The organism is Halomonas sp. McD50-4 (assembly GCF_022348135.1).
GTDB lineage: Bacteria > Pseudomonadota > Gammaproteobacteria > Pseudomonadales > Halomonadaceae > Vreelandella > Vreelandella piezotolerans.
In genome coordinates, this window is record NZ_JAKRFG010000005.1 from 228,506 (window position 1) to 285,918 (window position 57,413).

Consider the following 57,413-nt stretch of genomic DNA (forward strand, 5'->3'; position numbering starts at 1 on the left):
GTGAGAGTTCATCGTCAGGGTGGTAAAACACTAGGCATTTAATGATCTGCTCTCTAGGCCAGTTGCGCAGGCAAGCGCCTAAGTCATCGCCATGCTGGAAACGCAGCGGGCGTGAGCCTGGCAGCTCTACCGGCCGACCAATCCACCAGCCTTTTCCACTGGCATGATTGAGCGCGTCCTGACCCAGCACGTCATCAACCAGGATCGCGGGAGTGGAGATACCGCCCAGCTTGGCGCCCTCTTCAGCCGCGCTGACCAAGAGTTTTTTGAGTGCTGGCAGCCGCGCGCAGTTGGCATGCTCTGCGCGGGCCATATCGGTGAGCTGGCGACGATGATCAAATGCCAACCCCAACACTTCGGGCCATTGAACGGGCACCCGGGTAGTGACGCGGTGCAGATGATTCAGGCGTTGATCGATATCCGGACGGGGTACCTCAGCCCGGCGCGCCAAGTAATCAAATAACTCGTCTTCGGTGGGCATGGCGGGAGCACAGCCGTGGCGGGAGACCACCAGCGCGCCGCAGGCATTGGCATAGCTGGCACTGGTTTGCCAGGATTCATTGCGTAGCCAGCCACGTAGCAGCCCACTCATAAAGGCATCGCCAGCGCCCAGTACATTGAGTACTTCGACCTGAACGCCCTTGACCAGAATGCCATCTTCAATGCGGTCAGGAATCGCCCCTTCAAACACGACACAGCCCATGGGGCCCAGCTTGCATACCAGGGTCGCCTGGCTAACCTCACGCACCGCGCGCAGGGCCTTTAAGGTGTCGGTGCTGCCACCGGCAATATGAAACTCCTCTTCGGTGCCCACGATCAGGTCGAAATCTGGCAGCCAGCGCTGCAGGTCGGTGGTCACTTCATCATCGGCGATAAAGCGGGTTTCGCCATCGCCGGGGTTGGTCAGCCCCCACAGCACGGGGCGGTAGTCGATGTCCAGCACTCGCTTCACGTCATGCTGGGCAGCAGCGTCCAGTGCTTTGCGGCACGCCCGGCGAGTGGTATCGGTAGAAAGGTGGGTGCCGGTAATCGCCAGCGCCTTGGCCCGAGCGATAAATTCAGGGTCGATGGCGTCAGCATCAATGGCCATATCGGCACAGTCGCGGCGGTAAAATAGCAGCGGGAAGCTTTCGCGATCTTTTAACGCCAGCAGTACCAAACCGGTGTGGCGCTCGGGGTCGGTTTGTAGCGCGGAGGTATCCACCCCCACTCGTGCTAATTCCTCGCGAACAAAGTTGCCCATTTGTTCATCCCCCACCCGCGAGAGCATGGCAGACTTCAATCCCAAACGAGCGGTACCGTAAGCCATATTGCCCGAGCTACCACCTAGGTACTTGGCAAAGCTCGCCACGTCTTCTAAACGACTGCCAATCTGCTCGGCGTACAGGTCGACCGCCACACGTCCCAGGCAAATCAGATCAAGCGGCTGGTGTTGACTATTGTTATTCAGCATAAATGTCTCCCCACGTCACAAATTCGTGGTATCGGGCAATAGAGGGCGCTGGGCATCAAAGCGTCTTGGGTAGCTATCGATGAAAGGAGAAGGCAGCACGGAATCGATCAAGGGCGAGGCCGTCATCGCCAGAGGCCCAGCCTTCTAACCCCACCGTGCCGCGATAGCCTATGTCGTTCAGCACTTGAGCAATGGCCGGGTAGTTAATCTCGCCAGTCCCCGGTTCGCAGCGCCCAGGCACATCGGCTACCTGCACTTCACCAATGTACGGCCCGCAGCGGCGAATCAATTCAATCAGATTACCTTCGCCAATTTGGGCGTGATAAACGTCTAGCATGATGCGCAAGCTAGGCCGGTCGATACTCTCCACCAGCGCAAGCACATCTTCCAGGCGAGCAAACGGCACTCCGGGGTGATCAACCTCGGTATTAAGGTTTTCAAGTACGAAGGTGACACCGTGCTGCTCGCCGAGATCTGCCAACCGATTGAGCGTTTCGCGGGCTTTTAGCCACATAGCGCCCGTCATCTGCTGGCAAGGCTGAACGGGCAACCCATTACCATCTAGCCCGGTGCCGTGAAGGTTAAGGCGCGGAATGCCTAGGCGCTTTGCTACCTCGACCGACTCAGCGGCGGTGCGTATCAATTCATCTGCCCCGTGGGCATCTGCTAGGGTGCCGGTGACATAGCCAGTCATGGACGAAAACGTCGCCCCGCTATTGGCCAGCGCATCAATGTCGTGCTTCGTCCAGTCCCAGATTTCGACTTGAAAGCCCAGTTCAGAAATACGCTTAACGCGTTCCAGTACCGGCAAATCGCAGAAGATCATTTCAGCACAAACAGCCAGCGTGAACGGTGATGATGGGGTCAACTTATTCATCACGCTTCCTTAATAACCGCTTGCCGCTCGCGGTGAAGATTGCTCTGCACTGCTTGCATCGACAGGCTGAGTGTCTTGACCGGCTAAGCTGGCTTTCTTGGCTTTATCCTCCCGCTGGAATTCCGCAAGCTCTGCATCCAGGCTTTCAAGCTCGGCGCCCCCCGCCATCATGTTGAGTACCTCTTCGCGGGTGATATCTTCTTTGCGGAAGGAGCCCAAACTGCCGCCGCGTGACAGTAGGGTGAAGGCATCCGCCACGGGATAAGCGTGGTGGACGTTGTGGGTAATGAAGATGACCGCCAAGCCGTCGGCGCGCGCTTTGGCGATGTAGCGCAGTACCACGGAGGCCTGCTTGACCCCAAGGGCCGACGTAGGCTCATCCAAAATCAGCACTTTGGCGCCAAAGTAGACGGCTCGGGCAATGGCCACACACTGGCGTTCGCCACCGGAAAGTGTGCCCACCGGCTGGCTGGGGTCGCGGACGTCAATACCGATTTTGGCCATTTCTTCCTTGGCGATCCGATCGGCATATTTCCAATCGATACGCTTCAAGGGCCCCCAGCCCACCGTTGGCTCGCGACCCATGAAGAAATTACGGGTAATCGACATCAACGGCACCATCGCCAAATCCTGAAAGACGGTGGCGATACCGGCGTCGAGTGCATACGCCGGAGACTTGAAACGGGCGGGCTTGCCATCCAGCAGCATCTCGCCGTGGGTGGGCTGATGAACGCCGGAGAGGGTTTTGATCAGCGTCGATTTTCCAGCGCCGTTGTCCCCCAAAAGGCACATTACCTCACCGGAATAGACCTGCATCGAGATATCGCTCAAAGCGATCACGCTGCCGAAGTGTTTGCTGACACTGCGCATTTCGATCGTGGGCGTACGAGTGGTCATCTTATTTGGCCTCCATCGCCTTTTTGCGCATGTAATTGTTGAATAGCACCGCCACCAGCAACATCACGCCCAGGAAGACCTGGAACCAGTCCGTATTGACACCGGTGTAAAAAATGCCCATTTGCACCATGCCGAAGATCAGTGCGCCCAGTGCCGCGCCAATGGCCGACCCATAGCCACCGGTCAGCAAAGCGCCGCCAATGACCACCGCGATGATCGCCTCTAGCTCTTTTAACAAGCCGCGAATGGTATCTGCCGAGCCGGTATCCATGACCTGAATGCAGGCAAAAATGGTGGCGGAGAACGCGGTGAACATGAATAGTGAGATTTTGACGCGATGGACGGGCACCCCCGAATTGCGCGCCGCATTGGCATCGCCGCCACTGGCGAATATCCAGTTACCGTAAGGCGTACACAGCAGCACCCAAGTGGCTACAGCGGTTAAGCCGAACCACCAGACGATGGAGACCGGAATGCCTGAGACGACAGGGTTGCCCGCAAAGTTGGTGGCGATCCAGCCATTGGCCGCCATCCAGCTAAAGAGTCCCGTCGCGACTTCGCCGGAGAAGAGCGCCGCGAACCAATCGCCGGGGATATGATCCTGAACGCCGCCCACCTGAGTACGCCCTGTCAGCAAGCGACTGATACCGATCGCCAAGCCACGCAGAATGAAGAGAAATCCCAGCGTGACGATGAACGAAGGCAGCCCCGTGCGGTTCACCAAATTACCGTTGATCCATCCCACGAGAGCGGCACATGAAAACGCCAGCAAGATGGCCGCCCACAGTGGCCAGCCATATTCGACGGCGGGTATGGCGATCAGGATGCCGGCCAAGCCGATCATCGACCCAATCGAGAGATCGAACTCTCCTCCAATCATCAGCAGCGCCGCCGCCGTGGCGATAATGCCTAGCTGGGCCGACACTTCGAGAAAATTGATGATGCCTGCGGGGGTAAACATTCCCGTGCCGCTAGAGGCCACGATGAAGAAAGCAAGCACCAATACCGCACCGGCTAACGCCCCCAGCTCTGGGCGATTGAGGGCCTTCTTCCAAAAAGAGACGCGCTGGATACGTTCATCTTGATCCGCAGCGGCTGGTGCAACCGATTGTTTCGTTTCAGTGGAACTCATGGCGATCGACTCCCAAGGCCCGGCACCGCCGAGCCCTTTCCGATTAGCTCGTTATCAACGGATACCCTGGCTACTCAACTCAATCACCTGAGCGGCGTTTTCCTGAGTGACGAATCCTGGGCCGGTGGCAACGTCTCCCGCAGGCAGCAGACCATTCTTGACGAACTGATCCAGGAACATGACGGGCAAGTAGCCTTGCAGGTACTGCTGCTGGTCGATCGCAAAATCGAGCTCTCCCGCATTCAGAGCTTCCAAAATGCCGGGGGAAAGGTCGAAGGTGCCAAGCGTGAACATCTCGGTGGCCCCCTGCTCTCGCAGGGCACGAATCATGGGGTCTGCCGTCAGAGCACCCAGCGTTAAAATACCCCGCACGTCACTGTTCTGGTTGAGATAGGCCACGATGGCATTGCGAATCGCCGTGGGATCATAAGTGGTGGCTAGCTGTTCAGCGTTGCCATCGAAGCCGTCTACAAAGCCGTCACAACGTTGATCCAACCCTTGATTGCCTTGCTCATGGTTGACGCAGACACCTTTCTCAACGCCCATTTCCTGCATTCGCTCAGCAGCCTGTCGGCCCGCTTCGTACTCGCTCTGCCCCACGTGCAAGCGGGCACCATAATCCCTGGCCACATCGCCACCCGAGTTGATGGTAATGACCGGAATGCCGTTATCGACGGCATTCTGAACCACGCTACCCAGCGCATTTTCGTCGGTGAAGGAGAGGATCAAACCGTCGGGGTTGGAAGCTACCGCCGCCTGAACGAGCTGCTGCATTTGGGCCATATCGAACGTGGAGGGTGCGCGATACTCCAAACTCGCCCCAACGGTTTCAGCCGCCGCTTCAGCACCGTTTTTCACCACTGACCAAAAGGGATCAGAGGGGACGCCATGCGTCACCATCACGAAACGACTGCTTTCCTGTTCCTGTGCCTGAGCAGCACCGGTGACTAATGCCGTCGCCGCAGCAGACGCGAGTAGCCATTGAGATAGACGTGCCATGAGTCATTCCTCTTAACGTTATCGTTGTTGGTGGGGAGGTGGCATTCGATGCCTTGACGCAATGGAATATAGGTTCCAAATACAAACCCTTGCAAATTATTTATTCTATACTTTGGTATAAATGGAACATTTATTCCAATCAACTAGACTGCATGACAGCCAGCCACTTTGCTCGGCGCGACGGCCCGTCGCGCCTGAGTGAATGAGGGGTACATGAGTTAACGCTAAGGAATTCGTATGCCGCAGCCACCACAAAGCTACCGTGAGCTGGAAACGTTGATCACCGCCGAGTACGCCACTTTAAGCAAGCGTTTGCAGCAAACCGCGCGTTATATGCTCGATCACCCTCAAGAAGTTGCTTTAGCGACCGTCGCTAAAATCGCCGAGCAGGCGGATGTCACTCCCTCCACCTTGATTCGCTTGGCCAATAGCCTGGGCTTCAAGGGCTTTTCTGAAATGCAGCAGCTGTTTCGCAGCCGCCTGGTCGATGAGCTGCCCAACTACACCGAGCGCATTCGCGCGGTGCGCAGCGCTACCGGAGAGACACCGGATAGCACCCAGCTATTGTGGGAGTTCGCCGATGCCAATCGTGCCGTTTTAGAGCAGCTTCCCAGCCGCATCAATCCAGAGAGCCTGGAGAAGGCGCTGGATATTTTTGAGCAGGCCCATGCTATTCATGTGATGGGCGCCCGGCGAAGTTTCATGGTCGCCAGCTATATGACCTATGCCCTTGCACATGTGGAGAAGCCCGCTTTACTGGTCAGTGGATTAGGGGGTATGTACGGCGAGCAGCTACGCGCCATGGGCCCCCACGACGCCCTATTGACGATTAGCTTCTCCCCCTACGCCGAAGAGAGCCAGCAAGCCTGCGAAGACGCCCATCAACGCGGCCTTCCCATCGTGGTGATCACCGATTCGAACCTGAGCCCGCTGGCCCGCTTCGCGGATGTCGTCTTCGTGGTCAGCGAAGCCGAAGTAAAAAGTTTTCGTAGTTTGACCGCATCGCTCTGCTTGACCCAGACATTGGCGATTGCCCTGGGCGTTCGGCAAGACAAAAAGCGCAAGGCTTAAATAACCCAAAGCAAACCCACAGCAAAAACAAAACAGGAGAGCTTATGAAACTCGCACTGATCGGCGCTGGACGCATCGGCAAGGTGCACGCCCAGGCCATTCACTCGCACCCGAGCGTGACGCTAGCCGCCGTGGCTGATTTTCATCGGCCTGCCGCAGAAGCCCTGGCCGAGCAGTACGCCAGTCAAGCGGCCTCCGTTGATGAGATCTTGGCGGATGACGCCATTGACGCCGTGCTGATTGCTTCGAGCACGCCCACCCATGCGGAGTATCTGGAGCGTGCCGCCCGCGCGGGCAAGGCGATTCTGTGCGAAAAACCCATCGCCCTGGATTTAGCCCGCACGCGAGATGCTCTGCAGGTACTCAGTGAGCACCCGGTGACGTGTGCACTAGGCTTTAACCGCCGCCACGACCCTCAGTTTTCGGCACTGAAAAAAGCGATTACCGAAGGACGTATCGGCGCACTTGAAACGCTGACCATCATCAGCCGCGACCCCTCTCCCCCGCCTGCCGAGTACGTGGCCGAATCCGGCGGCCTGTTTCGGGACATGATGATTCACGATCTGGACATGGCACGTTGGCTCCTCGATGAACCCATCGAAAGCGTCTTTGCCGTCGGCAGTAGCATCATCGACCCAGCCATCGGCGAAGCGGGGGATGTGGATACCGCCATGGTGACCCTTACCACGGCCAGCGGAAAGCTCTGCCAAATCAGCAACTCACGACGCGCCAACTACGGCTACGATCAGCGTATCGAAGCCTTCGGCAGCCAAGGCATGCTGCAAGCCCAAAACGAGAGCGACACGCGGTTACGCTTTACCGGCGAGGCGGGGCAAGTGGAGGAGAAACCCAAGTGGTTTTTCTTGGAGCGCTACGCCGAGGCTTATCGGTTAGAGATTGGCGACTTTGTCGATGCTTGGCGCGAAAAGCGTGCCCCTCTAGCAGGCGCCCAGGATGGCTTGGAAGCCTTGCGATTAGCCGATGCAGCGGAGCGCTCGCTGCGCGAAGGCCGCAAAATCCTGCTTCAGGCTGATGCCCACCTTGATAAATAAAGGAGCAACGTATGGCTTCTCTACTGGTACGCCCCACCGCCCCAGATGCCCAAGGCACCGTGATCGACGTTACCCCAACATCGGCTGGCTGGACGCACGTCGGTTTCCGGGTGCACACACTCGCCAAAGGTCAGCGCCTGGAGGCCAGCAGCGATCACCAGGAAGTGTGCCTGGTACTGCTCACCGGGCGTGCCACGGTGACCTGTGGCGAGCAACTCTTTGAAGATATTGGCCAGCGCATGGATATCTTTGAGCAAATCCCGCCCTACGCGGTTTACCTGCCCAATGGGGTTAGCTACGCGGTAGAAGCGACAACCGACTTAGAGCTAGCGGTGTGCGCCGCCCCAGGGCATGGCAACCACGCCCCACGGCTCATTACGCCTGGCAACATCAAGCAGAGCACCCGCGGCCAGGGCACCAACACCCGCCATGTACACGACATACTGCCGGAAACCGAACCCGCCGATAGCCTGCTGGTGGTCGAAGTATTCACACCCGCAGGCAACTGGTCGAGTTACCCGCCGCACAAACACGATGTGGATAACTTACCCCACGAGTCGCTGCTGGAAGAGACCTACTACCATCGCATTCACCCTGAACAGGGGTTCGCCTTCCAGCGCGTTTACACCGATGACCGCAGCCTTGATGAAACCATGGCGGTGGAAAACGGCTGCTGCGTGCTGGTGCCCAAAGGCTACCACCCGGTGGGCGCTTCCCACGGCTACTCGCTCTACTATCTGAATGTCATGGCGGGCCCCAAGCGCGTCTGGAAGTTTCATAACGATCCCGATCACGAGTGGTTGATGAACGCATGATGCGCTAGTGCTTTGCCCGCTAACATTTATCTAATGCTATCCTGTGTTGCCCCGCTCCTGCGGGGCTTTTTTGTGACAGCTGTTTTCAATCACCCTATTTTCATCACCCTTTTGAGGCCTCCATGCTCCCGGATTACTCCCTTATCGCCTGGCTGTTGATCGTTTTTTCGGTGTATCTCACCGGCGTCTCCAAGGGGGGCTTTGCGGGTGGCTTCGGTACGCTCTCGGTACCGCTGATGGCGCTGGCGATTAGCCCCACCCAGGCGGCCGGGCTGCTGCTGCCGCTGCTACTGGTGATGGATGTCTTTGCGGTCAAGGCGTGGTGGGGCAAACACGACCGGGCGGAAGTGTGGCGCTTCGTGCCGGGGCTGTTCATCGGCGTGGCGGTGGGTACGCTGCTGTTTGGCAGCCTGAGCGAGCAGGGCGTGCGCATGGCCCTGGGCATTCTGTCGGTGGTTTTCGCCGCTTACATGCTGCTCAAGCCGGTGGCGAAAAAGCCCATTTCCCACCACTGGGCGCTGCCCGCTGCCAGCGTCTGCGGCTTTACCAGCTTCATCGCCCACGCGGGGGCGCCGCCGATGAACATGTACCTGATGCCGCGTAAGCTCACCAAAGAGACCTTCATTGCCACCTGCACGGTGACCTACGCGGTGGTCAACACCATCAAGCTCGGCCCGTACATGTGGCTGGGCGAGGTCAACATGACCAGCGCCTGGGCCTCGCTGCTGCTGGTGCCCGTGGCGTGGATCGGCGTACGTAACGGTCTTTGGCTACAGAGCCGCGTCAATGAAACGCTGTTTTACCGTCTGGTGATCATCGCCATGTTCTTAGTGGGGATCAACTTGGTGTGGCAGGCGCTCTAGTTTAGAGAGCAAGAAGGTGGCGCGACTACAGCGCCACCATCACCAACCCCGCCAGCATCACCAAGGTGCCGATCGTTTTGGCGGTGGACGCGGGCTCTTTTAGCCATAGCACGCCCATCAACACCCCCACCGGAATCGAGAGCTGGCGCAGCGCGACCACGTAGCTCACTTCATCGGTCATCGCCATGGCCACCAGCACGAGGCCGTAGGTGCAGGTCATCATCAGCCCGGTCACCACTAACACGGGCAGGCCTTGCTGGCGAAGTAGCGGCAAGCGGCGACGCTCAGCGGGCAGCAGCGCCAGCAGCGGCACTGCCCAAGTCAGCGTCATCACCGCTTGCAGCACCATAAAGACGGCTCCGGCGGTGAGCCCGCTGTGACCCGCGCTCTGCATCAGGCCCAAGGCCTGCTTATCGATGAGCGAATAGCCCACCGTGCCCGCCGCCGCCAGCAGCGCGAATCCCATGGCGGGCGTGACATAGGTTGACACCCGACGCGCCTCCGGGTGGCTGAGCGGCAGACAGAGCGCGCCCAAGACCACCAGCGCCATTCCCAGGCCGTCCCAGGCATCCAGCACGCGGCTACCTAGTAACGCAATGGAGACCAGCGGCACCAGCACGACGGGCAACGCCCTGGCGATGGGGTAGAGCACGCTCACCTCCCCCCGTGCGTAGGCCCAGGCCAAGCCGCCCATATAGAGCATCTGGCATAGCCCCGAGAGTGCCAGCAACCCCCAGAATGCGCCTGGAAGCGCCAGCAGCGAGGGACCCAGTACCACTAGCGGCAGCATCACGACGCCGCCAGTGCCATAGGCCAGCACGAACGCCCCCAGCGAGGGCGTGTTGCGTTTGCCCAGCACGTTCCACCCGGCATGCATACACACCGAGACCAGTACCAGGGCGAGGGCCGCTGGACTCATGTGGTCGCCTTGACAACGAGAGTACCTATGAAACGACCATCATGTTTTAGCAAGACTGGAGTATTCACTATTAACGGAGCTAGATAAGCGGTCATTACTAAAAGAGAATGCCCGCCAGTCTAAGCGTCGCCACCCTTCTACGCTAGCCACCTCGGCCAAGACCGGGTCGGGGTTGACCGCCACGGCGCAATCCACGTACTGCAGCAGCGGCAAGTCGTTGCGCGAGTCGGAATAGAACGTGGTGTGGCTCGGCGTGATGGTGTGCTCCGCCAGCCACTGCTGAAAGCGGATCACCTTGCCGCCTCGGTACGAAAGCACGCCTTGGCTGCTCCCGGTGTAAACACGACCCTCTTCGGACATAGTGATCTCCGGCTCCACCGCCAGCACATGCTCGATGCCGAGCACTGTCGCGATGGGTGCCACCAAATGGCGAGAAGAGGCAGAGATCAAAATCAAAGTATCGCCCGCTTGTCGATGGCTCTCTAGGCAGCGCCACGCTTGATCGAAAATACGCGGCTGCAAATGAGTAGCGACGAAGCGCTCGACTTCCTTTTCCACCTCAGCCACTCGCCGCCCCTTCAGGGGTGCCAGCGTCATGGCCAGGTACTCGTCTAGCTTGAGCTTGCCCGCATGGTAGGCCTGCTGCATCTGTTCGGCGCGTGTCATGAAGCGCTCCGCGTCGGTGACCCATCCTTGCTCGATCATCCATAAATTCCAGCGGTCGCTGCAGTCTCCGTCCAGGAGCGTATCATCAAGGTCAAACAGGGCCAGGCGCATGGGAACTCCTATCGTCGCGGTTTGGCGCGCGTAGGGTATGCCACGCATGATGACAGTAAGATGACGAACCTGCGCCTAGCGACTCAGCCAGGTATGGGCAAAGCGATCGGCTGGCAGCGGCTTGCCGGAAAAGTAACCTTGCGCCTGATTACAGCCCATCTCGGCCAGAAGCGCCGCTTGGGCGGCACTCTCGACACCTTCGGCAAGGGTTTTCATGTCCAGCGTGTTGGCCATGGCAATGATCGTCTGCACGATGGCCCGATCGTGGTGGTTATCGAGCATTTCGCGCACGAACGAGATATCGATTTTTAGCGCGTCGGCGGCAAAGCGGCGCAGATAAGAGAGCGAGGAGTACCCGGTGCCGAAGTCGTCGATGAACAGCGCATAGCCTGCCTGACGCATGGCCTGGGTAATGATGACCGCCTGATCCGGGTCGCGCATGAAATCGCTCTCGGTCAGCTCAATGGCAATCGCGCTGGGCGAGACGCTGGAGGTGAGTGCGGCAATATGAGTCGTTAGTCGCGGGTCGGCAAACTGCTGCGCGGAGATATTGATCGACAGCCGCCCCGGAAGCGGTGTGCCCGCTGCTTGCCAAGCGCTCAACTGACGCGCGGCCTCTTCCAGCACCCAGTCACCGAGTAAACGAATCAGCCCGCGCTCCTCGGCTAGGGGGATGAACTCCCCAGGGCTGACCCACCCCCACTCTGGGTCGTGCCAGCGGCACAGCGCCTCTGCACCGGTCAGCGCTTTCGTGTCTAAATCCACCTGGGGCTGGAAGTAGAGCTCTAGCCGCTGCTCTAAAATCGCCATGTGCAGCCGCTCGGTCATCCATTGGCGGCGTTCCAGCGTATGGCGCATGGCTTGCGTGTAGGGGGAGATATTGGTTTCACGCTTTTTGGCGTGATGTAGTGCAATACTGGCCGCATTGAACAGCTCGCTGGTGTTGGCCACATCGCCTGGGTAGCGCGCAAAACCAATGCTTACGTCCAAATTGAAGACGCGGTGCTCTAGACGAATCGGCCGTCTCACCAAGCTGCAAAGCTGCTTGACAAGCTCATCCAGCGCTGCGCGTTCGACGCGTGGTAATAGCAGCGCGAACTCATCCCCCGATAGCCTCGCGCAGTGCAAGTTGGCGATATCCAAGTGGCGCAAACGCGCCGCCACCGTTGCCAGCAGTTGATCACCGACTTGATGTCCGTGCAGGTCGTTGACCTCTTTGAAGCGGCGCAAATCCAACAGCAACAGCGCCAGCGGCGACGCCTGCTGCTCGGCCCGCTCGCCTATATCACGCAAGAGATCCATGAACTGCACCCGGTTGGGCAAGCCGGTCGTGCTGTCGGTGTAGGCCAGCTGGTGCATGTGGCGGTGGTCACGGCGTCGCTCGAGCTCGGCGGCAGCCCCCGTGGAGAGAATCTGCAGCACGGAGGTAGCAAAGGCATTGGTGGTTAACGGCGTTTGGTAAAACACCATCATCACCCCAATGGCTTCCCCTTTGGCGTTATCCAAGCGGCGTCCGATCCAGGCTTGCGCGTTCAGCGTGGCGCCCGGCAGGCTAAACCGCTGCCCCTGCTGTACGACGCTCTCTTGTTCGAGCACCACGCGTTCGACGGGCGTGCCGCGCAGCAAGAAGGTGTGGTTTTTACGGGTCTGGCCAGCGACGACCAGACTCACGGTATGCCCCGTAGTGGCAGGCAACAGATTACTGGGATGAGAATGGCCCTGTGGTGCAGGCGGCACCGGTTGGTCCAACAGAGCGATGAATCCCGCATCGGCTTCCAACAGCGTGGTCAGCGTGGCAATGAGTTGCTGAAAGTAATCGTCGCCCACCCTAGAAGTGACGGTCGAGGCCACTTGAACCACCGCCTGCTGTACCCGCTGCGCCTCTTGCTGGTCGGTCACATCCGTAATGAAGCCTTCCAAGCAGAGTACCTCGCCTTGATTGGAAAAGACGGCCTGCCCTTGCTCCCACATCCAGCGCTCGCTACCGTCGCGGTGCCGAATGCGAAACGTCACGCGATAAGGACGGCGCTGGCGAATCGCAGCCGCTACCTCTTGCGCCAGCCGCGCTTGATCATCTGCGTGCACCAGGCTGGCAAAGGTCGTCACTCGGCTGTTTTCCAACTCTTCCGGCCGATAGCCGGTCAGCGCTTCGGCACCTTGGCTGACGAGCAGCATGGTCCAGTCATGATCGTTCAGGCAGCGGTAGGCCATGCCGGGCAGGTGATCGAGCAAGGTGTTCAGCCGTCGCTCGCTCTCTTTGGCGGCGGCCTCGCTTTTGCGTAGCGCGTTTTCTGCTTGACGCCTGCCTAGCTCAGCACCCGCTTGTGCGGCGGCAATTCGCAACACTTCGTTTTCTAGTCCATCGAACGCCATGGGGCGATTGCTCAGCACCGCTAGCAGACCGATGGCCGCCCCATCCGGCCCAAATAGCGGCAGGCCCATGTAGCTATCGGCACCGAGCTGGCGCAAAAGATCGTCTTCAGGAAAGCGGGATTGTACGTCGCAGGCGTAAAGGCATGGTTCATGGCCAACCACGGTCTCGCAAGGCGTGCCTGCCAAGGGGTAGGTGATATTGGCTTGTAAACCATTGCTTGACCAAACGGCCAGGGTTTCCGCTATATTGGCATCAGTGACGACCGCGATCAACGCATGATCGACGGCCAGTAAACGAGCAAGCTGTTCCACCAGGGAGGCAAAGAAGTTGGGCTGACTGCTACGCCCCACCCCTTCTGCTAGCTGGCGAAAAATCTCTGCTGCTTCTTTTCGTGTGTGCATCGTTGCACTCGCTTATGTCGTTATAGAGCAGCTAAGCTTTGCCACTGTTTTAACAAAGCACGGCGACGTTTGCACCATAAACAGCTACCTTTTGGAAGACGCCGATCGCGCCAAGCGGTATCGGCCAACCTGACAATATGATAAAAAAAACGATCGTTATTCAACTGACTGCCTACTTCGCTGCACGGCATTGAGGAGACACTATGACGGGGCCTACTGCCGTCAGCGAAACGCTTTATACCTCGCTGGCCAACCAGCTTCCCAGCTTTCTCAGCAGCGCTTTGCTGCAGTGCAAGCGGCTACCGTCTTTGCCGGCGGTGGCGCTCAACGTGCTGGAGATCACCCGCACCTCGGATGCCACCTTGAGCGATTATGCACGCGCCATCGAGCACGACCCGGCCCTGACGGCACGGGTGATGAGCGTGGCCAATAGCGTGCACTATCTGCGCGCCGCCCAGCCGCCTCATACGTGTTTCGAAGCCACCCAGCGTATGGGGCTGGATGTCACGCTGGCCACGGTGCTGAGTTTTTGCCTGTTCGAAAATGACCACTCGGCACGCGGCCGCCAGCACTTCTGGCGGCGAGCCATTACCTCAGCCGTTGCCGCGAGTTATCTCGCGCAACAGCTCTGCCCTCACCAAGCGGGCAGCGTGTTTACGGCAGCACTACTGCAGGACATTGGCATCCTGGCGCTACAAACCGCCTACCCCAACGACGCTGAGCGGCTATACGGGACCGAGCAGGCCTCTCATGGCCATACCCAGCAGGTCGAAAAACGCTACTTTGGCTGCGACCACGCGCTGATCGGCGCTTGGTTACTCGCGAAATGGGGCGCTCATGACGATTTGATTCGCGCCATCCAGCGCAGCCACGAAGGGCTCGAGACCGACAATCCCTCGGTTCTCTGCCTGCGCGTCTCGGGTGCACTTGCCGATGCTTGGTTATCGGCCGATCCCGCCCAAGCATTAGCGGGCGTGATGCGTCAGCTTCGAACGTTGGCCACCGCTGACGAGTGGGCCCTTGCCGGACTTTTGGCACACCTCGAATACACTCTGCCGCCCTTGATGGAGACTCTGGGGCTAAGCCAACCCGTCTCGATCGATAGCGTTAGGCTGTTACAAGAGGCTCAGCAGCTGCTGTACGAGCATACGCTGTCGCTTAGCGCCCGTCTGGACGCTCAGCAAAAGGCGCGGGATGCGCTGCTCGACGATTACGCCCAGCTAGAGCAGCGCAGCCGGATCGATCCGCTGACCCAACTGGCCAATCGCGCGTGGCTAGAGGAACAGCTGCGAGAGCGCTTCCACCTTTGCCTATCGACCAAGCGAACCATGTCGGTGGTGTTCATCGACCTCGATCACTTCAAAGTGCTCAACGACCGTTTCGGTCATCAGGCAGGCGACGAGGTACTGGCCCGCTTTGGTAAGATGCTCGCCTCGCTGGTGCGTGTGGGCGATCTAGCGGGCCGCTATGGTGGCGAAGAGTTCCTGGTGATTCTGCCGGATGAAAATGCCGAAGGCGCAAAACGCTTTGCCGAACGCATTACTCGGCGCTTGCAGGAGCGGCCCATGGCGCGGATCGAACAAGAGCCGCTCTATGTCTCGGTATCGATTGGCGTGGCGTGTTTGACCGATGGCGGTTTTGGTAATGAACGCGAGCTGATCGATGCCGCCGACCAGAGCATGTACTTCATCAAGCGCTCTGGCCGGGGCGGGGTGTCGGTCTATGGTCAATGACTCGGCCAATTAGCCGGTCATGGCGTAAGGCAGGTAAAGTGCAATGCTGGGGAAGAGATGCATCAGCGCAATGGCCAGCATCATCAGTAAAAAGAACGGCAGCGTCGCTTTGGTGATGGTCAGAATATCCTTACCGGTCAAGCCTTGAATCACGAATAGGTTAAACCCGACCGGCGGCGTGATTTGCGACATTTCGACCACGATCACCAAATAGATGCCGAACCAGATCAGATCGAAGCCCGCCGCGCTCACCACCGGCATGATAATGGCCGTCACCAGCAGAATCAGCGAAATACCGTCCAAGAAGCAGCCCATGATGAGCAGCAGCAGCGTGAGTGCCACCAGCAGCATGGTGGGCGATAGTCCCATCTCGCCAATGGCCTGAGCAAGCTTCATGGGCACTTGAGTAAAGCCCATGGCCGAGGTCAAGAACGATGCACCGGCAATGATGAAGGCGATCATGCAGGCCGTGCGCACTGCCGCAAAGAGCGAGTCGGTAAAAATCGACCGGTCGAAGTGACCATTGAACCGGGCAATGATCATCGATAGCACCACGCCCACCGCAGCCGCCTCCGTTGGCGAAGCCAGCCCGCCGTAAATCGAGACGATGATGCCGCCAATCAGCAGCAAAATAGGCACCAGCGCCCAGGTATTGCGCAGCTTTTCAGCGATGCTCATATCCGATTCGTCGGCACCCGTCAGGCCAGCACGGTTGCCTTTGAGCAGCGCCCACAGCACCAAATACGTCATGAACATGGCCAAGATCATCAGGCCGGGGCCAATGCCCGCCATGAAGAGCCGCGAGATCGACTGCTCGGTGACCACGCCATACACGATCAGCACGATCGAGGGGGGAATCAACAAGCCCAGTGTGGACGCGCTGGCCAGCGTGCCAATCGCCATGTTGCTGTCGTAGCCGCGGCGTTCGAGCTCCGGCAGGGTCATTTTACCCACCGTGGCACAGGTGGCGGCTGACGAGCCACATACCGCTGCGAACATGCCACTGCCAATGATGTTGGTATGCAGCAGGCGGCCCGGCAGACGGTTGAGCCACGGCGACAGCCCACGAAACATGTTGTCCGCTAGCCCCGAACGGAACAGAATTTCGCCCATCCAGATGAACATGGGCAGCGCCGTTAAGTCCCAGCCGTAGCTGGCGCCCCAAAAATCAGAGGCCAAAATGGGGCCTGGATCGAAAGGGCTAAAAAATTGTAGGGCAATCCATGCGGTGCCGATGAGCGCAAAGGCAATCCACACCCCGCTGCCCAACAGCACCACGAGGGTCACAATAGTCGCTAAACTGAGTAGTAGCACGAGGGTATCTCCCGAGTCGCCGCTTAGTGCGCGTCGTTATCGTCGATGGACATGGCTTCACGGAAGCTTGACGGGTCTCGCAGGGCAATACGCCCAGCCATCCATAGCGCCTCCAGCAGCGCCAGGGCCAGCAGACCAACGCCAACGGCCAGCACCACTTGCGGGATCCACAGAGGAATCGACAAGAAGCCCGACGACACATCGTTGTATTCCAGGCTCTCCCTCGCCAAGCCGATCAAGCCATAGGTCAGCAGCACGCTGATGACCAGCGCAATCAGCAGACCAAACACCTCGAACCACACGCGCACCGCCGACGGCAGGCGCGAAATGAGCAGCGTGACCCGTATATGGGCGTGATGCACGAAGGTGTAAGCCAGACCCAGAAACGTCGCGCCGACCAATAAATAGGCGGCCATTTCCGAGACGCCGGTGATACTGATGCCGAGTCGACTAAGGCCCACCAGCACCAACAGAGCATCCACCAAACGGAAAGTGACTTGCAGCGCAATGAGCGCACAAATGGCCACCATGCACGCTGCTGCGCCCCAGGCACCCAGGCGGTAGAGTTTGTCGAATTTAAACGTCATGTTCGCAGTCTCACAGAGCGCGTAGGGAAAGGGGCAGCCCGCGGGCTGCCCCAGGCGTTACCGTGGCAACGAAGGGTTAGTTGCCACGCTGGGCGCGGTAGGCTTCCAGTGCCGCTTTGGCTTCGTCATCGGCGCGGGACTGCCAATCGGCGAACAGCTCGTCACCGGCCGCCTGCAGTGCAGCAGCTACCTCAGCGTTGGGTTCGGACACGCTGATGCCGTTCTCTTGCAGCGCCGAGAGGCTCTCGTCATTGTTCTCACGGCTCATTTGCCAGCCGCGCTCTTCGGCACGGGCCGCCGCTTCCATCAGCGCTTCTTGAGTCGCTTCGTCAAGACGATCGAAGCTACGCTGGCTGATGAAAACGATGTTCTTCGGCAGCCACAGGTTGGCATCTGTGTAGTCGGTGACGTAGTCCCAAGCGGCCATGGAGTTGCCGGTAGAGCTCGACGTAATCATCGCGTCGACGCGGCCGGTGCTAAAGGCCGTGGGGATATCCGACTCTTCGGTTTCGGTGGGGCTACCGCCTAGGTTATCGACGAAGCGCTGGGTGTTGATGTTCGGCGCACGCACGCGCAGCCCCTCGAACTGTGCCGGATCCGTGAGCGGTTCGGCCGTGTAGATGCCCTGTGCAGGCCAGGCAACGGCATACAGCGGAATCAGCCCTTCATAGGCGAACAGCTCGGTAATCATCGGCTTGGTCGCTTCCCACAGCGCGTAGGCGTCATCGTAGCTACCGGCCACGCCAGGCAGCGTATCGACTTCGAAAATCGGGTCGTCGTTGGAGAGAATCGACAGGAACACCTCACCGGCGTCGATGGTGCCGCGACGTACAGACGGTTTGATTTCACCGTGCGATACCAGCGAACCACCGCTGTGGACGGTAATGGTGAGTTCGCCGTCAGTGGCTTCTGCCACATCTTCTGCGAACTGCTTGGTGTTTTGGGTGTGGAAGCTGGCATCCCCGTAGGGCGTGGCCATGGTCCACTCGGCGGCCTGAGCCGTGGCGGCGGCAAGGCTGCACGCCGTGGCAAGAAGCAGGGGGGTCGCAATGCGAGTACGCATAGGTAAAGTCCTCTTATTCATAGGGATGGAGGTGCTGCACAGGGGTGGAGGAGGCGGCGTTAGGGGTCACCCAACGCCCGGTAAAACACGTGTTAGTAATCTCGTTATGCTTTTCAGTGGCATACTCACGCGCGCACTCTTGGGCCAATCGGCCCACGCCGCGACAAAAGCGCGGATGATTGGCGCTGCGCCAAATCACATCATAGTGCATGGCGGGTAACGGCGCGGGGAGCGCCAGACGATACAGCTCGCCCCGTCGCCACTCGTCCAGCACGGTAGCGACCGGCAGCGCGCCGATGCCTAATCCCTCGGTCGTCAAGCGAACAATGGTCATCAGCGTGCTCACGCTATGAATACGTGGCTGCGCCACCCCCTGGGCGGCGAGGTAGCTCACCAGCTCCTCATAAGGGCGCGCCAGCTTGCCAAAAGAAATGAACGGCAGCGTGGTGCACCAGGCGTGGGGGCGTTCGCTAAGCCGCTGGGCGTGGCGTGGCGAGACGAACATGCCCATCTCGTAAGGGCTGAGCGTCTCTTGGTCGATCTGCTCCGGGGGCAGATAGCCGTTCATGGCCAACAGGATATCCAGCTCATTGCCGATCAAACGCTCATTGAGCGCGGGCGAGTAGTCGACGGTCAGTTCGATGATGAGCTTGGGATAGCGCTCGGTGAGGCGCTGCATGAAGCGCGGAAACCAGCTATGGGCGATGGTTTCGATGGTGCCCAGACGTAGCGGCGCCGAAAAATCCTCTTCGCTGTCGAACAGTTTCAGGGCTTCATCGCGCTGAGCCAGCATGCGTTCGGCATGGAGAAAGAACTCTCGGCCACGCATGGTGGGTTGAATCGGCCGCGCCGAGCGTTCGAGCAGCAGCTCGCCCACCGTGCTCTCTAAGCGAGAAATACGCTCCGACACCGAGGGTTGAGTGATGTGTAACCTGGCGGCCGCTTTACGAAAAGAGCCAAGTTTCACCGCCCACACAAAGGCATCGAGTTCCTTAAAATCCAGCATCGTCTCACCAGCCTGTCAAAAACGCACTCGGGCAAAGCACCCCAGTAGGCGCATTCACCACGCCGCCCACCGTTGGTAATCCAGGTGAAGCGTCGCTATGCAGATGTATATGCAACCTGCCGTGCTGGGCACAGGCAAGCTGTCGCGGGGCTGGCAACCGCATGTGGCACTCCTCAGACATCACCCTTTCCTAGCCATTGTTATAGGTAGCGCAAACGCGCGACATCCGGCGGATCAGGGCGTCTCTTTTGTAATCTTTTTTGAGTCGCTTTCAATAGTTGATAATCGTATCACGCTCTAGCGTCAACTATTTTTCCACTAAATAACAGCATGATAGGAACAGCCGATACTCAATATCGCTAAAAACGATTGGCACTTGGAACGCGCTCTCCATATATTATTTTTGCGCTAACAACACCATAAATAGGCTCACTAACACGTCATCACTATGAGCAAATAGACTGTCTCATTTGGCTAATGAATAGCGATATCAATTACTAACAACACACAACCCGGCAGGAGACGTTATGGCGATTCCGCTGCTTAACTGCGATATGGGCGAAAGTTTCGGTAACTGGTCGATTGGCTTGGACGCTGAGGTCATGCCCCACGTTGACTGTGCCAACATTGCCTGCGGCTACCACGCATCTGACCCCCATGTGATGCGCAAGACAGTGAAGCTTGCTGTTCAGCACGGCGTAAAAATCGGTGCCCATCCCGGTTACCCTGATTTAATGGGCTTTGGCCGCCGCTCCATGGCCTGCTCGCCTGCCGAAGTGGAAGACATGATGCTCTACCAAATCGGCGCCCTGGCAGGCATTTGCCAAGCAGAAGGCACCGCACTGAGCTACGTCAAACCCCACGGGGCAATGTACAACGACATGGCCGCCAATCTGGAGCTACTGGAAGGTGCCATGCGCGCCGTGAAGGCGTTCGATGCCCGTTTGCCGCTGATGGTGATGGCCACCGCCGACCCAGCGCCGCACCGTCAGCTTGCGGAAAAAATGGGCATCACCCTATGGTTTGAAAGCTTCGCGGACCGCGCGTATGAGGCCACCGGGCACTTAGCCTCACGCCGCCTGCCGGGGGCCGTGCATCACGACCAAGCCACCATCGTCGCCCAAGCCGTCGCCTTGGCCAAAGGTGAGACTCTCACCGCCCGCGATGGCAGCGCCCTGCAGTTACCCTGCGATACGCTGTGTGTACATGGCGATAATCCCGAATCCGTGGCCGCCGTGCGCGCCATTCGCGAGGCCTTTACGGCGTTGGAGTCCGCGTGAAACTGCACTTAGAAACGGCGGCGATGGACGCCCTAACGGTGCGCTTGTTCGACGCCATCGATGAAACCAATATGGCGTGGATCATGGCCGCCGACGAGGCGCTGCGGCGCGCTTTCGATCACGCGCTCATCGACCTGATCCCGTCATACACCACCCTGCTGGTGCATTACGACTGCCAAAAGCTCACCTTTGCCCAGGCCACGACCCTCGCACGCAGTGCCCTACGCAATTTAGCCCCTGCCGACTCCCAGCAGGGCCAGCTCCACGAAATTCCCGTATGGTACGACGAGAGCGTTGGCCCCGAATTGCCCACCGTGGCAAAGCGCGCTGGTCTCAGCGTCGAGGCGTTGATCGAGCGACACTGCAGCCACGACTACTGCGTGTTTGCACTGGGCTTTGCCCCTGGCTACGGCTTTATGGGCTTGGTGGATGAGGCGATTGCCGCGCCGCGTTTGAAAACGCCCCGCCGCCGTGTCGCGGCGGGCAGCGTCGGCATTGCCGACCGACAAACGGCCATCTACCCGCTGCTTTCACCGGGCGGCTGGAACATTCTGGGTAGAACCGCCGTGCCGCTGTTCGAACACGCCAAACGCGGCGAGCCGCTGCTGCGCCCGGGCGATAAAGTGCGCTTCAAGGCGATATCCCAATCCGAATTCGAAGCGGCCGGGGGCGACACCACCCCGCTGGAGGAGCGCTCATGAGCCGTCCTACCCTGACCGTAAAGCAAGCCGGACCGCTGGCACTGATTCAAGATGCGGGCCGCTTCGGCGTCGGCCACTTAGGCGTGACGCAAGGCGGTGCCGCCGACTGGATCGCCTTCCGCTGGGCCAACTGGCTTTTGGGCAACTCGCTGGAGAGCGCCGCGCTGGAAATCGTCATGGGCGGCAACCTGACGCTGGTAGCCAATAGCGACGTGCGCCTCGCCCTGGCAGGTGCCGACCTTGCCGCCACACTGGACGACCAACCGCTGGCGCCCAACGCCAGCTTTATGATGCAAGCGGGCCAAACGCTGGTCTTTCGCCAGCCGAAAAAGGGCCTACGCGCGTACCTCGCCTTCCCGGGCGGGCTGGATGCACCAACCGTGCTGGGCAGCCAAGCCTGCACGGCAAGGGAGCAAATCGGCGGCCTGCACGAAGATGGCAAACCGCTCAAAACCGGCGATCAGCTCACCTGGAAAGGCAGCAGCGCCACGCCGCGTCAGTTACCCCAAGGCACCCAGATCCCTCTGCCTGATGCAGAAGACACCGTGCTGGACATGGTGCTGGGCTCCCAGGCCGCCCACTTTGCCGGGCGCAGCCTGTTCGATGCCTTCAACCAGCCATGGACCGTGGATCAACGTGCCGACCGCATGGGCATTCGGCTCACCGGCAAAGCGCTGAACAGCCGCCTGGGCGGCATCGTCTCGGAAGGAATACCGCTGGGGGCCGTGCAGATCCCCCCCGATGGCCAGCCGATCATCCTGATGAACGACCGCCAAACCATTGGCGGCTACCCGCGCCTGGGTGCTTTGACCCCCATGGCCTGCGCCCGCCTCGCCCAATGCTTGCCGGGCACTAAGGTGCGCTTGCAGCCGATCAGTGCGACCCATGCGCAGGCGGCGTATCGCAAGCAGCTGTTGCGGTGGAAGTAGGCTGAAAAGCCCCAGTAGACAGGGGCTTTTAGCGCTAGGAGGCCTAAGGAGTCGACTGCTTGGTCGTTGAATTACTGGCAGAGCGGCGCTTGTGACCCAGCTCATCCTCGATGGCGGCAAAAAAGGCATCGGTAGAGGCTGGATGAGGCTGGGTCGCAAGGCTAACGCCCACAAACAGCACACTCGCGACCACAATGCCCCATACACCGGCAGGCAGGCCCAGCAGTGAATTGCCGGTGGCATACATCAGCAGCACAAAGGCGCTGGTGCCCACCACGCTGGCCAATGCTCCGGCGCCTGTTCCTCGTTTCCAATAGAAAGCACCGATCAGTGCAGGCACCATGGCCACCAAGCCCGAGGAGGCGGCCACCGATAGCACTGCAATGAGATCGAGCTGTAGCTCAGCGAAGGCGAGCGCCATGAGTGCAATGACCGGTATGACGAGCTTTCCGACTTGGAGTTGGCGCTTTTCACTCACGTTCGGCTTGAGGTTGGCGTAAACATCGCGTGAGACCATGGAGGCCAGCGTCAGCATGATCGAGTCGATGGTGGAAACGGCCGCCGCCATGATGCCGATCATCACGATCACGCCCAAGACGGGCGGCACGAACTCTGAGCCCAGTAGCGTAGGCGTGGCTAAATCGGCGCGTTCTAGACTTGGGAAAGCGGCCAAGGCGGAGAATCCCCACAGCACAGAGACCAAGGTATAGATAAAACCGAACACCAAAAAGCCGATAAGCATGTGGCGCATCGAACGCAGCGACGACGGCATGAACAGACGTTGGCTCACCTGCGGATTGGAGAGGCTAAAGAAGAACCAGGGAATGGTAAGCCCCAAAAAGGTGACGAAGCTGAATAGGCCCGGGCCGGGCACCGTCAGTGACTGCGGATGCTCGGTCGCCAGTGTTTCGAAGAGCGCACCAAAACCACCCAAGCTATGAATCACCAACAGCGCCACCAGCGTGGATGCCACGATCATCATGATGGCCTGCAGCGAGTCGGTCCACATGACCGAACGAATCCCCGCGATATAAGAGAAGAAAATGGCGACTACCGTGGCCAGCGCAACCCCGGTGGTAAACGTGATGGTGCCTCCCGACATCCCCTGAAGCAGGTAGCCGACGCCCGCGAGCTGAACCGCTGAGTAAGGAATCAGAAAGATACAGCTAGCAACGGAAACGGCCATGGCCACCTGTTTGCTGTTGTAGCGGTGGCCGAGCATCTCGCTGGGCGTCACGTAGCCGAACTTCTTGCCGACCGCCCAGAATTTAGGGCCGAAAATCGCCACCAGTGAGACACCGGCAAAGTAGATGATTTCAAAACCGAGCGCGCCCACGCCACCCGCATAGGTAAGGCCTGCCAACCCCACCATCATAAAGGCGCTGTAGGTCGTGGCACTGTAGCTCAGCGCCGAGACGAACCCGTTCATTTGCCGGTTGCCCAAAAAGTAACCGGACATGCTTTCCGTGTGTCCTTTCGTCGGGGGACGACGCGACAGCACCGCAATGCCGAGAGCAATCAACAGATAAAGCGCAATGCCTCCCCAAATGAGCGTCTCAGTCATCACTATGTTCCTTGAAACCTTGAGTGATCAACACATTCAAGGCGATGATGACCAACCCCGCCACGGTCCAGAACAAAAAGCTGCCGTACCACCGCGACACGTCGCTCAACAGCGTGTAAGGCACTACATAGCTCGATAAGACAACGGCCCATACGAGCCATATCCATTTACTGCGTGTCATCGTCGATCTCGTGTTGTTACATCAAAGGGAAGCAAACGCTACTGTAGCAAAGCTGACGAACCAGCGGTGCACAGTCACGCATACAAAAAAAGGCACCCGCTAGGGGTGCCTTGGATAGTACGACGAACCGTTGTTGGCTTACGACGCGACGTCGAAACGGTCGGCGTTCATCACTTTGGTCCAGGCGGCGACGAAGTCTTTAACGAACTTCTCACCGTTATCGTCCTGGGCGTACACTTCTGCGTAAGAGCGCAGCAGCGAGTTGGAACCAAACACCAGATCCACTCGCGAGGCAGTCCATTTCACGGCACCGGTCTTGCGATCACGGATCTCGTAGGCATTGCTACCCACTGGCTTCCACGTGTTGCCCATATCGGTCAGGTTGACGAAGAAGTCGTTGGTCAACTGGCCTTCGCGGTCGGTGAAAACGCCGTGTTTGGTGCCACCATAGTTGGTGCCCAATACGCGCATACCGCCCAGCAGCACGGTCATTTCCGGGCCGGTCAAGCCCATCAGCTGCGCACGATCCAGCAGCATCTCTTCCGGCTTCACTACGTACTCTTTCTTCTGCCAGTTACGGAAGCCATCGGCCAGCGGCTCTAGTGGCGCGAAGGAGTCCGCGTCGGTCATCTCGGCGGTCGCGTCGCCACGGCCTTTCAAGAAGGGCACGCGCACGTCATAACCCGCTGCTTTCGCAGCTTTCTCGATACCGACGCTACCGGCCAGTACGATCACGTCCGCCACGCTAGCGCCGGTATCGGCAGAGATCTGCTCGTAGACGCTCAGTACCTTGGCCAAGCGCTCCGGCTCGTTGCCCTGCCAATCCTTTTGCGGCGCTAAACGGATACGGGCACCGTTGGCACCACCGCGCATGTCGGAGCCACGATAGGTACGGGCGCTGTCCCAAGCGGTAGAGACCATGTCGCTGATGCTCAGACCGCTTTCCGCGATTTTCTGCTTGACGACTTCTTCGCAGTAGTCGGTGCTGCCTGCCGGAATCGGGTCTTGCCAAATCAGGTCTTCCGCCGGAACTTCTGGGCCGATGTAGCGCGCTTTAGGGCCAAGGTCACGGTGGGTCAGCTTGAACCACGCTTTCGCGAAGGTTTTCTTGAAGTACTCCGGGTCGGCCATGAATTTTTCGCAGATGGCGCGATAGGTCGGATCCATCTTCATCGCCATGTCCGCATCGGTCATGATCGGGTTGTGGCGAATCGAGGGGTCGCTGGCGTCGACCGGCTTGTCTTCTTCTTTGATGTCGATCGGTTCCCACTGGTGGGCACCGGCGGGGCTCTTTCTCAGTTCCCACTCGTAGCCGAACAGCAGGTCGAAGTAGCCCATGTCGAACTTCGTAGGGTTGGTGGTCCACGCACCTTCGATGCCCGAGGTCACGGCGTTGCTCGCCTTGCCCTGCATGTTGGGGTTGCCCCAGCCAAAGCCCTGGTTTTCAACGTCAGAGGCTTCTGGCTCAGCGGCCAGCGCGGACGCATCGCCATTACCGTGACACTTACCGACGGTGTGGCCACCAGCGGTCAGGGCCGCCGTTTCTTCGTCGTTCATCGCCATACGGGCGAAGGTTTCACGCACCTGCTGAGCGGTTTTCAGCGGGTCCGGCTGACCGTTGACGCCTTCCGGGTTCACATAGATGAGACCCATCTGAACGGCAGCCAGCGGGTTTTCCATGGTCTCGGGCTTATTCACGTCGCCGTAGCGCTCGTCAGAGGGCGCGAGCCACTCTTTTTCATTGCCCCAGTAAATGTCTTTCTCGGGCTCCCAAATATCGGCACGACCGAAGGAGAAGCCATAAGAGGGCAGGCCCATGGACTCATACGCCACGGTACCGGCCAGAATCATCAGGTCCGCCCAGCTGATCTTGTTGCCGTATTTTTTCTTGATCGGCCACAGCAGACGGCGCGCTTTGTCTAGGCTGACGTTATCCGGCCAAGAGTTGAGCGGTGCAAAACGCTGGGCACCGGTGCCGCCGCCACCACGGCCGTCGGCGATACGGTAGGTGCCTGCGGAGTGCCAAGCCATGCGGATCATCAAACCGCCGTAGTGCCCCCAGTCAGCGGGCCACCACTCTTGGCTGTCGGTCATCAGCGCGTGGACGTCTTTCTTCAACGCGTCGAAGTCGAGCTTGCGGACTTCTTCTCGGTAATTGAAATCGGGATCCATCGGGTCTGATTTGCGATCTTGCTGATGCAAAATATCCAGGTTCAACCCTTCCGGCCACCAATCTTTGTTAGAGGTACCGGTTGAGGTGTTACCGCCGTGCATGACAGGACATTTACCGCTCATAGTTCTCTCCCTTATTGCTCTTGGCCTTGGAGATACCAAGGGAACAAATGCAGTGCACCTCCGCACTAGGCTGGACGTTAAACGCGACCATCACTAGCACCGGCGTGCGTTATTCACATGCCACAGTTTTAAAGCACCTTTGCAATAGCCACAATTTGCATTTTACGACCAATGTAATAGCTCTCGGCTATTGGAAATATCCTCCCTCTTGTCGATAGAGCTTTATGCTGACGCGCCTTTCGAGCATAGCGCGACTTTAATGAACGCGTATGTCGAATATCCGCAGGGCGTGTTGCCTTGTTGCACCCATGCCGTATGGTATAAACGCTATACTTTCCTACCACAAAATCAAATATCGATATAATGAATTCAGCCGACCCGGGCATTACCGTGACTAGACACGCCAGCCACAGCACTTCTCTTGATGTGCTTGCGCAGAGTAATCCCTCATGCTGACGGCTAGACGTTCCGCACATGGCTTTACCCTGCTGGAACTTTTGGTGGCCCTGGCGCTATTCGCTACGCTGGCCACCATTGCGATACCCAATTTTGCTAGGATCATTCAAGAAAACCGCGTCGTGACGACCACCAACGACTATAAAATTGCGCTGAGCTTTGCCCGTAGTGAAGCCGTGCGACGCAATCAGTCCGTCGACTTACTCCCCGTGGCCGAAGGTTGGGATAACGGCTGGGAAGTGCAGGCCGATGAGGTGGTGCTACGTCGCTGGGCGCAGGAGGTAGACGACATTACGATTGCGAATGCGCCCGAGCGTTTTACGTTCAACAGTCAAGGGCGCCTGGTGTCGGCAGCCTTTGCTTCCCAGCGCGTCTCCGTCACGCTGAATGAGATAGGTCGCTGCGTGCGTATCGAGCCGAGCGGCATTTCCCGAGTACTCACTAATCGTCAAGCCTGCGACTAATTCATTAGCGAGCCACGCCATGCCAACACGACAACGGGGTATCTCACTGCTGGAGTCATTGATTGCGCTACTGGTGCTGTCGATTGGCCTATTGGGTGTGCTTGGCTTGCAAACCCAGTCGCTGGTGCATAACCGTGCTGCCTATTTCGAGACTCAGGCCACCAACATGGCCCAGGACATGCTGGATCGCATTCGCGCCAACCGTGAGCAAGCAGCCGACTATGCGCTCACGTTAGGCGGAGAGGTCGACGGCAGCGGATTGCCCGCGACTGATCAAGCCGAGTGGGTCGCGGATGTGAGTACCATGCTCCCTGGCGGCGTAGGCGGCATCGAGATCGACAATCGGCGTATTAGCGTCATCGTGCGATGGGAGGACGCCACGTCGCCCAACGATATTCGGCAAGTACAATTGGCGTCGGAGCTATAGCGTGGGCAGAGGCAAACCTCGAACGACTCAAGCAGGCTTTACGCTGGCGGAGCTGTTAGTCGCCATGGTCATTGGGCTACTGGTCATGGCTGGGGCAACCCAACTCTTCATCTCCTCTCAGCAAAGCTATCGCTTTCAAACCGCACTGGCCGACATGCAGGACACTGGCCGTTTCGCGCTGGATACGATGGCCCGCGAGCTACGTCAAGTGGACTATAGCGGTGGCTGTGCGCTACCACAGACGACCGTCCATATGCGCAATATGGCCGATGCCAGCAGCCTCCCCTTACCGTTGCAAGCATGGGACACACCCAACAACCATGATTTTACGGCCAGCTTGGTCACCCCCCTCGACGAGCAGCATGTACTCGCGTTTCGTGGCGGTCTCCTTGCCCGGACGGGGTTTGTCGATACGTCGTTGGAAATTGCCGCGATCGATAGCAGCCAACGACTCACCTTGAATCGAGAGACCGATACCGCCTTTCATCAACGATTGGTGCTGCTTCAGGGCCTGCTGAATTGCGATATTTTCTATAACACCACGAGTGACGCCCGCACCCTGCAGAAAAGCGCGGCGGCAGGCTGGCAGGGCAACGTCGACCCAAGCGAAAGCGAATGGGGAGAGGCGAGCGATATTACCTATGCTGCGGGCCAAACCGTATCGCTGAGCGCTTTGAACAGCGCCCTTTACTACATTGGCCGAGATGCCAATAACGCGAATGTGCCCTCGTTGATGCGCTTGGATGTGAGCCAAACGACGCCTCGTAATGAGGTCGTGGCCAGCCATGTGGTGGCGATGCGAACGTCCTTTCTGCTCGACGACGCCTACATACCACCCGACGAGATCGATGAGGCAGAGTGGCCCAATGTCAGGGCGGCGCGCATCACGCTCATCATACAAAGTGACCGTCCCAATCTACGGAATGCCGACACCACGCTGGCGATCGGCAATTTTCGAGGAGACAACCCTTTCACCGGCGGCAACGGACGGATTTATCAAGCCTTCACGACGACCATCGCTTTGAGGAATCGTTAGCATGCAGAGCCACGCATTGACGCATCAGCGAGGAATGGCGCTCGTGTTGAGCCTGATTTTCCTTGCCATCGTCACCATGTTGAGCCTCTCTTCCATGCAAGGAGCGATTACCCAAGACCGTATGGCCTCGAGCCAGCGCGACTACGGTGTTGCCTTTCAAGCAGCAGAGGCCGCACTGAGCGAAGCCGAAACGCTGCTACAAAACGGCGCCCCGCCTGGCAATGGATGGCGTAACCACGACATGGCGATGGAAGAACTCACCCGTAACCCACGCTACCGCATCCAGACGCTGGCACCGCTAGGATCACTGACCAACAACGACGGGACGGAGGCGGTCGAAATGCTTTATCGGATCGAAACTCAAGGCTTTGGCCGTGGTGAAGATACCCGTGTCACGCTCGAGGCCCTCTACGTTCGCCAGCAGCCAGTAGAGGTCATCGTGCCATGATACAAAGATCCGCCCTGACACTTTTTGTATGCGCTGTGTTCGTAATGTTGATCGCCACGAGTGCGCCCGTACTGGGTTTTTCTCCTCCGCCGCCACCTGATTACGACCCGGATCAGGAGGTCGATCTAGGAGACGATGATCCTGATCCAACGCCGGAGGAGCCTGATCCTGAGCCCCCGATAGGAGGCGGAGGCGATGAGCTCGTCGATGAAGATTACGACATCCCAAACGACCAAACGGGACTCTCCCCTGCTCCGTTGAACGTGGTCAGCCGTGTCCCACCTAACGTGTTATTGATTCTGGATAACTCAGAGAGTGGACAAGAAGGCCTAGATGGCCGTGTCGCCGTAGGCAACAACGCAGGCGATAGGGAGAACCTAGCCGCCTGCCAACCCAACACGTTCAATGCCTCTCAATGTCCAGCAGGTGCTCGTTCACCTCTCAGTAAATCCAGCATTATGAAGCGCGTGGGACGTGATCTCATTGAGCGCTACCGAGGCGAATTAAATCTTGGGTTGATGGCATACCAGCAGAACCCCGCCTCGCTCACCCGAGACGCGGCTTTTAGCGGCAATACAGTCGTCTGGCGATTAACAGAACGTGCGTTGGCCGCACGGTACTCCAGCAACGCTAACCCAAGCTGGTACGACCCAAGCTTCGACGGAGCCTGGAACGCTAGCACCAAACGTTATAGAGCACGGCTCCCGAACACCGACATCTACACGTTTTTCAATGTTGGTGTACCTGGCTACATGTTTGAGGAAAACTTCACGTCTGGCTTACCACGCAATGACGTCACTGAGTACTGGCGTCGGATATCCAACCCAACCACCACATCCGATCAGCTTTCAGAACGCTTTCGTGGACTGACCACAGGTTTTTCAAGCTCTCCAGCTATTGGTGATGGTGTCTCTTATAGCAATCCGGTTCGCTCAAATTTTACGCTGCCGCTGGTGGACAGTCTTCGCCAACGGGGCATACCAAACTGGGGGGCGCATACAGCCTCCATACAACTCAACCAATGGGAGTGGCGGACGACGTCATCACCGGGACTAGGCTATCTGCATGTTCCCATTGGAGGGCTCAATAACGATGGCACGGTAAACAGTGCCCATTGGAGTGCCATCGAGACAAAACTGGGTGCCCAGCGCCATGAGTGGAACGGTAGCGGTAACCCCATGACGGATCCTTCTTGGCCACTGCTGGCGACAGGTTTGACCCCTATCGAAGGCACGATGTATACCGCCCGCGACTACTTTTTGAACACGAGCAGCAGCGCGTTCGGCCCCAATCAGGGACGCCGTGCGGGTATAGCGATTCCCAACATCAATAACCCCGATGCGCAGCAGTGCTTAGTGAATGCCAATATTTGGCTAACCGATGGTTTGCCGTCGGTAGACCGCTTCGGCAACTCACTAGGCAACAATGTTAGCGGCGCTTTAGCCAGCGCCGAAGCGGCCATTAAACGGCTATACGACGATACCAATGCACAGCTGCCTAACCCGGTAAGAACCTATGTGGTGGGCTTTAACCTACCGCCGGATATCGCCAATTTACCCAACGTCTCCGACGACCCACTCGGCGATCTTGCCCGCGCAGGGGGTACCGATCGCGCGTACTTTGCCAACGATGAAGCCTCGTTGAACCAGGTCATGCAGCAGGTGCTGGGCAATATCATCGCCGCCTCTCAGTCCAATACCTCCGCGGCGGTCAATGGCGACGAATTTGGTCTTGAAGATGGCAACTTGCTCTATACCGCAGGCTTTCGCAGTGACGATTGGTCAGGGCGTTTAGCCGCCTCGGTGATCCAAGCCGATGGCACTCGTAGCGAACGCTGGAATGCTGAAACCGAGCTCGCCGAGCAAGCAGGCAATCGGCGGTTATTGACCTATCGACGGCTGGAGAGCGGTACCCGGAGCGGCGTTATACTAAGTGCCGACAACAGCGGCTTAACCAGTGCCGAAGTGCGCTGGCTACAGGGCGAAAACGTGCAGGGGCTGCGGCCACGCCAATCGCTGCTGGGCGATATCATCAACGCCAACCCGGTGTTCTTAAAGGGGACTGATGAGCGTATGCCGCTCCTGCTGGCGGCCGCCAACGACGGCATGCTGCACGGCTTTAACGCGGAGACCGGCCGGGAACTGTTTGGCTTTTTACCCGCTGAGTTGACCCAAGGCGAGGCGCCCGCCATTCGCTCATTGATGCAGCCTGACTATAACCATCGCTACTTCATGGATGGCACACCTGCTGTGCGGGAAGTGAACATCTCTGGTGGCCCGACTGCCGTGGCCGTTGGCACCATGGGCGCGGGTGGGCGGACGGTGTTTGCACTCGATGTGAGCAACCCCAGCAACATGAGCGCTGCTGACGTGCTTTGGGAGTTTCGCCATCCCGAGTTGGGCACGGGGGTTTCTCAACCCACGATCACGCAACTGACCGACGGCACCTGGGCCGCCATTTTTGGTAACGGCTATAACAGCATGGGCTACCAAGCGTCACTTTTCGTAGTGAACCTTGCTACCGGTGAGTTGATCAAGCAAATAAAGACAGGCGTAGGCAACACGGATACTCCCAACGGATTGGCCACCCCCACCGTCACTGCTTGGCCGAGCTATAACGGCGCACGCTTTGCCTACGCGGGCGACTTGGCAGGCAATATGTGGCGCTTCTCGTTAACCGGCAGTGGCACCGTTAACCAGCTATATCAAGGCAGCGCTAGCCAGCCCATCACATCAGCCCCCGCCGTCACGCTGAGCAGCGGCTCGCCGGATACGCTAGTGGTCTCCTTCGGCACCGGCAGCTATTTCCGCAACGGCGACATTGGTGACGCTTCGATACAGCAGCTCATTGGCCTGCGAGACCAAGTGAGTCGCAGCGCGACCATTACTCAAAGCGATCTACTGCTTCAACGCATTACGGGTGAAAACTCACAGAGTGGCTTTAACCGCCGCGCCAGCACCAACTTCGCCCCTGACAGTAACGACGTGGGATGGCGCTTGGAGCTACCTGCTGGAGAGCGCGTGATCACCGCCCCGTCGATCTCAACCAGCCTCCCACGGCGGGTGCGCTTCTCGACGCTGCTTCCCGATGAATCCGACCCCTGCGGCGGTGGGCGCAGCGGGTTCTTCATGTCGCTACTGGCCGATACCGGCGGCAGTGGCGGTTCGACCGCTTTCGACTTCAACGGTGACGGACGGCCAGACAGCGACGCCACCATCAACGGTGACGCCATCACCGGCTTGCAAGCGGGCACCGGCGAGCGCTTGGTGAGCGTGAATGACGGGGAGATCGAACGTCTCTTCGTGGGCAATCCAGAGGATACGAACGCTTCACCGAATGGCGATGGCTCCATCACGATTGGTTTTAGCGATGATCACTTGGGGCGTCGCTCCTGGCGGCAAGTGACCGGCGAAGAGAGCGATACATAGACGAAAAAAAAACCGGGGGAGCCATTGGCTCCCCCGACGAACGACGAGCAACTGCTCAATCGTCGAGTCCTACACGTCCGTACTTACAGGCTCAATCCACCAGTGGTAGCAGCGCATTCAGGCTTTCGCGAGCATCACCGTAGAACATCCGGGTGTTCTCCTTGAAGAACAGCGGGTTCTCGATACCCGAATAGCCGGTGCCTTGACCACGTTTGCTGACGAAGACCTGCTTCGCTTCCCACACTTTGAGCACCGGCATGCCCGCGATGGGGCTGTTGGGGTCCTCTTCGGCGGCAGGGTTCACGATGTCGTTGGAGCCGATGACGATGACCACGTCGGTCGTGGCGAAATCGTCGTTGATCTCGTCCATTTCCAGCACGATATCGTAGGGCACCTTGGCTTCCGCCAACAGCACGTTCATATGCCCCGGCAAGCGCCCAGCCACCGGGTGGATACCGAAACGTACGGTCTTACCCGCCGCGCGCAGCTTGCGAACGAGATCGCTGACCGCGGTTTGCGCCTGCGCCACCGCCATGCCGTAGCCCGGTACGATGATGATGCTATCGGCGTCGTTCAGTGCGGTAGCGACGCCATTGGCGTCGATGGAGACCTGCTCGCCTTCGATTTCCGCGGCAGGCCCTTGAGCCCCCCCAAAACCACCTAGAATCACGCTGACGAAATTGCGGTTCATCGCCTTACACATGATGTAAGAGAGAATCGCCCCGGAGGAGCCCACCAGCGCACCGGTCACGATCAACAGGTCGTTGGAAAGCGTGAAACCAATCGCCGCCGCCGCCCAGCCGGAGTAGCTGTTCAACATGGAGACCACCACCGGCATATCGGCTCCGCCGATGCCCATGATCAGGTGATACCCAATGAAGAACGCCAGCGCCGCAATCACCAGCAGCGTCCAGAAGCCTGCGCCGTTGAGGTAGAGAATCGCCAGCAGCAGCGATAGTACTGCGGCACCCGCATTCAGCATGTGGCCGCCGGGCAGTTGCTTGGGTTTACCGTCTACCTTGCCCGCCAGCTTGCCGAAGGCAATGACCGAGCCGGTGAACGTCACCGCGCCAATGAAGATGCCCAGCACCACCTCGATTTGCAGGAACATCAGCTCGTCGGGGGCCTTGGTGGCCACCAGCGCCGCAAAAGCGGAGAACTGGTCCAGCGACGCCTCAGCGGCACGAGCTGCCATCACCCGGCGGCGTTCCAGGTCTGCGCTCCAGGCAACGAAGACCGCTGCCAAGCCTACGAAACTGTGCAGCGCGGCCACGAGCTGGGGCATTTCGGTCATCTCGACCTTGCCCGCTACGTAAGCACCAATGGCTGCGCCAATCAGCATCATCGGAATCAGCCACCAGTAGCCGCCGATACCGGGGCCAAACGCGGTGAAAAACACCGCGACCGCCATACCGACGATGCCGTACCACACGGCGCGCTTGGCCTTTTCCTGATTACTCAAGCCGCCCAGCGACAAAATGAACAGCACGCTGGCCGCAATCGCTGCGGCAGATACGAATCCTTGCTCTAACATATCGTCTCTCCGCCGCTTAGGATTTTTGGAACATGGCCAGCATCCGGCGTGTCACCAGGAAGCCACCCACGATATTGATCGACGCGATCAGTACGGAAATACCCGCCAGCACGCTAACGACCGCGCTGCCGGAGCCAATTTGCAGAATCGCCCCCAAGATGATGATGCCGGATATCGCGTTGGTCACCGCCATCAGCGGCGTATGTAGCGAGTGGCTCACTTTCCAAATCACCTGGAAGCCGATGAAGCAGGCCAGCACGAAGACGATGAAGTGCTGCATGAACGAGGCCGGGGCGACCCAGCCGAGCAGCAGCATCAGCGCACCGCCTATCGCCAGCAGGCTCACCTGACGCTTAGTTTGCGCTTTGAATTCGGCAAGCTCGGCGGCCTTTTTCTCTTCGGGCGTTGGCTCTTTCTCTTTTTTCTTCGGCTTGGCCGCGCCGATAGCTTTCACCTTCGGCGGCGGCGGTGGGAAAGTAATCTCGCCTTGGTGCGTCACCGTGGCCCCCCGAATCACGTCGTCGTCCATGTCGTGGTGGATCACGCCGTCTTTCTCGGGGGTGAGATCGGTGAGCATGTGGCGAATGTTGGTAGCGTAAAGCAGTGAGGCTTGCGTCGCCATGCGCGAGGGGAAGTCGGTGTAGCCGATCACCACCACGCCGTTATCGCTCACTACGCGCTCGTCAGGCTGAGTCAGGTCGCAGTTACCGCCCTTCTCGGCGGCCAAATCGACGATCACCGAACCGGGCTTCATGGCCGCGACCATGTCTTCCAGCCACAGCTTGGGCGCAGGCTTACCGGGAATCAGCGCCGTGGTGATGACGATATCCACGTCCGGGGCCTGCTCGCGGAAGCATTCCAGCTGCTTCTCGCGGAATTCAGGGCTCGAAGGTGCCGCATAGCCCCCGCTTTCGGAACCATCCTGGCTATCTTCGAAATCGAGGAACAGGAACTCGGCGCCCATGGACTCGATCTGCTCGGAGACCTCGGGCCGTACGTCGAAGGCGCGCACCACGGCCCCCAGACTCGTCGCCGTGCCAATCGCCGCCAAGCCCGCCACCCCAGCACCGATCACTAACACTTTGGCGGGCGGTACTTTGCCGGCGGCGGTCACTTGGCCGGTAAAGAAACGGCCAAAGTTATTGCCCGCCTCGATCACCGCGCGGTAGCCCGCAATGTTGGCCATGGACGACAGCGCATCCATTTTCTGCGCCCGAGAGATACGCGGCACCATGTCCATGGCGATCACGGTGGCCCCCTGGGCTTTGCAGGCTTCCAGCAGCGCTTCGTTTTGCGCGGGCCAGAAAAAGGCGATCAGCGTTTGACCTTCGCGCAGCCGCTTGGCCTCTTCATCAGAGGGTTCGCGAACCTTGATGACCACTTCAGCGTCGCGCCACAGCGCGTCGGCGCTCTCGATCACGGTCACGCCAGCGTCACGATAGGTGTCGTCATTGAATCCCGCGGCTAGGCCAGCCCCCGTTTCGATGAGGCACTCATGGCCCAAATTTTGAAGATGCTTTGCGCTCTCAGGGGTCAGCGCGACCCGCGCTTCTCCCCGGGCACTCTCTTTTGGTGCGCCTATTTTCACACGCTTTCTCCCTTGGTTGTCCCGCGTCCAGCGCCCGCCCCTCTCCTAGCCAATCATCGCTAGCATCATGGAGCGCTGCTTTAATTCGTTGCGGCGCAAAAAAACGCGCCAGCTAGCAGTTTAGGATCTAACGCCAAGCCTGCCAGTGGCCATTCAACCTTTGCTTCAACTGAGTTGTATTTCTACAACATATTGATATCGAAACAGCGCCATGAATTAACGACTGGCATTCTTCGCAAACGCCGTGAGCTCCTGGTAAAGCCAGACGTTGGCAGGCGCGTTGGCGTAGAGGGTGTGCTGGATCAGCGTCATGGTCAATTCGGGAAGCTCGTCCGGCGGCGCCACCATGCGCACGGGCAGCATAGCGACGAAGCGCTCGGCTATTTGGCGCGGCAAGGTGATGATCGCATCGGTCAGCGCGACGACCCGTGCGGCGGCGATGTAATTGAGGTTCTTCGAAATCACGCGACGCGTCAGCCCGTGCTCAGCCAGGCAGTTTTCGATACGGCTGGGCAACAGGCCGCTGATGTCGGCGAGCTCGACGTGGAGCTGGCGGGCAAATGCCTCCAGCGCCAGCGCGTCCCCCACGTGAGGGTTGTGCTGGGCCGCCAGACACACCAGCTCTTCGTGCATCCAGGGCGTTTGCACCACGCCATTGGGCAGCGATGACTGGCTGTCCAAGCCAACCACCATATCCACCTGGCGCTGCTCTAACGCCTCACTCAGCACCTCCGGCGTAATCAGCTCGATGTAAAAACTGATGCCGGGCGCATAGCCCAACAGCTGGCTAAGAAACGCCGGATACATGACCTCTTCGAAGTAGTCGGTGGTCGCCAGCGTAAAGCGCCGGGTGCTGGTGTCGGGCGCGAACGTGGCGGGTGGAGCCAAGCCCGCTTGCAGCGCCGCCAGCGCCTGCTGCACCACCGGCAGCAGCGCCATGGCGCGGGGCGTCGGCTGCAGGCCCTGCTCGGTGCGCACCAACAGCGGATCGTCGAGCGCTTCTCTCAGGCGCTTCAGCGCATGGCTGAGCGCGGGCTGGCTGAGATGGAGCTTTTCGGCGGCACGGGTGACGTGGCGCTCGCGCATGAGCATCTCGAAGACCAGCAGCAAGTTCAGGTCAAAATGGCGGAGCGACCGCATAGCGCCTCACTATTCATATGATGAATGATTTCATTCTAAACATTCATTTCATTCATCGCGAAAAATTCCTTATCGTCGCGCTTCTTCGAGCCCACCACCTTTTCCAGACACACGACGATAGGAGAACCCATTAGGTGACCCCAGCGCAGATCATGCCCAGCCTGTTTGGTGATGTTATCTCCACGTTCATGGGCGTACCCAAAGCCACCGACCCGAACGCCACCGATGCCGAGGTGGTGGTCAGCGGCGTGCCGTTCGACCTCGCATGCTCCGGCCGTTCCGGCACCCGTATGGGGCCGAACGCCATTCGCCAAAGCACCGCCAACCTGATTTGGGAAGGCAAGCGCTGGCCGTGGGATTTCGCGTTGGAAGATCGCCTGCGGGTATGCGATGCCGGTAACCTGGACTACGCCTACGGTGAACCGGAAAGCCTGGTGGATAACCTGGAAAGCCACGCCATGCGCTGGTTGAAAGCGGGCAAGAAAATGTTGACGCTGGGCGGCGACCACTACATCAGCCTGCCGCTGCTGCGCGCTCACGCCCGCGAGCACGGCCCGCTGGCATTGATTCACTTTGATGCCCACACCGACACCTACGAGCAAGGCACGCGCTTCGATCACGGCACCATTTTCCACCATGCCCTCAAAGAAGGCTTGGTCGTGCCGGAGCACTCGCTGCAAATCGGTATTCGTACCAGCTATGACCGGAGCAACCACCCCTACGAAGTGCTGGATGCCGATTGGGTCAACGACCACGGCCCGGCGGCGGTGCTGGAGCGCATTCGTGCGCGAGTGGGTCACCACCCGGCGTATGTCACGCTGGATATCGACGGCCTAGACCCCGCCTTCGCACCGGGCACCGGCACGCCGGTATGCGGCGGCATGTCCACCGACCTGATGCTGAAAGTGATGCGCGGTATGGTGGGGATGGAGCTGGTGGGCATGGATCTCGTGGAAGTTAACCCGGCCTACGACCACGGCGACATTACCTCGCTGGCCGCCGCGACGCTGGGCTTGGAGTTTCTCTATACGCTGGCAGCGTCCAAGTCAGCCTAAGCGCAGGGTCACGTCGATGACCAGCAGCAGCGCGAGCGCCCCGACGGCGGGCCAGGGGCTTTTCAAAACGACGCCAAACAGGGTGAGCGGAATCAACACGGTCAGCGCTGCCAGCACGTGCGGCAGCGCTGCCGTGCCGCTCGTCCACATACTGCCAATGACGATCAATCCCAACAGCCCTAAACAGAGCCCCAGCCACACGCCGCGTTGCCGATTCGGTGATGGCACTGCGTTCGTCTCTTTTCGTTATGTTGGGCGTGAGTATGTGCGTTTAATATGCAGACCACTGTTGTACGATAACGTCGCTCGCATGCTGTACGATTTCAGGGATATGATGCCCTCCTTCTTGGCTAAGCTGTAGCCTACTCTCTCCCATTTGGATGATGTTGGTGTGGTTTGCGTTACCCGTCTGCTGCAGGTTCGCAGTGTTGCTGTTGCCATATTGTTGTATATCCGCTGTATTGAAATTACCAAACTGCCCAACCGCTGTTAGGTTGTCATTACCATGCTGAGTAAGCGACATCGCGTTTTCCAAGCCTTGTTGACTTACAAAAGCTTGATTACGCTCCCCTGTTTGGTCAATTAGCATCCAATTCGCATATCCAGACTGTAAAGCTGGGCCATCATCAAGACCAAGAATCGTATGATGGTCGCCTAGCTGTTGGAACTGTGCACGACTGCTATCACCCTCTTGGTAGAGCGATGCCTTCAAGCCAGTGCCTTCCTGTATCATCCGGGCATTATGGTTGTCTCCGACCTGTTCGATATATGCCAGATGGGTATCGGCCTGCGCCACGACACTTGCCATAATAAAAAGGAGTGTACTGGCTATCATCTGTGTCTTGGGGCTCATCGGCACTCTCCTCACCCAACAACCTCCGCGCTACGCTACGGGAGGAACATGAGCCCCTCCCGTAGTGGCGAATGCGATATTGCCACCGCCTTTTTGCGTCTTTTAATACTGTACTTGAGTACCCGTATTGTTATTGCCCGTTTGCATCATCGTCGCGGTATTGCTGGATTGATACTGAGAAATAGAGCCAGTGTTGCCATTGCCCGTTTGTGTGAGCGTCGCCACGTGGTAAGAACCCTCTTGGCCTACAGTGGCTGTATTACCGTCGCCATACTGACTTACGTAAGCCGAGTTATCGAGACCATCCTGCATAACGGTCGAGACGTTGCTGTCACCTTGCTGGTACTGCTCTGACACGTTCCCATAGCCCGCCTGGTCAGCCGTTGCCTCATTCCAGTCGCCCACTTGTTCTTGCGTAGCCGTATTACCATACGTAACGTCAGGGACGAACCACCCGGCATCGCTCACCTGAGTAATGCTGGCCATATTGGAATCACCAACCTGAGTTTGCCCAGCGGTATTAAGTGACGTCACAGCCAAAGTGAAAGCTCCTTCTGCGCTGGAGTTCTGCTCAATCATCGCATCGTTATCGTTACCCGTTTGCGATTGCGTGGCCGTATTGAAGGAGGTGATTGCGCCTGTCAAAAAGCCAGTCGCATCACTATTTTGTTGGATAGACGCATCATTACTATCGCCTATCTGGTCTTGTTCAGCCGTATTATTGAAGGAGGCAGCCGCACCAGAGCCTATCTGTTCAATGTCCGCTACGTTTGCGTTACCGTCTTGCTGTTGATCTGCGGTGTTGAGATTACCTTGCTGCATAATGTCAGCGAGGTTGTCATCTGCAAAAGCCGCACCTGAAACCGCGGTGAAGGCTGCTGCGATGCTGGCTGCCATTAGTGACTTGTTAAATTTCATGATACACCTCACCATTGTAGTGTCCCTTGGGACTTGGATTTGGTTACGGCCTATGCCGCAACCAGCCTGGGTGTGACGGGGTACATCCCGCCAAGGTGGTCCGTCACGCCCAATTCTTTAGCTCCAGCGGTTTGTTGACTGCCTGTTGCGAGACCGCCAGAGGTGAGCCGAGCCATCACCTTTACATGGCCATGCTAGCCATAGCGTTACTTGTTGGGCCTTAGAACTTATTGCACCAACTCGCCTTGCCTATCACGATAGGCGGCCAGGGCTGCCGCCCCCTCTGCCGCGTTAGCGAAACTCCATAGCCCCCGTTCAGAGCCCTCCATAATCATGGCATGGACGGCTTGCTCAACCGCCTCACGCAGGGCGACTAAACGTGGTTCGTTACGAGAAAAGCCGGCTTCCAATTCGAGAATTTCATCGGCATCCACGAAGCGAAATACATCGCCTTGAGCTTGTACCGAATAAATGCGTTTTGAGGCCACCACCGTTCTCCATACTTCACCGGTTTGACTACTAATCGCTCGTAGAAACACAGTGATCACGTCCTCACGGTATCTAGAACTCGCGCCAATACCGAGAAAGCGTGCGCCTGCTCCGCCGGTCAGCGTATTGGTGTCGTAACCGATAATGCCGCCCTCTAAAATGACGCCCGCATAGAGCAGCGGAGATGGCGGAGGGAGCGGGTTACCGTTTGCATCCGCAAAGCTTTGCCGCTGGTCTCGAATAATCTGCCGCTCAGTTAGCACACTGGAAAGCCGGTTACGCTCTAACACCCTAAACCACCTACCCCCGCCTGCGTCCTGGAGAGCGCGAATGAGGACTGCCGCCCCGCCTTGGGAAACTGCCTTTGAATAGTGGGGCGCCCCGGCTTCCGTTTCGCGATGCTGCCCGGTCATATCAGGAAAATCATAAACAGCAGCGACAACGGGCTCAGGTGGAAGCGGAAGTGTGGCCAAACTTGGCGTCGTACGAGTCTCAGGAGTGAAGGGCTGCAAACGTTGTGGAGAGGCACACCCGGCAAGTGCAACGGTCAGCGCCAATACCAGCATGAGATTTGGTGTCAGTGGCAATTTCGTCATGTCGACGTCCTGTTCGTACTTGGCTGAATAATCAAGGCCGCCAAGCGGCTCACTGGGCGCTGCTGCTTTTTATCATTACTGCACTTGTAGTGTTGGAACGGTCACTTCCGTTTGGCTGCCATCTGTGGTGTTCTCGATCACAAGATGAACGCCCTCGAGGCCACGACTGAAGGAAATCACCTGCTCACCGAAAACAATGCGGCCCTCTTCAGCAGCGTTCTCACCAAAAATGGCTTCATTAACTTGCTGTGAAAGACTGCTCAGCATGCGACTCTGGAGTTGACGTACGAACTGGTCTGCAGGGCTATTGCTATACCGAGAGGCTGCCGATGAGCCGGTCTCTTTGTGTTTATTCTGTCGTTCGGCCAGGCCAATCAGGTGGGCTGAATTGAACGCATCGCCACCGAAGGAGGGGTTATTAGGGCGATATACATAATCAGAGCTTTTAGCGCTTACTCCCCAAACACTGCTCACAGCACCTAAGAAAATAAGCCAAGCAAGCCGCCTGTTGAACCTTTTTGTACATTTAACGTTCACATAAGCCCCCTATAGTTCGTCGGTTTTTACACTAACCTCTAGTACAACAACATCATGAGATAATCGAAGCAGCATCAATGCTTCACATAATGATGACGTTATTATTAATAGAGAGCCTTCAAAACAACCATGCAACAAATAACTAAAAAATATCCACCCACTCCCATAACATCTAGAAGCGCTTCTGCATCTTTGTTTTGCTATGTTGATTTTGGTTATTTTGAGGATTTTAACTATAAGGTTAACTTACTATTCTAGCCGTGCATTTTAGCCACACGGAAAAAAGCCTGAATAACCAGAAAAACAATATGTCAACATGACGCGCCTAGTCACCTAAACGTACAGCCAAGTATTGCATACACTCTACCCGTGACTATTTAATTCAGTTGACTAAACTGCAGCGCTGCCAAATGGCGATAAAGATCGCTGTGCTCCATCAGCGTCGCATGCGTGCCTGATGCCACTAGCCGTCCTTCTTGAAACACGAGGATTCGATCCGCATGCACCACAGTGGCCAAACGGTGGGCAATCACGATGCTGGTTCGCCCCTGCATCAAACGGTCGAGGGCTTTCTGCACCAGCCGTTCGCTTTCGGCGTCCAGCGCGCTGGTGGCTTCGTCCAGCAGCAGTATCGCGGGATCTTTCAACAATGCGCGGGCAATGGCCAGCCGTTGGCGCTGTCCGCCCGAGAGCTGCACCCCACCCGGCCCCAGCGGCGTGTCGAACCCTTGTGGCAGCGCCTCGATGAACGCTAATGCGTTGGCATCCTGCGCGGCTTGCCGAAGCTGTGGCTCGGTGGCTTCTGGGCAGCCGTAGCGCAGGTTATCCGCCACCGTGACACTGAACAGCACCGGTGACTGGGCCACCAGCCCCAGCGCGCCGCGCAGCTCACCAAGCGCCAGGGTGCGAATATCGACCCCGTCTAGCATGACCTGTCCTTGGTCCGGATCGTAAAAACGCAGCAGCAGCGCCAGCAGCGTGCTTTTTCCCGCTCCGGAAGGCCCCACCACCGCGACCCGCTCGCCGGGATGAATATGCAGATCGATCGCGTCCAAGGCAGGCAGCTCGCGGCCAGGGTACGTGAAGCGAACCTTCGCTAGCGTTAGCGCCCCTTGCAGTGGCTGAGCTAACGTTACTGGCTGCGTCGGCGACCTGATGGTGGGGGGCGTATCGAGTAACTCCAGCAAGCGCTCGGCCGCCCCAGCCGCCCGCTGCACATCCCCTGCCACCTCCGCCAATGTCGCGACGGCCCCCGCAGCCAGCACGGCATAAAAGATAAACGCGGACAGCTCTCCTGCGCTCATGCTCCCTTCCAGCACCGAAAGACCGCCTTGCCACAGCATCACGCCTACAGCGCTGAACACCACCAGCATGGCCACCCCGGTTAGCCACGCCCGCTGGCGGGTACGCGCCACGGCGCTACCAAAAGCTCGCTCGACGCGCTGGCCGTAGTAGCGTCGTTCCGACGTTTCGTGGGTGAAGGCTTGCACGGTTTGCAGGCCGCTGAGCACCTCGTCGGCGTAGCGCCCCAATTCCGCCACGTGGTTTTGGCTAGTACGCGATAGCTGCCGCACCCGTCGGCCGTACCAGACGATGGGCAGTAGCGTCGCAGGAATACCTACCAGCACCAGCGCCGAGAGCCAGGGCTGAGTCAGCAGCATCAGCACGACCGCACCGACCAGCATGACGCCATTGCGTAGCGCCAAGGAAATCGACGAGCCAAACAGGCTCTGCAGCACGCTCGTATCCGCCGTGAGCCGCGAGGCAATGTCACCGGCGGCACGCCCGTCGTGAGCGCTTTCGAAAAAGCTGGGTTCCAACGTCAGTAGATGCTCGAACACGTGCTGGCGCAGATCTGCCGCTAGGCGCTCACCGATCCAGGTCACTTGGTAATAGCGTAGCGCCGAGGCGGCCGCCAGCAGTGCCACGACACCGAGCATTAGCCCTAGCGTCGTGGCAAGCGCCTGAGCATCGGCCGCCAAAAAGCCTTGGTCGATGACGCGTTTCAGCCCATGCCCCAGCAGCAGCACGCTGCCCGACGCAATGAGTAGCGCACACCCCGCCAGCGCTACGCGCAGCCGGTAAGGGCGCAAAAAGTGCAGCAGCCGAAGAAGCGTGCGTCGATTGGCGGGTGAAGACATAAGCGGTCAGGGTCTCTGTGATCGGCAGCCGTTAGCGTTGTCTGGATAGCGTACGCGCCCGCCATGCTGTACATTAATTATACGAAAAGATAATCAAGCAACAGTGGTGTACTAAATACAGGAGGAAAGAGCCATGCTGAACCTCGTATCGCTTTGGCTAACGGCTATTTTATTTGGCGGAATGAGCCTGTTCTCCTTTGGCTTGGCGGCCTTTTTGCTGTCCGTTTTGCCGAACGACACCGCCAGGGCCACACTTCGACGCGCTTTTCCTCCTTTTTATCTGTTCGTGCTCGTCGTCTCCATGTTAACGGCCCTACTGATGTGGCGTATCGACTATGTGTCGTCGATTCTCATGGCGACCATTGCGCTGTCGGTGATACCTACACGGCAAGCGCTCATGCCTGCCATCAATCGCGCCACTGACTCAGGCCAGCATGCACGCTTCAAGCGACTTCACGGGCTATCGGTGGCCATTGGCCTGGCACACATCGCGCTCAGTGGCTACGTATTGGCGAGGTTCGTTTGAGCGCTGGTATCACCGGGCTCGGTGGTCACGCTCTCCTCGTAAGGCTCGCCATTTTCATCGAGCAGCTGCTGATCGTAAGCGGCTTGAAGCCCCGTGTCCTCCTCGCTGTCTAGTAGCGCGGGCGTCTCTTCGGTCAAGTAATCGATATGGCCAGGATAAAGAGGCGACAAAAGCGCAATGAACACGCCCGCCACGCAAAAGAGCGAAAACGCATTCGCGTAGCCTAGTTGGTCGACCAAAGCCCCTATCACGGGTGATCCAATGGCTTGGCCTAACGCACACGCCATGAACGGCAAAACAGGCCCTAGGGAAAGCCGACCTGGCAAGAGACGAATACCGGTCATCAGGTAAAGCCCTGTCAGACTCATATAGGCCCCGCCGAATATCAGCGCAGAGAACATGGCCAAGCCCAGCTGATTGGGGCTAGCGGCCAGCAGCACCAAGCTCGCTGAGAGCATCATCAGCATCAGCGCTTGGGTAATCGGTGGGTTATTGCGATCGGCTAGATCGCTCACCACGGCGCCTCCCAAACCTGCCACGCCTGCGGCAAACCATAGCCAGCCGGTCAAGTGCCCCGATAAGCCGCCCAACGACACCAGAAGATCTGGTGCAAACAGCCAGTACGGCGCTGCCACGAAGCCCATGGCAAATGCAAAGAGTGCCAGGCGTACCAGGCGAGACCACTGCTGGCGCGAGAGAGGCTCCGGTGGTGCAGCGTCGGCGGGCACCACACGAGAGACCGAAGGAATGAAGAGCCAAGCCGCTAACACGCCCAGGCCTGCAAGAACGGCAAAGGCGGCATACGTCACGCGCCATGCATCCGAAAGAAATACGACGGTCGGCACCGCCACGATGATACCGATACTCGTCCCCGCATTCATGATCGAACTGACGCGCCCATGCATGGTACGACTCACCAAGGCCTGCATGGCTGCCGTTAGCGCAGGCATCATCAAGCCCGTGCACACCCCGCAGATAAATACCCCTACGCCGAGCAGCGAGGCACTACCGGCCTGACTAATCACCGCTAGGCCAGCCACGCCCAGCGTTCCGGAGAGCATGGCTAGATATCGAGCGCCTAACCAGTCGGCCGCCATGGGCGCCATCAGCGTGGCCAGCACAAAGCTCAAAAAGGGCAACGCCCCAATGACGCCGATCATCGCGGGCGTGATCGACAGCTCCGTACTGATGGAGGGCACAAAGAGACCAAAGGCGAAACGTGCCAGCCCGTAACTGATCGCCACCAGCGCAGCACCAAAGAGAGCAAAGCCCATGTTCGATAAGGTTTTCATACACTGCACTCCGCCGCCGCGCTTCGCCTAAAGGTAATGTCCATGGGCATCGTGCAGGCAACACGCGTGATGAGCAATGCATGCCTTCCTTCATTGAATAAAACCATGCTTAGCTCGCTTAATCACACCCAATACTACGTTTTGTTCGAATTCCCATCTCCGACATTCATCAGCGCCTCCCCTGCGAACATCGTTGCTTTGAAAGCAACAAACACATCTCTTTTGGCACTCGTTCCTGCCCGCCAAGTCGCTTAGCGTTACCGATGCCCACAACGACACAGACAACGGCAAGGACAGGACATGCATTCATCCCCCTTTTTCACCCAGCCACAAATTGAAGACGCGGTGGCCGTGCGCCATCAACTTCACCAGCATCCAGAGCTCAAATTCGAGGAAACCGACACGGCCAAACGGGTGGCCGAACGGCTGACGTCACTGGGCTATAAGGTCACCGAAGGCATTGCTACCACCGGCGTACTGGCCGAGCTGGACACCGGCCGTAAAGGCCCTGTGATTGCCTTTCGGGCCGATATGGATGCGCTGCCGATCAAAGAAGCCAACGGCTTTGCGCACCGCTCCCAACGAGAAGGGCTGATGCACGCCTGCGGCCACGATGGACACACAGCGACGCTGCTGCTCGCCGCTGAAGCGATTATCGCCCAGCGCGATCAGCTCTGCGGCTACATCAAACTGCTGTTTCAGCCAGGAGAAGAGGGTGGAAACGGGGCCGATAAGATGGTCAAAGCGGGCGTGCTCCAAAACCCGCAGGTAGACGCGATTTTTGGCTACCACAACCGCCCTGGCTTTCCCGAAGGGCAGCTGTTCGTCAAACCAGGCTCCGCCATGGGCGGTAACGACACCTTCAAAATCACCATTGAAGGCGTCTCCGGCCACGCAGCCATGCCGCATTTAGCAGTCGACCCGATCTATGTTGGCGCGTCTCTCGTTCAGCAGCTGCAAGGGCTGGTGGGCCGCCATAAATCACCGTTGGAAGCAGGCGTGATTACCGTCGCGGCGTTTCATGCTGGCGGCGCCGCCAACGTGATTCCAGGCCAAGCAGAGCTGCTGGTCAACATCCGCAGCGACCGGGAAAGCTCCCGCGCCGCGCTGGTCGGCAAGCTGGAACAGGTCGTGAACGGGGTGTGTTCCGCCCACGGCGCGCGCTTCCAACTAGAGCATCAGCACCAGATCCCTCCGCTCGTGAACGACGCCGCTTGGTCAGAACGCGTGCTGGCGATTGCCGCCGAGCACGGCGTCAGCGCCGATATTCAGCAGTTGGACTACATGCCCACCATGGGCGCCGAGGATTTTGCGTTCTACCTGCAAGAAGTACCGGGGTGTTTCTTCTTTGTGGGGAACGGCGACAGCGCCTATCTGCACAACGAACGCTACGACTTCAACGATGCCATTCTGCCCGTTGCAGGCGGCATGTTCGTGGCGCTCGCCACCTCACTGCTCAAGCGCGACTAACAGCGCTCGCCGCCACGCACGTGGCCTAACAACGTTCAACAACAAGGCTTAAAATAAGGAAACTGTCATGCAAGGTGTTCTCGCATCCATCGAACGGGTAGGCAACAAGCTGCCGCACCCGTTTATCCTATTCGCGATCTTGGCCGCGCTGGTGGTGGTCATTTCCGCCATGTTAGCGGCGCTAGGCGTCTCGGCGATCAACCCACAAACCGAGGCTGAAGTGACCGTTCGCAGCCTGCTCTCGGCGGATGGTGTGGAGTTCATGCTGACCAGCGTGGTCAGTAACTTCGTCAACTTCCCGCCGCTGGGGCTGATTTTGGTGGTGATGTTCGGCATTGGGCTGGCCGATAAAGTAGGTCTGATGTCCACGCTGATGCAGGTGAGCGTCGCCAAAGCGCCGCCCTCGCTGCTGACGTTTTGCGTATTTATGGCGGGTATTTGCGGCAGCATTGCTTCCGATGCCAACTACCTCATCCTGATCCCGCTGGCCGCGATGGTCTACTACTCAGTGGGCAGGCATCCCGTGGCGGGGGCCGCCGCTGCTTACGCAGCCGCCGGGGCTGGGTTTGATGCCAGCCTGTTCATTACCGTGGGCGATGCGCTGTTTGCGGGTATCACGACCGATGCTGCTCGGCTGGTGGATCCAGATGCCTACATTTCGCCCGTGGATAACTACTACTTCGTGGCCTGCTCGGTCTTCGTGCTAGCGGCCGTCGGCACCCTGCTGGTCGATAAAGTGGTGGAGCCGCGGCTGCAGCGCACGCTCCCCATGGGTAAAGATTTCAAAACCGAGGTGGTCACGCCGACGCTGACGGAAGTCGAAAAGCGCGGCCTCAAGCGCGTAGGACTGGCAACGCTGGCCTACATTGCCCTGGTGCTGCTGGTAGTGCTGCCCGAAGCCTCGCCGCTGCGCAACGAGGACGGCGGTTTGATTCCTTCGCCGTTTCTGCGCTCGCTCGTGCCGCTGATGTTTATCTACTTCGTCACCATTGGGTTGGTGTACGGCATCACCACCGGCAAGATTACCCGCAGCCGCGACGTGCCCCAGCGTATGGCGGAATCGGCCAGCGACCTCGCCCCTACTCTGGTGCTGTTCTTCGCGATTTCGCAGTTCATTGCCTACTTCCGCTGGTCGGAGCTTGGCCAGTTCATTGCCATCGAAGGTTCGAACGTGCTGCAAAGCACCGGCTTTACAGGACTTCCCCTCGTGGGGGCGTTCATCGCCATGAGCGCGGTGCTGAACGTCTTCATGACCAGCGGCTCGGCGCAGTGGGCGCTCATGGCCCCGGTGTTCGTGCCCATGCTGATGATGATCGACTTCGACCCCGCCTTCGTGCTGGCGATGTTCCGTATTGGGGATTCCAGCACCAACATCATTTCGCCCATGAGCCCCTACTTTTCGGTAGCACTGGTGTACATGCAGCGCTACAAACCGGACATGGGTCTGGGCACGCTGATCGCCACCATGCTGCCCCTTGCCATGGGCTTCTTGCTGGCGTGGTCGGCGTTTCTGATGTTCTGGCTGATGATGGGTTGGCCGATTGGCCCCGGTGTTTACATGATGGCGAGCTAGGGTCAATATGAAAAGTTGGTGAGCGCAGGCAATTTTCAGACAGAGCCTAACGCTACTGCATCGCCATCATTAGCTTCCATAAATAGTCGGCAGCGGGCGAGAGCCTTCTGCCGACACGCTTGACCAAGTTGCCCTGGCTGCTGGCCGCCATGGGGTGATCGATCGGGATCGCCTTCAACAGCCCCGCCTCGATCTCGCTGCGTGCAGCGGCCGCCGTCATGAACGACACCCCAATCCCCGCGCTCGCCATACGCCGCGAGACGGAGTGCAAATTACAGCGGTATGCGGGGGTGGCAGGCTGCCCCGCCGCGCCCAATAGCGCATTCACGAACTGCTGAGAGCCCGACACGTCGGGCAGAAAAATTAGCTTATGCTGCAGCAGTTCCGCCACGCTCACCCGCTCATGGTTGGCCAACGCATGGGAAGGTGCCACGAGCGCACACAGCGGCCCCCTTTCAAACGAGTGCACCACCAAGCGTGGGTCGGAGATCGGTCCATAGGTGATGGCAATGTCGACCTCGTCGTTGGCCACCATCTCATGGGGTTCGCGAGGGTAGTAAATGCCGGTTTTGATCTCGATAAGCACATCTGGGTAGTGCTCAGAGACCCGCTTCATCACATGGTTGATAAAGCTATCCACAAAGCCATCGCCCACCGACACCACCACTTTCCCGGCCTGCAAGTTACGTAGCCGCGACAGCGTATCGCCCAGCTCAGAGTTCAGCCGCCGCTGGGCCAAAAAGCCATCCACCACCAGCTGACCCGCCTCAGTGAGCATGACATGCCGCCCCTGACGCTCCAGCAGTGCCATGCCCAGCGCCTGCTCCAACGAGCGGATCTGCCGGCTCACCACCGACGGGTTGGTATGCAAATGCTCCGCCGCCGCGCGAATACCGCCGCAGCTGCTGACCTCCAAGAGATAGAAGGCGCGTTTGTCGAGTAGGGTCATGGAGGCTTCATCCAGAGCGTGGTGCACTCAAAGCGTGCTAACGATTGACGAACATCCTAGCGGTTGCGCGCGAACGGTCAATTCGATGAAGGCCATGGGGATAAAAAACGGCTGGGCGCGTCATGTAGCGTGCTTGCCGAGCCAGTCTATGCATGTGTAATAACGATCGCCCTGGCACCGCGACACGGCCCAGGGCGAGAAAGGCTGTCAAACGAGCACTGCGTTAGCGGGTGCTAGGTTGACGCGCGGCCAGCAGTTTGGGTATCCACCAGGGCAGCACCAGTAGCAGCACCGCGGCCACCCAGAGCCCTAAGGAAATGCCCGATTGCCATAGGATCCCGACGTCGCCACCGCTAATGGAGAGGGCACGGCGCAGGTTCTGCTCCATCAGTCCGCCCAGCACGTAGCCCAGGATGACGGGAGCCAACGAGAAACCCAGCTTACGCAGCAGATAGCCAAACACGCCGATCAACAGCATCAAATAGATGGCGAAGAGGTCGGAGTGAAGCTGATACACCCCAACGAACGCCAAAATGGCAATGGCGGGCACGAGCACCCAACGCGGAATGGTCAGCACCCGAGCGAAGACACCGGCCAGTGGCAGGTTGAGCATCAGCAAGACGATGTTGCCAATGTACAGAGACGCGATCAGCCCTCCGGCCACTTCAGGACGTTCGGTAAACATCATCGGGCCCGGCGTGATGTTGTAGAGCATCAGCGCACCGAGCAGGACCGCCGTCGTACCCGACCCCGGGATGCCCAAGGTCAGCATGGGTACGAACGAACCTACCGCCGCAGCATTGTTGGCCGATTCCGGCGCTGCCAGCCCGCGCATGTCGCCGGTGCCGAAGGTGTTATCTTTATCGGAGAGGCGCTTTTCCGTGGTGTAAGAGACGGCCCCTGCCACCGACGCGCCGGTGCCCGGCAGCACGCCGATGATGAAGCCGATCAATCCCGAGCGGATGATGGCTCCTTTACACCACAACACCTCTTTGAGACGGACGAAAACGCGCCCCAGCACCGGCAGCTCGCCGTCGTCACCCTGACGCTGCGAGTGCTCCAGCATCAGCAGAATTTCACTAATGGCGAATAAGCCGATGATCATCACGACGAAATCGATCCCGTCGTAAAGCTCGGGCATACCGAAGGTGTAACGCAGTACACCGCTGCCCGAGTCGATGCCGACGGTGCCAATCAGAATGCCGAGGACGGCGCCAATCGCCGTTTTGATGGGGTCTTTGCCCATCATCACCGACATGGACGAAAACGCGAAGACCATGAGGGCAAAAAACTCTGCCGGGCCGAACAGCACGGCCACCTTGGCCAGCAGCGGCGCAAAGAGCGTCAACCCTAGAATGGCAATGGTCGCGCCAATGAAGGAGCTCACGGCGGACAACCCCAGCGCTGGGCCTGCCAGCCCTCGCTGCGCCAGCGGAAAGCCATCCAAGGTAGTCATCACCGCACCGGCGTCACCCGGGACGTTGAGCAAAATACTCGACATGCGGCCGCCGTATTCGGCGCCGGTGTAGACCGCGGCCAGTAAGATCAATGAAGACTCGGCGGGTAACCCTAGCGTGTAGGCCAGCGGCATGAGAATCGCAATGCCGTTGATGGGGCCAATGCCTGGCAAGGCGCCAAACAGCGTGCCCAGCAGGGCACCCAGCAACGCCAAGCCTAGATTGAGTGGGGTTAGCGCAACGCCAAACCCCTCGATAAGGAAATCGAACATCGTAGCAACCCGTTAAAGAAAGGAGGCGAACCAGTAGCCGGTGGGCAGGCTGATCCCGAGAGCAGTGGTGAACAGAAAATAACCGACCACCGACATGAGGACGCCGGTCATCAGGGCTTTCACCCAAGAGGCGCCGAATAGCCTTGCCAGCGCCGTGACCGCCAGTAGCGATGAGACGATGAATCCCAGTTGCGTGAACAGCACGGCATAGGCCAACAGCAGCGCCAGTACCAGGAGTAGCCGAAGGGCCAACGTTTTATGGGGCCATTCCCCATCCGGCCCCGGCCTAAAGACCATGACCAGTGCGAGCAGTGCCAACACGATGGCGAGCACGATCGGAAAGGCCTTGGGACCCACGGGTTCGTAGCTAAAGGTGGTTTTTAGCTGCATGGCCTGGACGGCGATGAACGCCGCCAGACCTATGAGCGCAATACCCAGCATTCGGTCGGCGGAGGTTCTCATTGGGTCAGACCTACTTCTGCGGCTAAACCTTGGAACTCAGCGACCTGTTCTTGGACGTAGCGATCGAAGTCGTCACCGAACCGCGCCATGGGGAACAAACCTCGCGCCTCACGCAGCTCGGCGAAGACCGGGTCTTCCGCCAGTTGCTGCATGCGCTCCACCCACGCCTGGTACGCTTCATCACTGACCTCTGGCCCCATGTAGTACCCCCGCCAGATGGGCCACTCCACGTCATAGCCCTGTTCGGCAGCGGTCGGAATCTCTGCATAGGGCCCCTCCATACGCTCTTCGGAGAGCGCCGCCAACACGCGGATGGTGCCGCCCTCGAGCTGTGACCTCAGTTCGGACAGATCACCGGTGAACACCTGAATATGGTTACCTAACAAGGCGGCCAGCGCCTCACCACCGCCCTCGAAGGCCACGTAGCGCAGGTCTCTAGGCGACATATCGCCGGATTTCGCAATCAGCGCTGCCTTCATCCAGTCCTGGCTACCCACGGTGCCACCGGCACCGAAAGCAATCTCGTTCGGGTTCTCTTTCAGGTCCGCCATGAGGTCGCCAAGGTTCTGCCAGGGCGCATCGGCGCTGACGACGATCGCGCCGTAATCAACGCCCAAGGCCCCTAGCCAGCGCACTTCATCGGCGTCGTACTCGCCAAACTTGCCCAGCGCCAGGTTCACCGCCGCACCGGTGCTGGCCGCCACGATAAGACCGGGGTCATCCGTGCGCACGCCGTTGACATGGTTATACGCCACCGCCCCGATGCCGCCGGGCATGTAGCTCACCATCATGGGACGACTGATCAAGGCCGTCTCTTGCAGGCCGTTCGCCGCCAAGCGACACGTCAAATCGTAGCCACCGCCGGGTTTGGCAGGTGCGATACACTCGGTCGCGTCGGGGATGGCTTGAGCGTGTGCCTGGCCCATCAGCAGAGCACTACTCATCAGGGCGAGACGAGAGGCGTGGCGTAGCGTAGCGTTGAGCTTCATGACGAACTCCTATTGTTTTATGGTACGCGGGAGCAGGAAAGCCCGAACCCGTTCATACTGGAATGACCAGCGCCATGTTAGGCAGGCAACCTTTCATCAACCTGTCATTTACTTGATCACCTCCTGAGACTTTAGTCATATGCGTCTAATCATCGTCGAAGACGATCCGATGATCGCCCGCTCGCTGGATCACGCGTTATCTCCGCTGGGCAATAGCGTCGACGCCTTCTCACGGCTAAAGGATGCACGTGCGGCGCTCCGCCATGACCGCTTCGATCTCCTGCTGCTTGATTTGGGCCTGCCCGATGGCAACGGGCTGGAGCTGCTGAGCGAGTTACGTGAGCGTGGCGATAAAACCCCCGTACTGATCCTGACGGCCAGAGACGGCATCGAAGATCGCGTCAAGGGGCTTGATCTAGGCGCCGACGACTACCTGGCCAAGCCGTTTTCATTGGCGGAGCTCGAAGCGCGCGTACGCGCACTGCTGCGCCGCAGCCAGCAGCGCAGCGATAATCGTCTGATGCTAGGACCGCTGTGCCTCGACCCAATGGCGGGCACGGCCACACTCGACGGGGTCACGCTTGCCCTGCCCCGCCGCGAGCGACGCCTGCTCGAAGGGCTCTTGCTGCACGCTGGCAGTATTGCCCCACGGGAGATGCTGGAAAGTCGCGTGTTCAGCTTTGGTGATGTCGGCTCTAATGCACTGGAGGTGTACGTTAGCCGGTTACGTAAGCGCCTTCAGGGCAGCGGTTTGCACATCCGCACGTTTCGTGGCCTCGGCTATCGGCTCGAGGAAGCGCCGACGTGACCCAGGTCGTAGGTTCGTTGAAGGCGCGTTTGGCGATTTGGCTGCTGGTCATGGTCTCGGGGCTAGGGGCACTGCTCTTGATGGAGGCCTATGGCGCCTCTCAGCGTGCCGCCGAACGCGCTTTCGATAGCCAGCTGGCCGCCGCCGCGCTGACGGTGGCCGATGCGATTCAGTGGGAAGGCCGCGACCCTGTCGTCAGCATTCCCCTCGCTGCGCTGCAGATTCTCGCCACCGCCCATCAGGAGCGGGTTTTCTACACCGTGCTCGATCACGATGGGCGACGCATTTCGTATAACCTCGACATCGTCATTCCCGAGGCCGATCAGGCCGCGGCAGCGGACGCCCCGATTTGGCGGGACACGACCCAGGCTGGCACGCGGTGGCGGCTGCATGGGCGTGAATACGACTCGGCTGGCTGGGACATTCAGGACCCGGTACAGATATGGGTCGGTCATACGACCGAAGGTCGACGCGTCTTGACCCATGAACTCTTCGAGCGCGCGATCCTCCGCTTCGTCGCCATGGTGCTGCTGGCCGCTCTCTTGATGCTGCTGGCGATGCGCGTGGCGCTAACCCCGATGCGCCAGCTACGCCATCGTCTGCGCCAACGTCAGGCCGACGACATGCGCCCCCTCGATATGCAGGTTCCGGAAGAGCTGCGCGAGATGGTCGAGGCATTGGATACTCTGTTCAGCCGACAGCGCAAGAGTCGCGACAATTTACTCCGCTTTACGGCCGACGCCAGCCATCAGCTCAAAACGCCGCTGGCCGGCCTACAAAGCACCAGCGAACTGGCGCTGCAGAGTCATGCTCCCGACGTGTGGTATCAGGCGCTTGTCGATGTCCACGAGGGTGCCCAGCGTACCAGCCGTCTAGCCGGACAGCTGCTCAGCCTGGCGCGACTTCGTCACATGGAGGAGGCAGAAGAGAGTCAGCCGCTCGACCTGGGGGCGCTGCTCCGCGACAGCGTGCTCGAGTGGGCCCAGCGCGACATGGCGGCTCAGCATGATCTTGGGCTCGCAGAGCTGCCTAGTGAGCCGATGGTCGTGCAGGGGCAAGCCTGGGCGCTGCGCGAACTGCTGGGTAATCTCATCGATAACGCGCTGCGCTATACGCCGCCGGGCAGCGAAATCACGCTAGGCCTTTACGCCAACGACGATGGGCTCGTGCTGTACATCGACGACAATGGCCCTGGGGTGGACGCCGAGGTTCGCCATCGACTGCGGCAACCCTTCGAGCGCGGCGGACGCCAGGATACTCACGGCTCGGGATTGGGCCTTGCCATTGTGGATAACATTGCACAGCGCCACGCGGCCACGCTCGAGATCAAAGAGCGCCTCCCCCAAGGGCTACGCATCGAGGTGCACTTTCAACCGTCAGTTCAACCGTTAGAGGAGCTAGCGTGATGCAGCGTGTATGGGTAGTGGCGTTACTGATAGGGGGCTCGCTCGCGTCCTTGCCCAGCCTGGCCGTCACGCCACTCGTGGTCGAAGCCGCCTTGGATCGGCAGGTGGTCGCACCGCTGCTGGCCACTTTCGAGCAGGCCCACCCGGGCATCGAGCTGAGCTACCGTGACAGGAGCACCTTGGAAGTGGACCGCTTAGTCGTGGCGGCCGACCCGCCGCCCGATGTGGTGATCAGCTCCGCCATGCCTTGGCAGATGAACCGCATCAATCAAGGCTACGCCCAACGGCTGGACTCCGAGCTGGCCAACGAGTGGCCCGAATGGGCGAAATGGCGTAATGAGGTGTTTGGGTTTACCTTCGAGCCGATCGTCATGGCCTACCGGCTCGATCTAGCGCGCCATATGCTGCCGCCGCACACCCATGCGGATTTACAGCGCCTACTGGAGACCCAGCGCGATACGTTGCAAGGCAGGGTCACCACCTATTCGCCGTCCGAGAGCGGGATCGGCTACACGCTCTTTCAGCAAGATGCGCGCTATACCGAGCGATTTTGGGACCTGGTCACCGCGCTTGGCGCAAACGATGCGCACCTCGCTCCCAATACCCGAACGATGCTCGAAGGGCTATCGGAAGGACGCTACTGGCTGGGCTATAACCTGCTGGGTTCCTACGCCATGGTGTGGGCCCAAGAGCATCCCGAAGTGATCGTTCAGGTTCCCCAGGATTACGCCTTGGTGGTAATGCGCACCGGCTTCATCCACCGTGATGCGCCCAACCCTCGCGCCGCCCAAGCCTTCATGAACTTTCTGCTCAGCCGTGATGGCCAGCGGGTGCTCGCAGCACAAACCCCGCTGTTCAGCGTCCGCCCCGACATCATAGGACCCTATACGGCGCAGCGCCTTCGCGACCAAGTCGGCGACCGCCTCTACCCCATTCCGCTCAACGCCTCGGTGCTGGCTTTCGTCGATCCCCAACGCCGCCAAGCGTTCATGGCGCGCTGGGCGCGTGAGTTCGACCGCTCTTGGCGTGAGGGGGATCAGTGATGACTGCTAATGGAAGCCCAGCGTCCGCTATGGTGGTACTCAAGGCGGGTCATATTTTGAGGTAAATAAAAAAGTTCTCTGAATACCTGACATCGGCCCATGGGTTCGTTGGGCGCCAGACGGACAACTCAACTAACTGTAATAACGCCACATTGTGCCAAGTGCCCTACCTTATGCGATACGCTTCCCGCGACCATACCGCCTAAATCACTGAGTCCGCGACTACCCATCACGATCACGTCGACGCCTTCGCGCCTTGATACTTCCAATATGATATCGACAGGCCTGCCTTGTTCGATCATTGTCTCGATATTGCGGATGCCTTTCGCTTTAGCAAACGTTTCGGCTTCTTCAAGCAGTGCCTCGCCCGCTGACGCCAAGTGTTCGGACGTTGCATCACTTGCAAGCACGCCGACACCCCAGATCAGCTTGGTAGTGTTACCAACCACCTCAGGAATATGCAGCACGTAAACCTTCGTACTGTTTTGCTCTGACAATTTGCACGCCACGGACAGCGCATGCTGTGAGTGTACAGAACCATCGATAGGCACCAAAATCTTGGTATACATAACATCTCCGACATTGACTAAAGTATGAGAAATATCCTTCAGCAAAACTGATAGCTTATACTTTTTAGGTATTTTGAGCGCTCTGCCAGAAAGATTAATTATAGCTAGAAAATGCCATTTCCATTGGCATTTCTCCAATATCTTTCGGACAGAAAGCCATACCCAGGAGGTATAATGGAGCTACGCCATCTTAGATACTTCTGCGTGGTTGCCGAAGAGCTAAACTTCACGTCTGCCGCAGAGCGGCTCCATATGTCGCAACCTCCGCTTTCTCGTCAGATCAAGCAGTTGGAGCAAGAGGTAGGCACGGAACTGTTCGAGCGCAGTTCACGAGGCCTACAGCTCACCCCATCAGGCATTTTCTTTCAACAACACGCCATACAAATATTAGAAAAAGTCGATGTTACGGTGGAGGCTACTCGCCATATGGCGCGCCATAAACGTCAGCTATTTGGGATTGGCTTTGTGCCTTCGGTTTTCTATGGGCAGTTGCCCACGCTCGTGCGTGATTTAAGACAAATGGACAATGTCGAGCTATCGTTAGCGGAGCTGACGACGGTGCAGCAAATTCAGGCTTTGAAAGCCGGGCGGATCGATATGGGGTTTGGCCGTATCAGAATCGACGACCCCGATGTGGAGCAGGACATTCTTTTCGAGGAGCCCATTATCGCGGCGTTACCCAGCGGCCACCCGCTCGAAGGAACGACCCCCAGCTGTGAAGAGCTTGCCCGCTACCCCCTCATTCTCTTTCCCGCCAAACCACGCCCGAGCTTAGCCGACATGGTACTTGGCATTTTTCGTAGGCGAGGCTTGAAGGTTCAGGTCTTTCAAGAAGCGAACGAGGTGCAAACGGCACTCAGCCTCGTCGCTTCTGGCATTGGCATCACGCTCGTACCGGAACAAGTCAAGCGTGTGCAGCGAGATGGCATCACCTATGTCTATTTAGCGGATAGCAGTATCACTTCCCCCGTTATCTGTAGCCGTCGCCGTGGTGAAAAGCCATCTCACGTCATGCAAACGGCCAATGCCATTTTGGATGTGCTAGTCGATAACCGACGCTCGGGACGGTATCCGTAGCCTCACACGCATCGATCGCACTAGGGACGGAGCACGACGACCGGGCACGGCGCTTCATGAACGACCTCGTGACTGACGCTGCCTGCCACTACCTGAGAAAGGCCGCTGCGGCCATGGGTCGTCATCG

Annotated in this window: 53 protein-coding genes (2 of these 53 running past the window's edge); 22 read left to right on the forward strand and 31 right to left on the reverse strand. The window is 58.8% G+C overall.

The genetic code is table 11. The features are described from left to right. The 5 genes from iolC to MHM85_RS08590 all read right to left on the reverse strand — a co-directional run. Positions 1–1,453 carry the 5' portion of a 5-dehydro-2-deoxygluconokinase gene (gene iolC, locus MHM85_RS08570; protein ID WP_219862094.1) on the reverse strand. 506 nt of this gene lie to the left of the window's left edge, so the window shows 1,453 of its 1,959 coding nt (coding positions 1–1,453); its start codon is at positions 1,451–1,453; its stop codon lies beyond the left edge, outside the window. Between the two features lie 73 nt (positions 1,454–1,526). After that, entirely contained in the window at positions 1,527–2,330 is an 804-nt protein-coding gene (locus MHM85_RS08575) for a TIM barrel protein (RefSeq protein ID WP_239285720.1), read from the reverse strand. 9 nt (positions 2,331–2,339) lie between these two features. Next, positions 2,340–3,227, reverse strand: coding sequence for an ATP-binding cassette domain-containing protein (locus tag MHM85_RS08580; protein ID WP_219862098.1), 888 nt, complete (start codon positions 3,225–3,227; stop codon positions 2,340–2,342). A gap of 1 nt (position 3,228) precedes the next feature. Further along, positions 3,229–4,359, reverse strand: coding sequence for an ABC transporter permease (locus MHM85_RS08585; RefSeq protein WP_219862100.1), 1,131 nt, complete (start codon positions 4,357–4,359; stop codon positions 3,229–3,231). Positions 4,360–4,413: 54 nt separating this feature from the next. After that, a complete protein-coding gene (locus tag MHM85_RS08590) occupies positions 4,414–5,358 on the reverse strand; it encodes a sugar ABC transporter substrate-binding protein (RefSeq protein ID WP_219862102.1) in 945 nt (314 codons plus the stop codon). Between the two features lie 237 nt (positions 5,359–5,595). Between MHM85_RS08590 and MHM85_RS08595 the strand changes: the two genes are divergently transcribed. From MHM85_RS08595 to MHM85_RS08610, 4 genes are all read left to right on the forward strand, one after another. Continuing rightward, positions 5,596–6,429, forward strand: coding sequence for a MurR/RpiR family transcriptional regulator (locus MHM85_RS08595; RefSeq protein ID WP_219862104.1), 834 nt, complete (start codon positions 5,596–5,598; stop codon positions 6,427–6,429). A 44-nt stretch (positions 6,430–6,473) separates the two neighbouring features. After that, complete coding sequence (gene iolG / locus MHM85_RS08600) at positions 6,474–7,481, forward strand: inositol 2-dehydrogenase (protein WP_219862106.1); 1,008 nt, start codon at positions 6,474–6,476, stop codon at positions 7,479–7,481. 11 nt (positions 7,482–7,492) lie between these two features. Continuing rightward, on the forward strand, positions 7,493–8,296 hold the full coding sequence (gene iolB / locus MHM85_RS08605) for a 5-deoxy-glucuronate isomerase (protein WP_219862109.1): 804 nt from the start codon (positions 7,493–7,495) through the stop codon (positions 8,294–8,296). Positions 8,297–8,418: 122 nt separating this feature from the next. Next, positions 8,419–9,159, forward strand: a complete 741-nt coding sequence (locus tag MHM85_RS08610) for a sulfite exporter TauE/SafE family protein (RefSeq protein WP_219862111.1) — start codon at positions 8,419–8,421, stop codon at positions 9,157–9,159. Between the two features lie 25 nt (positions 9,160–9,184). On the opposite strand, the gene MHM85_RS08615 is transcribed toward MHM85_RS08610, so the two are convergent. The 3 genes from MHM85_RS08615 to MHM85_RS08625 all read right to left on the reverse strand — a co-directional run bounded on the left by MHM85_RS08615 (position 9,185) and on the right by MHM85_RS08625 (position 13,630). After that, entirely contained in the window at positions 9,185–10,078 is an 894-nt protein-coding gene (locus MHM85_RS08615) for a drug/metabolite transporter (RefSeq protein WP_219862113.1), read from the reverse strand. A gap of 39 nt (positions 10,079–10,117) precedes the next feature. Beyond that, positions 10,118–10,855, reverse strand: coding sequence for an HAD family hydrolase (locus tag MHM85_RS08620; protein ID WP_219862115.1), 738 nt, complete (start codon positions 10,853–10,855; stop codon positions 10,118–10,120). Between the two features lie 75 nt (positions 10,856–10,930). Next, the gene (locus tag MHM85_RS08625; RefSeq protein WP_239285722.1) at positions 10,931–13,630 is read right to left on the reverse strand and encodes an EAL domain-containing protein; all 2,700 of its coding nucleotides are present in this window, start codon (positions 13,628–13,630) and stop codon (positions 10,931–10,933) included. A gap of 203 nt (positions 13,631–13,833) precedes the next feature. On the opposite strand from MHM85_RS08625, the gene MHM85_RS08630 reads away from it, so the two are divergent. Then, positions 13,834–15,363 (forward strand): GGDEF domain-containing protein, encoded by a 1,530-nt coding sequence (locus tag MHM85_RS08630; protein WP_219862119.1) that lies wholly within the window; start codon positions 13,834–13,836, stop codon positions 15,361–15,363. Between the two features lie 9 nt (positions 15,364–15,372). On the opposite strand, the gene MHM85_RS08635 is transcribed toward MHM85_RS08630, so the two are convergent. From MHM85_RS08635 to MHM85_RS08650, 4 genes are all read right to left on the reverse strand, one after another. Then, positions 15,373–16,677, reverse strand: coding sequence for a TRAP transporter large permease subunit (locus MHM85_RS08635; RefSeq protein ID WP_139525884.1), 1,305 nt, complete (start codon positions 16,675–16,677; stop codon positions 15,373–15,375). Positions 16,678–16,700: 23 nt separating this feature from the next. Then, complete coding sequence (locus MHM85_RS08640) at positions 16,701–17,264, reverse strand: TRAP transporter small permease (protein ID WP_139525885.1); 564 nt, start codon at positions 17,262–17,264, stop codon at positions 16,701–16,703. 76 nt (positions 17,265–17,340) lie between these two features. Beyond that, the gene (locus MHM85_RS08645) at positions 17,341–18,327 is read right to left on the reverse strand and encodes a TRAP transporter substrate-binding protein (protein ID WP_219862122.1); all 987 of its coding nucleotides are present in this window, start codon (positions 18,325–18,327) and stop codon (positions 17,341–17,343) included. Positions 18,328–18,340: 13 nt separating this feature from the next. Further along, a complete protein-coding gene (locus MHM85_RS08650) occupies positions 18,341–19,333 on the reverse strand; it encodes a LysR family transcriptional regulator (protein WP_219862124.1) in 993 nt (330 codons plus the stop codon). Between the two features lie 527 nt (positions 19,334–19,860). Between MHM85_RS08650 and MHM85_RS08655 the strand changes: the two genes are divergently transcribed. From MHM85_RS08655 to MHM85_RS08665, 3 genes are read left to right on the forward strand one after another with little or no spacing between them, the layout of a single operon-like run. Continuing rightward, on the forward strand, positions 19,861–20,613 hold the full coding sequence (locus MHM85_RS08655; protein WP_219862127.1) for a 5-oxoprolinase subunit PxpA: 753 nt from the start codon (positions 19,861–19,863) through the stop codon (positions 20,611–20,613). Then, on the forward strand, positions 20,610–21,314 hold the full coding sequence (gene pxpB / locus MHM85_RS08660; RefSeq protein WP_239285725.1) for a 5-oxoprolinase subunit PxpB: 705 nt from the start codon (positions 20,610–20,612) through the stop codon (positions 21,312–21,314). The genes MHM85_RS08655 and pxpB overlap by 4 nt, the downstream gene beginning before the upstream one ends. Next, entirely contained in the window at positions 21,311–22,243 is a 933-nt protein-coding gene (locus MHM85_RS08665; RefSeq protein WP_239285727.1) for a biotin-dependent carboxyltransferase family protein, read from the forward strand. The genes pxpB and MHM85_RS08665 overlap by 4 nt, the downstream gene beginning before the upstream one ends. 43 nt (positions 22,244–22,286) lie before the next feature. Here MHM85_RS08665 and MHM85_RS08670 read toward each other — a convergent pair whose 3' ends face one another. The 3 genes from MHM85_RS08670 to katG form a co-directional block, all read right to left on the reverse strand. Then, positions 22,287–23,807 (reverse strand): sodium:solute symporter family protein, encoded by a 1,521-nt coding sequence (locus tag MHM85_RS08670; RefSeq protein WP_219862131.1) that lies wholly within the window; start codon positions 23,805–23,807, stop codon positions 22,287–22,289. Beyond that, a complete protein-coding gene (locus MHM85_RS08675; protein ID WP_219862133.1) occupies positions 23,800–23,988 on the reverse strand; it encodes a hypothetical protein in 189 nt (62 codons plus the stop codon). The genes MHM85_RS08670 and MHM85_RS08675 overlap by 8 nt, the downstream gene beginning before the upstream one ends. Before the next feature lie 138 nt (positions 23,989–24,126). Then, positions 24,127–26,283, reverse strand: coding sequence for a catalase/peroxidase HPI (katG, locus tag MHM85_RS08680; protein ID WP_219862135.1), 2,157 nt, complete (start codon positions 26,281–26,283; stop codon positions 24,127–24,129). Between the two features lie 449 nt (positions 26,284–26,732). Between katG and MHM85_RS08685 the strand changes: the two genes are divergently transcribed. From MHM85_RS08685 to MHM85_RS08705, 5 genes are read left to right on the forward strand one after another with little or no spacing between them, the layout of a single operon-like run. Next, positions 26,733–27,203, forward strand: coding sequence for a GspH/FimT family protein (locus MHM85_RS08685; RefSeq protein WP_153842940.1), 471 nt, complete (start codon positions 26,733–26,735; stop codon positions 27,201–27,203). A gap of 19 nt (positions 27,204–27,222) precedes the next feature. Further along, positions 27,223–27,630, forward strand: a complete 408-nt coding sequence (gene pilV, locus MHM85_RS08690) for a type IV pilus modification protein PilV (protein WP_219862137.1) — start codon at positions 27,223–27,225, stop codon at positions 27,628–27,630. Between the two features lies 1 nt (position 27,631). Beyond that, positions 27,632–28,666 carry a PilW family protein gene (locus tag MHM85_RS08695; protein WP_239285729.1) on the forward strand — a complete coding sequence of 345 codons (1,035 nt, stop codon included), beginning with the start codon at positions 27,632–27,634 and terminating at the stop codon, positions 28,664–28,666. A gap of 1 nt (position 28,667) precedes the next feature. Beyond that, positions 28,668–29,114: a PilX N-terminal domain-containing pilus assembly protein gene (locus MHM85_RS08700; RefSeq protein WP_153842938.1), complete on the forward strand. Its 447-nt coding sequence runs from the start codon at positions 28,668–28,670 to the stop codon at positions 29,112–29,114. A gap of 44 nt (positions 29,115–29,158) precedes the next feature. Beyond that, positions 29,159–32,542, forward strand: a complete 3,384-nt coding sequence (locus MHM85_RS08705; protein ID WP_219862139.1) for a PilC/PilY family type IV pilus protein — start codon at positions 29,159–29,161, stop codon at positions 32,540–32,542. A gap of 91 nt (positions 32,543–32,633) precedes the next feature. On the opposite strand, the gene MHM85_RS08710 is transcribed toward MHM85_RS08705, so the two are convergent. From MHM85_RS08710 to MHM85_RS08720, 3 genes are all read right to left on the reverse strand, one after another. Beyond that, on the reverse strand, positions 32,634–34,076 hold the full coding sequence (locus MHM85_RS08710) for an NAD(P)(+) transhydrogenase (Re/Si-specific) subunit beta (protein WP_153842936.1): 1,443 nt from the start codon (positions 34,074–34,076) through the stop codon (positions 32,634–32,636). Positions 34,077–34,092: 16 nt separating this feature from the next. Next, entirely contained in the window at positions 34,093–35,664 is a 1,572-nt protein-coding gene (locus MHM85_RS08715) for a Re/Si-specific NAD(P)(+) transhydrogenase subunit alpha (protein WP_153842935.1), read from the reverse strand. 216 nt (positions 35,665–35,880) lie between these two features. Beyond that, on the reverse strand, positions 35,881–36,804 hold the full coding sequence (locus tag MHM85_RS08720; RefSeq protein ID WP_239285731.1) for a LysR family transcriptional regulator: 924 nt from the start codon (positions 36,802–36,804) through the stop codon (positions 35,881–35,883). 152 nt (positions 36,805–36,956) lie between these two features. On the opposite strand from MHM85_RS08720, the gene speB reads away from it, so the two are divergent. Further along, positions 36,957–37,859 (forward strand): agmatinase, encoded by a 903-nt coding sequence (gene speB, locus MHM85_RS08725; RefSeq protein WP_153843121.1) that lies wholly within the window; start codon positions 36,957–36,959, stop codon positions 37,857–37,859. Here the strand turns inward: speB and MHM85_RS08730 are convergent. The 6 genes from MHM85_RS08730 to MHM85_RS08755 all read right to left on the reverse strand — a co-directional run bounded on the left by MHM85_RS08730 (position 37,851) and on the right by MHM85_RS08755 (position 43,393). Continuing rightward, a complete protein-coding gene (locus MHM85_RS08730; RefSeq protein ID WP_153842933.1) occupies positions 37,851–38,087 on the reverse strand; it encodes a hypothetical protein in 237 nt (78 codons plus the stop codon). The two genes, speB and MHM85_RS08730, sit on opposite strands and share 9 nt — an antisense overlap. A 43-nt stretch (positions 38,088–38,130) precedes the next feature. Beyond that, positions 38,131–38,712, reverse strand: a complete 582-nt coding sequence (locus MHM85_RS08735; protein ID WP_153842932.1) for a hypothetical protein — start codon at positions 38,710–38,712, stop codon at positions 38,131–38,133. A gap of 102 nt (positions 38,713–38,814) precedes the next feature. Then, on the reverse strand, positions 38,815–39,630 hold the full coding sequence (locus MHM85_RS08740; RefSeq protein WP_168444474.1) for a hypothetical protein: 816 nt from the start codon (positions 39,628–39,630) through the stop codon (positions 38,815–38,817). Between the two features lie 227 nt (positions 39,631–39,857). Then, complete coding sequence (locus MHM85_RS08745) at positions 39,858–40,715, reverse strand: CsgG/HfaB family protein (RefSeq protein WP_153842930.1); 858 nt, start codon at positions 40,713–40,715, stop codon at positions 39,858–39,860. 75 nt (positions 40,716–40,790) lie between these two features. After that, the gene (locus MHM85_RS08750) at positions 40,791–41,252 is read right to left on the reverse strand and encodes a curli assembly protein CsgF (RefSeq protein ID WP_196781567.1); all 462 of its coding nucleotides are present in this window, start codon (positions 41,250–41,252) and stop codon (positions 40,791–40,793) included. Between the two features lie 377 nt (positions 41,253–41,629). Beyond that, positions 41,630–43,393 (reverse strand): ABC transporter transmembrane domain-containing protein, encoded by a 1,764-nt coding sequence (locus MHM85_RS08755; protein ID WP_239285733.1) that lies wholly within the window; start codon positions 43,391–43,393, stop codon positions 41,630–41,632. 133 nt (positions 43,394–43,526) lie between these two features. On the opposite strand from MHM85_RS08755, the gene MHM85_RS08760 reads away from it, so the two are divergent. Next, positions 43,527–43,919 (forward strand): DUF4149 domain-containing protein, encoded by a 393-nt coding sequence (locus MHM85_RS08760; RefSeq protein ID WP_153842928.1) that lies wholly within the window; start codon positions 43,527–43,529, stop codon positions 43,917–43,919. Here the strand turns inward: MHM85_RS08760 and MHM85_RS08765 are convergent. Then, entirely contained in the window at positions 43,895–45,211 is a 1,317-nt protein-coding gene (locus MHM85_RS08765) for an MFS transporter (RefSeq protein ID WP_153842927.1), read from the reverse strand. The genes MHM85_RS08760 and MHM85_RS08765 overlap by 25 nt on opposite strands. A 42-nt stretch (positions 45,212–45,253) precedes the next feature. Here MHM85_RS08765 and MHM85_RS08770 point away from each other — a divergent pair, with 42 nt between their 5' ends. The 3 genes from MHM85_RS08770 (at position 45,254) to MHM85_RS08780 (ending at position 48,254) form a co-directional block, all read left to right on the forward strand. After that, positions 45,254–45,466, forward strand: a complete 213-nt coding sequence (locus MHM85_RS08770; RefSeq protein WP_153842926.1) for a hypothetical protein — start codon at positions 45,254–45,256, stop codon at positions 45,464–45,466. 45 nt (positions 45,467–45,511) lie between these two features. Next, complete coding sequence (locus MHM85_RS08775) at positions 45,512–46,681, forward strand: amidohydrolase (protein ID WP_153842925.1); 1,170 nt, start codon at positions 45,512–45,514, stop codon at positions 46,679–46,681. Positions 46,682–46,748: 67 nt separating this feature from the next. Continuing rightward, positions 46,749–48,254 (forward strand): AbgT family transporter, encoded by a 1,506-nt coding sequence (locus MHM85_RS08780; protein ID WP_239285735.1) that lies wholly within the window; start codon positions 46,749–46,751, stop codon positions 48,252–48,254. Positions 48,255–48,306: 52 nt separating this feature from the next. Here MHM85_RS08780 and MHM85_RS08785 read toward each other — a convergent pair whose 3' ends face one another. The 4 genes from MHM85_RS08785 to MHM85_RS08800 form a co-directional block, all read right to left on the reverse strand. Further along, complete coding sequence (locus MHM85_RS08785; protein WP_139525910.1) at positions 48,307–49,203, reverse strand: LysR family transcriptional regulator; 897 nt, start codon at positions 49,201–49,203, stop codon at positions 48,307–48,309. A 223-nt stretch (positions 49,204–49,426) separates the two neighbouring features. Beyond that, complete coding sequence (locus MHM85_RS08790; protein ID WP_239285737.1) at positions 49,427–50,932, reverse strand: tripartite tricarboxylate transporter permease; 1,506 nt, start codon at positions 50,930–50,932, stop codon at positions 49,427–49,429. Between the two features lie 12 nt (positions 50,933–50,944). Continuing rightward, a complete protein-coding gene (locus MHM85_RS08795; RefSeq protein WP_219862147.1) occupies positions 50,945–51,394 on the reverse strand; it encodes a tripartite tricarboxylate transporter TctB family protein in 450 nt (149 codons plus the stop codon). Further along, positions 51,391–52,383: a tripartite tricarboxylate transporter substrate binding protein gene (locus tag MHM85_RS08800; RefSeq protein WP_044630600.1), complete on the reverse strand. Its 993-nt coding sequence runs from the start codon at positions 52,381–52,383 to the stop codon at positions 51,391–51,393. Before MHM85_RS08800 ends, MHM85_RS08795 begins: the two co-directional genes overlap by 4 nt. A 139-nt stretch (positions 52,384–52,522) precedes the next feature. Between MHM85_RS08800 and MHM85_RS08805 the strand changes: the two genes are divergently transcribed. Genes MHM85_RS08805 through MHM85_RS08815 form a run of 3 tightly spaced genes read left to right on the forward strand, consistent with a single transcriptional unit; the run spans position 52,523 to position 55,640 of the window. Then, positions 52,523–53,191, forward strand: a complete 669-nt coding sequence (locus MHM85_RS08805; protein WP_139525914.1) for a response regulator — start codon at positions 52,523–52,525, stop codon at positions 53,189–53,191. Next, positions 53,188–54,597, forward strand: coding sequence for a sensor histidine kinase (locus MHM85_RS08810; protein WP_139525915.1), 1,410 nt, complete (start codon positions 53,188–53,190; stop codon positions 54,595–54,597). Before MHM85_RS08805 ends, MHM85_RS08810 begins: the two co-directional genes overlap by 4 nt. Next, positions 54,597–55,640 carry an ABC transporter substrate-binding protein gene (locus tag MHM85_RS08815; protein ID WP_139525916.1) on the forward strand — a complete coding sequence of 348 codons (1,044 nt, stop codon included), beginning with the start codon at positions 54,597–54,599 and terminating at the stop codon, positions 55,638–55,640. The genes MHM85_RS08810 and MHM85_RS08815 overlap by 1 nt, the downstream gene beginning before the upstream one ends. Positions 55,641–55,768: 128 nt before the next feature. On the opposite strand, the gene MHM85_RS08820 is transcribed toward MHM85_RS08815, so the two are convergent. Then, entirely contained in the window at positions 55,769–56,209 is a 441-nt protein-coding gene (locus MHM85_RS08820) for a universal stress protein (protein ID WP_139525917.1), read from the reverse strand. 174 nt (positions 56,210–56,383) lie between these two features. On the opposite strand from MHM85_RS08820, the gene MHM85_RS08825 reads away from it, so the two are divergent. Next, a complete protein-coding gene (locus MHM85_RS08825) occupies positions 56,384–57,286 on the forward strand; it encodes a LysR family transcriptional regulator (protein WP_096921917.1) in 903 nt (300 codons plus the stop codon). 20 nt (positions 57,287–57,306) lie between these two features. Here the strand turns inward: MHM85_RS08825 and MHM85_RS08830 are convergent, their stop codons facing one another. Then, positions 57,307–57,413: the final stretch of a universal stress protein gene (locus tag MHM85_RS08830; protein ID WP_139525918.1), read on the reverse strand. Its footprint extends 700 nt past the window's final position; only the last 107 of its 807 coding nucleotides appear in the window; its start codon lies beyond the right edge, outside the window — the gene reads right to left on this strand; its stop codon occupies positions 57,307–57,309.

Coding starts and splice junctions, on each gene's coding strand:
- MHM85_RS08615 (WP_219862113.1), bottom strand. CDS start 10,078: ATGAGTCCAGCGGCCCTCGCCCTGGTACTGGTCTCGGTGTGTATGCAT.
- MHM85_RS08595 (WP_219862104.1), top strand. CDS start 5,596: ATGCCGCAGCCACCACAAAGCTACCGTGAGCTGGAAACGTTGATCACC.
- MHM85_RS08575 (WP_239285720.1), bottom strand. CDS start 2,330: ATGAATAAGTTGACCCCATCATCACCGTTCACGCTGGCTGTTTGTGCT.
- MHM85_RS08630 (WP_219862119.1), top strand. CDS start 13,834: ATGACGGGGCCTACTGCCGTCAGCGAAACGCTTTATACCTCGCTGGCC.
- katG (WP_219862135.1), bottom strand. CDS start 26,283: ATGAGCGGTAAATGTCCTGTCATGCACGGCGGTAACACCTCAACCGGT.
- MHM85_RS08625 (WP_239285722.1), bottom strand. CDS start 13,630: ATGCACACACGAAAAGAAGCAGCAGAGATTTTTCGCCAGCTAGCAGAA.
- MHM85_RS08710 (WP_153842936.1), bottom strand. CDS start 34,076: ATGTTAGAGCAAGGATTCGTATCTGCCGCAGCGATTGCGGCCAGCGTG.
- MHM85_RS08765 (WP_153842927.1), bottom strand. CDS start 45,211: ATGAAAACCTTATCGAACATGGGCTTTGCTCTCTTTGGTGCTGCGCTG.
- MHM85_RS08735 (WP_153842932.1), bottom strand. CDS start 38,712: ATGAGCCCCAAGACACAGATGATAGCCAGTACACTCCTTTTTATTATG.
- MHM85_RS08770 (WP_153842926.1), top strand. CDS start 45,254: ATGGGCATCGTGCAGGCAACACGCGTGATGAGCAATGCATGCCTTCCT.
- speB (WP_153843121.1), top strand. CDS start 36,957: ATGCCCAGCCTGTTTGGTGATGTTATCTCCACGTTCATGGGCGTACCC.
- MHM85_RS08610 (WP_219862111.1), top strand. CDS start 8,419: ATGCTCCCGGATTACTCCCTTATCGCCTGGCTGTTGATCGTTTTTTCG.
- MHM85_RS08705 (WP_219862139.1), top strand. CDS start 29,159: ATGTTGATCGCCACGAGTGCGCCCGTACTGGGTTTTTCTCCTCCGCCG.
- MHM85_RS08800 (WP_044630600.1), bottom strand. CDS start 52,383: ATGAAGCTCAACGCTACGCTACGCCACGCCTCTCGTCTCGCCCTGATG.
- MHM85_RS08760 (WP_153842928.1), top strand. CDS start 43,527: ATGCTGAACCTCGTATCGCTTTGGCTAACGGCTATTTTATTTGGCGGA.
- MHM85_RS08650 (WP_219862124.1), bottom strand. CDS start 19,333: ATGCTGGATTTTAAGGAACTCGATGCCTTTGTGTGGGCGGTGAAACTT.
- MHM85_RS08745 (WP_153842930.1), bottom strand. CDS start 40,715: ATGACGAAATTGCCACTGACACCAAATCTCATGCTGGTATTGGCGCTG.
- MHM85_RS08820 (WP_139525917.1), bottom strand. CDS start 56,209: ATGTATACCAAGATTTTGGTGCCTATCGATGGTTCTGTACACTCACAG.
- iolB (WP_219862109.1), top strand. CDS start 7,493: ATGGCTTCTCTACTGGTACGCCCCACCGCCCCAGATGCCCAAGGCACC.
- MHM85_RS08655 (WP_219862127.1), top strand. CDS start 19,861: ATGGCGATTCCGCTGCTTAACTGCGATATGGGCGAAAGTTTCGGTAAC.
- MHM85_RS08640 (WP_139525885.1), bottom strand. CDS start 17,264: ATGACGTTTAAATTCGACAAACTCTACCGCCTGGGTGCCTGGGGCGCA.
- pilV (WP_219862137.1), top strand. CDS start 27,223: ATGCCAACACGACAACGGGGTATCTCACTGCTGGAGTCATTGATTGCG.
- MHM85_RS08670 (WP_219862131.1), bottom strand. CDS start 23,807: ATGACTGAGACGCTCATTTGGGGAGGCATTGCGCTTTATCTGTTGATT.
- MHM85_RS08795 (WP_219862147.1), bottom strand. CDS start 51,394: ATGAGAACCTCCGCCGACCGAATGCTGGGTATTGCGCTCATAGGTCTG.
- MHM85_RS08720 (WP_239285731.1), bottom strand. CDS start 36,804: ATGCGGTCGCTCCGCCATTTTGACCTGAACTTGCTGCTGGTCTTCGAG.
- MHM85_RS08805 (WP_139525914.1), top strand. CDS start 52,523: ATGCGTCTAATCATCGTCGAAGACGATCCGATGATCGCCCGCTCGCTG.
- MHM85_RS08675 (WP_219862133.1), bottom strand. CDS start 23,988: ATGACACGCAGTAAATGGATATGGCTCGTATGGGCCGTTGTCTTATCG.
- MHM85_RS08780 (WP_239285735.1), top strand. CDS start 46,749: ATGCAAGGTGTTCTCGCATCCATCGAACGGGTAGGCAACAAGCTGCCG.
- MHM85_RS08755 (WP_239285733.1), bottom strand. CDS start 43,393: ATGTCTTCACCCGCCAATCGACGCACGCTTCTTCGGCTGCTGCACTTT.
- MHM85_RS08620 (WP_219862115.1), bottom strand. CDS start 10,855: ATGCGCCTGGCCCTGTTTGACCTTGATGATACGCTCCTGGACGGAGAC.
- MHM85_RS08740 (WP_168444474.1), bottom strand. CDS start 39,630: ATGAAATTTAACAAGTCACTAATGGCAGCCAGCATCGCAGCAGCCTTC.
- MHM85_RS08815 (WP_139525916.1), top strand. CDS start 54,597: ATGCAGCGTGTATGGGTAGTGGCGTTACTGATAGGGGGCTCGCTCGCG.
- MHM85_RS08580 (WP_219862098.1), bottom strand. CDS start 3,227: ATGACCACTCGTACGCCCACGATCGAAATGCGCAGTGTCAGCAAACAC.
- MHM85_RS08590 (WP_219862102.1), bottom strand. CDS start 5,358: ATGGCACGTCTATCTCAATGGCTACTCGCGTCTGCTGCGGCGACGGCA.
- MHM85_RS08665 (WP_239285727.1), top strand. CDS start 21,311: ATGAGCCGTCCTACCCTGACCGTAAAGCAAGCCGGACCGCTGGCACTG.
- iolG (WP_219862106.1), top strand. CDS start 6,474: ATGAAACTCGCACTGATCGGCGCTGGACGCATCGGCAAGGTGCACGCC.
- MHM85_RS08645 (WP_219862122.1), bottom strand. CDS start 18,327: ATGCGTACTCGCATTGCGACCCCCCTGCTTCTTGCCACGGCGTGCAGC.
- MHM85_RS08785 (WP_139525910.1), bottom strand. CDS start 49,203: ATGACCCTACTCGACAAACGCGCCTTCTATCTCTTGGAGGTCAGCAGC.
- MHM85_RS08700 (WP_153842938.1), top strand. CDS start 28,668: ATGCAGAGCCACGCATTGACGCATCAGCGAGGAATGGCGCTCGTGTTG.
- MHM85_RS08685 (WP_153842940.1), top strand. CDS start 26,733: ATGCTGACGGCTAGACGTTCCGCACATGGCTTTACCCTGCTGGAACTT.
- MHM85_RS08775 (WP_153842925.1), top strand. CDS start 45,512: ATGCATTCATCCCCCTTTTTCACCCAGCCACAAATTGAAGACGCGGTG.
- MHM85_RS08825 (WP_096921917.1), top strand. CDS start 56,384: ATGGAGCTACGCCATCTTAGATACTTCTGCGTGGTTGCCGAAGAGCTA.
- MHM85_RS08790 (WP_239285737.1), bottom strand. CDS start 50,932: ATGTTCGATTTCCTTATCGAGGGGTTTGGCGTTGCGCTAACCCCACTC.
- MHM85_RS08585 (WP_219862100.1), bottom strand. CDS start 4,359: ATGAGTTCCACTGAAACGAAACAATCGGTTGCACCAGCCGCTGCGGAT.